This is a genomic window from Enterobacter sp. 301B (assembly GCF_003850715.1).
In the GTDB taxonomy this organism is placed as follows: Bacteria; Pseudomonadota; Gammaproteobacteria; order Enterobacterales; family Enterobacteriaceae; genus Enterobacter; species Enterobacter intestinihominis.
Genome location: NZ_PQTC01000021.1, coordinates 1 through 56819 on the forward strand (window position 1 = coordinate 1; position 56819 = coordinate 56819).

The following is a 56819-nucleotide window of genomic DNA, read 5'->3' on the forward strand; positions in this document are numbered from 1 at the left end:
ATTTGCCTGGCGGCTTTAGCGCGGTGGTCCCACCTGACCCCATGCCGAACTCAGAAGTGAAACGCCGTAGCGCCGATGGTAGTGTGGGGTCTCCCCATGTGAGAGTAGGGAACTGCCAGGCATCAAACAAGTGAAGAGGCCATCCGCAAGGATGGCCTTTTTGCGTTTGTACGTCGAAAAACGATAGGCCGGGTCAGGCGAAGCCGTCACCCGGCAGCTTTCAGACTGCACACCACGCCAAAATAAACTCTGCAATCCCCTCCACATTATTCAAATCCAGAACCGGTACTTCCAGCGTCAACGCAGCGTCACTGGCCACAGCAATCACATGTTCATCCAGCGTTAACTCACTTACATCATGCCCGGCACCGTTTCTGAACAGCAGGATCTTCGCAACAGCCTCGTGCTTAAACCCCTCAACCAGCACCAGATCCAGCGTGGAATGATCCATCCGGCTGACAAGATAAGCGAGATCCAGCGGTGCTTCATCCGGAGTTTCTGTCATTAACGCCCAGCGCTGGTTACTCGCCACCATCGTTTGTGCAGCGCCAGCCTTACGCAGCTCATAGCTATCTTTCCCCGGCTTATCGACATCCATGTTATGGTGCGTGTGCTTAATCAATCCGGGACGAATACCTTTAGCGCAAAGTGCAGGTATCAGCTTTTTTAGCAGCGTAGTCTTCCCGGTGCCGCTCCAGGCAGAGATCGCTAATACGGGTATCATTTCTTCTCCAGCATCATCTGCAAATCTTTCGTCGTGTTTACATTCACAAACGCCGATTTCATGTCGCTGAAATCAACGGAATGCCCTCCTGACTGGCGCATAAATACCATGACGCGTCGCTCTCCTGCGGCCAGGTAATCTTCCAGCGCAGATATTAACGAGCGATTAATCAATGCGATCGTCGGATGGTCGCGTTCGCCGTCGTGTACCCAGACGACGGGAGCACCCTCGCACCGCTGCACCAGACGTTCAACCAGACAGGACGGGATGAAGGGCGTATCACATGAACAAAAGAGAAACCACTCTCCATGCGACTGCTGCATAACGGAAAGCATTCCCGCCAGCGGGCCGGGGTAGTCCACAAGCTTATCCTGATAAACCGGATATCCACTGCGCTGGTAAATATCAACATGTCGGTTAGCGCTGATCGCCATCGACGACACCTGATTTGCCAGGGTATCAGCAACATGCTGCCATAAGGGGGTGTTGTTCAGGAGCTGAAGACCTTTATCTTTTCCGCCCATTCGCGTTGCCCTGCCTCCGGCAAGAACGACCCCGATGATTTCCTGGCATTGATTCACGAATATCGCCTCTTTTATTGTGGGATTGACCCTGCTAACGTGTCTCTCTAAATGAAAGGAGCACTACCATGAAATGTAAACGTCTTAATGAAGTCATTGAGCTTCTCCAGCCGGCCTGGCAAAAAGAGCCAGAGCTGAATCTGATGCAATTTTTACAGAAACTGGCGAAAGAGTCAGGTTTTGATGGCGAACTGGCAGACCTTTCTGACGACATCCTGATCTACCACCTCAAAATGCGTGACTCGGCTAAAGATGCTGTTATTCCTGGTATTCAGAAAGATTATGAAGAGGATTTTAAAACCGCATTACTGCGCGCCCGAGGCGTAATTAAAGAGTAAAAGCTTGTAAGCGGAGCCACCGAAATCGCCACAAGATGATATCCTGAATCATTCGTATAATTTCCGGATGATCGGATGAACGACCAGGCTTTTACTTTCCAGACACTACACCCGGATACCATTATGGATGCGCTGTTCGAGCAGGGTATTCGTGTGGATTCCGGGTTAACCCCTTTAAACAGCTACGAAAACCGTGTCTACCAATTTCAGGACGAAGAGCGGCAGCGCTTTGTCGTAAAGTTTTACCGGCCACAGCGCTGGTCCGCAGAACAAATTCAGGAAGAGCATCAGTTTGCCCACGATCTGCTGGATGACGATGTTCCCGTTGCGGCACCGCTCAAATTTAATAACCAAACGCTGCTGACCCATCAGGGTTTTTACTACGCGGTATTTCCGAGCCTGGGCGGAAGACAGTTTGAGGCAGATAATATCGATCAGATGGAATGGGTTGCCCGTTATCTGGGGCGCATTCATCAGACGGGACGTAAAAAATCGTTTGTTGCCCGACCGACGATTGGTGTTCAGGAATATCTTATTGAGCCGCGAGAGGTATTCGAAACATCGGCGCAGATCCCAAAGGCGCTTAAGGATAATTTCCTCACGGCGACCGATAAGCTTATTGATGCTGTAAAAGCCTGCTGGCGGGATGATATTACCGCTCTACGCCTGCACGGTGACTGCCACGCCGGGAATATTCTCTGGCGCGACGGCCCGCTATTTGTCGATCTTGATGACGCTCGTATGGGACCTGCGGTGCAGGATCTGTGGATGCTGCTCAACGGTGATAAAGCCGAGCAGCGCATGCAGCTTGAGACCATAATTGAAGCTTATGAAGAATTTAGCCCCTTTAATTCAGACGAAATTGCCCTGATAGAGCCTTTACGTGCGATGCGATTTGTTTATTATCTCGCGTGGTTAATCAGGCGTTGGGAAGACCCGGCTTTTCCCCGAAATTTCCCCTGGCTTACCGGGGAGGATTACTGGCGCAACCAGATATCCACATTTACCGAGCAGGTTAAGGTTCTACAGGAACCCCCTCTGCAATTAACGCCGATGTATTAATTGGACACACCCAGGAGAGAGTTAATCATGAAAAAAATTTGGCTGGCGCTGGCTGGTATGATTCTGGCATTTAGCGCAACTGCTGCGCAGTTTACCGACGGCAAGCAGTACATTACGCTGGACAAGCCTGTAGCTGGCGAGCCTCAGGTGCTGGAGTTCTTCTCCTTCTACTGCCCGCACTGCTACGAGTTTGAGCAGGTACTTCATGTTTCTGACAACGTGAAGAAAAAGCTGCCGGAAGGCACCAAAATGACGAAATACCACGTTGAGTTTCTTGGCCCATTGGGTAAAGATCTGACTCAGGCATGGGCGGTTGCGATTGCGCTGGGTGTGGAAGATAAGATCACCGCGCCTATGTTTGAAGCCGTACAGAAAACCCAGACCGTACAAACTACGGCAGATATCCGTAAAGTGTTTGTTGATGCCGGTGTGAAAGGTGAAGACTACGACGCTGCCTGGAACAGTTTTGTGGTGAAATCTCTCGTGGCACAGCAGGAAAAAGCTGCCGCTGACTTCCAGTTGCAGGGCGTGCCAGCGATGTATGTTAACGGTAAATACCAGGTAAATATGCGTGGTATGGACACCACCAGTATGGATATCTTCGTACAACAGTACGCTGATACCGTGAAACACCTGGTTGAGATGAAGTAACAAACATAAAGAAAACGCCGGTCATTGACCGGCGTTTTTGTATGAAGATTTTAACTCCGCTATCTGTTCGTCTTTCTCTTTCCAGAGTGTATTGAGCCAAAGCTGGAAACGACGTTTGAAGTTTTTATCGTTAACGTAATCACCGTGCAGTTCCGTATCGATGGGCAACAGATCAACGCGGACTACGATACGCGTCAGCTTGCCGCTGAGCATATCGTAGAACGGCGTCCTGTCGTTTTCCGGATAGCAGAGCGTTACGTTCAACAATTTATCAAACTGCTCACCCAGCACGTTGAGGGCCATTGCGATACCCGCTGCCTTTGGCGGCAACAGGTGCTGATACGGAGAGCGAGTCTGCTGGCGCTTCTCTTCGGTAAAGCGCGAACCTTCGACGAAATTAACTATGGTGGTGGGATGCGCGCGAAACTTCTCGCAAGAACGGCGCGTAGTTTCCACGTCCATACCGCGGCGTTCCGGATGACGAATCAGATAGCTGCGTGAATAGCGTTTCATAAACGGCATATCCAGCGCCCAGCAGGCCAGACCAATGAAAGGCACCCATGCCAGTTGCTGTTTCAGAAAGTATTTGTTCATCGGAATATGTTTGCGAAACAGCACGCACAATACAACGATGTCGGCCCAGCTGTGATGATTGCAGATCAGCAGATACCAGTTCTTTTTATTCAGCTTCTCAAGGCCCTGAACGTCCCACTTTAACCAGGGGTTCAGATACAACAGGATCGCCAGCCCTTCACACCAGCAGTACATCATAAAATTACAAAAAGCAGACACTGAACGCCATACCGGAGGGACGGGCAGCAGGAGCTTAATTATTCCGGCAACGATGATTGGCACAGAACAGGCGATGGTAACCAGAATAGTTAAAATGACGCTTAGCAATAAGGTTATCGCAGCGAGTATTTTCGACATAATGAATTTTTTCAGATAGTTAGCTGTAATTAAGCAGCCGGCTATCCGGTGCTGGGCGCCGATCTTATCAGATATTGGCCCAGACCAGGGCGCTTTCACACGAAGAGGCTGCGGCTTTTCCTGCCATGCAGCGAAATTTTCTATATTGACAGGGTGCTTACGTCTTATATCCACATAGACTAAATAACCATCAGTGGGATGGGATCTTAAGTGATCTAATTTCAAATAATTGATTTTATTTGATAAATAATTTTTCAGTATCAGTTTTATAGAACTGTTATTCACCCGTATTAAAAATATGCACAAACTTATCCACAGTTTGTTTTTGCGAGCGATCTTCACGATCGCAAAATCTTTTTCTGTATAAAGCGCTAAAACCTGATGTTTTCATCCTTCTGTGGCATCCTTTACCCATAAATTAATTAAAGGCACGGACATTATGGTTCAGATCCCAGAAAACCCACTTATACTCGTCGATGGCTCTTCTTACCTTTATCGGGCGTATCATGCGTTTCCTCCTCTGACCAACAGCGCAGGGGAACCTACCGGCGCAATGTACGGCGTGCTGAATATGCTGCGCAGCCTGATTCTGCAATACCACCCAACCCATGCGGCCGTGGTGTTTGATGCGAAGGGGAAAACCTTCCGCGATGAATTATTTGAGCATTACAAATCTCACCGTCCTCCCATGCCTGACGATCTGCGTGCGCAGATTGAACCGCTGCACGCTATGGTCAAAGCGATGGGGCTGCCTTTGCTGGCTGTCTCGGGCGTTGAGGCTGACGACGTTATTGGCACCCTGGCGCGCGAAGCTGAAAAGGCTGGCCGTCCGGTGCTGATCAGTACCGGTGATAAAGACATGGCGCAGCTGGTAACACCTGGGATCACGCTGATTAATACCATGACCAACACCATTCTTGGCCCGGAAGAAGTGGTTGCCAAATATGGCGTGCCGCCAGAACTCATTATTGATTTCCTCGCCCTGATGGGGGATTCCTCGGATAACATCCCTGGCGTGCCGGGCGTGGGCGAAAAAACAGCTCAGGCGCTGCTGCAAGGGTTAGGTGGGTTGGATACGCTGTACGCTGAGTCCGACAAAATTGCCGGACTTACCTTCCGTGGTGCAAAAACCATGGCCGGAAAGCTCGCCGATAACAAAGAGGTGGCTTACCTCTCTTATCAGTTAGCCACCATCAAAACCGACGTCGAGCTGGAACTTACCTGCGACCAGCTTGAAGTGCAGGAACCCGCCGCAGAAGAACTGCTTGGCCTGTTCAGAAAATACGAATTTAAACGCTGGACCACGGATGTCGAAGCCGGGAAATGGCTTCAGGCGAAAGGGGCAAAAGCTGCGGCGAAGCCGAAAGAAACTATTGTTGTCGATGCCGAAGAGCAGGCAGAAGAAGAAGCGGCAGCGCTCTCATTCGATAACTATGAAACCATCCTTGAAGAGTCGCAGCTCGTCGCCTGGATTGAAAAGCTGAAAAAAGCACCGGTATTTGCGTTCGATACCGAAACGGACAGTCTCGATAACATATCTGCCAATATGGTGGGCCTGTCATTCGCGACGGAGCCGGGTATGGCAGCCTATGTTCCGGTAGCGCATGACTATCTGGATGCGCCGGAGCAGATCTCGCGCGAGCGCACCTTAGAACTGCTGAAGCCGATTCTGGAAGACGAGAAAGCGCTGAAGGTCGGGCAAAACCTGAAGTACGACCGCGGTATTCTGCAAAACTACGGCATTGAACTGCGTGGTATCGCTTTTGACACCATGCTGGAATCTTACATTCTGGACAGCGTGGCGGGCCGCCATGATATGGATTCCTTATCCGATCGTTGGCTGAAACACAAAACCATCACCTTTGAAGAAATTGCCGGTAAGGGCAAAAATCAGCTGACCTTTAACCAGATCGCGCTGGAAGAAGCAGGCCGCTACGCCGCGGAAGACGCTGATGTTACGCTACAGCTGCATCTCAAAATGTGGCCGAAATTGCAGAAGCACGAAGGGCCGCTTAATGTTTTCCAGAACATTGAGATGCCGCTGGTGCCTGTGCTGTCCCGCATTGAGCGTAACGGCGTCAAAATCGACCCAACGGTGCTGCATAATCACTCTGGCGAGCTGGCGCAGCGCCTGACCGAGCTTGAACAGAAAGCGCATGAGCTTGCTGGAGAGGCATTTAACCTGTCGTCACCGAAACAGCTGCAAACCATCCTGTTTGAAAAGCAGGGTATCAAACCGCTGAAGAAAACGCCGGGCGGCGCGCCTTCAACCTCTGAAGAGGTGCTGGAAGAGCTGGCGCTGGACTATCCGCTGCCAAAAGTTATCCTGCAGTACCGTGGTCTGGCGAAGCTGAAATCGACCTATACCGACAAACTGCCGTTGATGATTAACCCGAAAACGGGCCGCGTACATACTTCCTATCACCAGGCTGTGGCGGCGACCGGGCGACTTTCGTCAACCGATCCTAACCTGCAAAACATTCCGGTGCGTAATGAAGAGGGCCGCCGTATACGCCAGGCTTTCATTGCGCCAGAGGATTATCTGATTGTCTCCGCAGACTACTCGCAAATCGAACTGCGTATTATGGCGCACCTGTCGCGTGACAAAGGCCTGCTGACGGCATTTGCCGAAGGGAAGGATATCCACCGGGCGACAGCTGCCGAAGTGTTTGGCCTGCCGCTGGACAGCGTGACAAACGAACAGCGTCGTAGCGCAAAAGCGATTAACTTTGGCCTTATTTACGGCATGAGCGCATTTGGCCTATCACGCCAGCTCAACATTCCGCGTAAAGAGTCGCAGAAGTATATGGATCTCTACTTTGAGCGCTATCCGGGCGTGCTGGAATATATGGAGCGTACCCGCGCGCAGGCGAAAGAGAAAGGCTACGTTGAAACGCTGGATGGCCGTCGTCTTTACCTTCCGGACATCAAATCCAGCAACGCCGCGCGCCGTGCTGGCGCTGAACGTGCTGCTATCAATGCCCCGATGCAGGGCACTGCGGCAGATATCATCAAACGCGCGATGATCGCCGTTGATGCCTGGCTGGAAAAAGAGAAACCGCGCGTGAAAATGATCATGCAGGTACACGATGAACTGGTATTTGAAGTCCATAAAGACGACCTGGAAAAGGTCTCTCAGAAGATCCATGAACTGATGGAAAACAGCATGAAGCTGGACGTTCCGTTGCTGGTGGAAGTGGGTAGCGGCGAAAACTGGGATCAGGCTCACTAAGCGTTATCGGAATAACGCGCGTTTTATGTAAGTAAGCAACATAAGTACGCGCGTTTTGTGACGATCATTAGAATTCCCTATGTAAAGAATGAAAAAAAACTACAAAAAGTGCTTTTTCAAGAGAAAAAAAAAGAGTAGAGTTAACGACGTAGGGTACAGAGGTAAGATGTTCTATCTTTCAGACCTTTTACTTCACGTAATCGGATTTGGCTGAATATTTTAGCCGCCCCAGTCAGTAATGACTGGGGCGTTTTTTATTGCGGGAAGGAAAGTTTCGGGCGAAAAAAACGCGGTCATCGCCGCGCCTGTTGTTACTCTGCTTCCGCTTCTGTCGCCGGTTCCAGATCGTTAAACCAGCTGTCTAGCTTCTGTCGCAGTTTGTCCACACCCTGCTTTTTCAGCGAGGAGAACGGTTCAACCTGTACATCACCGTTGAATGCCAGCACCGCTTCACGCACCTTGTTCACCTGCGCCTTGCGCGCGCCGCTCGCCAGCTTATCCGCTTTTGTCAGCAGCACCAGCACCGCAATATCGCTTGCCACCGCCCAGTCAATCATCTGCTGGTCGAGATCTTTTAGCGGGTGTCGAATATCCATCAGCACCACCAGACCTTTCAGACACATGCGTTTTTCCAGGTATTCACCCAGCGCACGCTGCCATTTGATCTTCATCTCTTCCGGTACCTGCGCGTAACCGTAGCCCGGTAAATCGACCAGGCGTTTGCCTTCAGACACTTCAAACAGGTTAATCAGCTGAGTACGGCCAGGTGTTTTTGAGGTACGCGCCAGGTTTTTCTGATTGGTCAGCGTATTCAGGGCGCTGGATTTTCCCGCATTGGAGCGGCCAGCAAATGCCACTTCAATCCCTGTGTCTGAGGGCAGGTGGCGAATATCGGGCGCACTGGTGACAAAATGCGTCTGTTGGTAGTTCCAGGTAGTCACGTGGTCGTCTCCAAAAATCGTAATCTGCGGGGGATTATACCTGAATGCGGGCAAAAGGCTTTTCCCTTCGTCATTGACGTGTAAGTGAAAGCCCTACGGAATGTAAGAGATCTGCCCTTAAGCGTATGAGAAATTTAAGAGAAATCGCAGGCGCTAGAAAATTCAAAATATTAAAATTCAAAGAGTTATTAATGAGTAATTATCTGAAAATCCGGTTTAGTACCTTTTCGTTGCTTGTTAGTTTAAGAGAACAAGGTAAAGTGTGCGTCAAGGCGAGGATGCCAGCAGGAAAACGACTTAAGGATAAGGGTCAGGAGCGCCAGGAGGCGAAGACTCAGGATTGTCAGGACGACCGGCGCCTGGAGGCGTTTTTAACAGGAAACGGAACCGTATCACGGACGGTAGTAGCCAAGGGATAAACAGGGTTTGTTGAAGGCAAACAGGGAATGTCTGACCCGTTAAGGGTTGTGAGTCAGGAAAAAAGGCGACAGATTGCTCTGTCGCCTTTTTTCTTTGCTTGCTTTCTGCTAGATTTCGCCGCAATTCTATACTGAAGAAAACGACTTAAAGATAAAACATCATGAAAAAACCGACCTCCGCTGCGGGCGCGAAACGCCCTGCAAAAGCCCGCCGCAAAACGCGCGAAGAACTGAATCAGGAAGCGCGCGATCGCAAACGCGATAAAAAGCATCGTGGCCATACTGCGGGTAGCCGTGCTAATGGTGGCGGTGCCGCAGGCGCTTCTGCAAAAGGCAAACAGCAGAAAGATCCTCGTATCGGCAGTAAAACTCCCATTCCACTGGGCGTGACAGACACGCCGGTCACTAAGCAGCACAAACCAAAGAGCGAGAAACCTATGCTTTCACCGCAGGCTGAGCTGGATATGCTGGAGAACGATGAGCGCCTGGATGCGTTGCTGGAACGTCTTGAAGAGGGTGAAACCCTGACCGCTGAAGAGCAGTCCTGGGTAGATGCCAAACTGGATCGCATTGATGAACTGATGCAGAAGCTGGGTCTGTCCTACGATGATGAAGAAGACGAAGAGGAAGACGAAAAGCAGGAAGATATGATGCGTCTGCTGAAAGGTGGAAACTAACATTTGCACCCGGCAGGTACACTCGTCCTGCTTATAACCCTTCCGGTTATATGTTATCTGGTGTGGTTATTCGTTAAACTACGGCGGTTGTCGCGGCGACAGAAGTGGCTGCGCACCCGAATGATGGCCCGCAACGGGACCAGAACGGGCCGCCGTATACGAACGCGACACCAACGGAAGGAGTGAGCATGTCTGTACCATCTATCGACTGGGATTTGGCCCTGATCCAGAAATATAACTATTCCGGGCCGCGTTATACCTCATACCCCACCGCGCTGGAGTTTTCTGACGCTTTCGGCGAGGCGGATTTTCAGCATGCTGTGGCGCGCTATCCCGAGCGCCCGCTGTCGCTCTACGTCCATATTCCGTTCTGCCACAAGCTCTGCTACTTCTGCGGCTGCAATAAAATCGTTACCCGCCAGCAGCACAAAGCCGATCAATACCTCGATGCGCTTGAACAGGAAATTCTGCACCGCGCACCGCTGTTTAAAGGCCGTCACGTCAGCCAGCTTCACTGGGGCGGCGGTACGCCAACTTATCTGAACAAAGCGCAGATCAGCCGCCTGATGGCGCTTCTGCGCGGCAATTTCAGTTTTAACCACGACGCTGAAATTTCGATCGAGGTCGATCCGCGTGAAATCGAGCTGGATGTGCTGGATCATTTACGCGCCGAAGGCTTCAACCGCCTGAGTATGGGCGTACAGGACTTCAACAAAGAAGTACAGCGCCTGGTCAACCGCGAGCAGGATGAAGCGTTTATCTTTGCCTTACTCAACCATGCGCGTGAAATCGGCTTTACCTCAACGAATATAGACCTGATTTACGGCCTGCCGAAGCAGACGCCGGAGAGCTTCGCCTACACGCTTAAACGCGTGGCTGAGCTCAACCCGGACCGTCTGAGCGTCTTTAACTATGCGCACCTGCCGACGCTGTTCGCCGCGCAGCGCAAAATCAAAGATGCGGATCTGCCTTCCGCCCAGCAGAAGCTGGACATTTTGCAGGAGACCATCGCCTCGCTGACCGAAACCGGCTATCAGTTTATCGGGATGGATCACTTTGCCCGCCCTGACGACGAACTGGCGATTGCTCAGCGCGAAGGTGTTCTCCATCGTAACTTCCAGGGATACACCACCCAGGGAGATACCGATCTGCTCGGAATGGGTGTCTCCGCTATCAGCATGATTGGCGACTGCTACGCCCAGAACCAAAAAGAGCTGAAGCTGTATTACCAGCAGGTTGATGAAACGGGCAACGCGCTGTGGCGCGGCATTGCGTTAACGCGCGACGACTGCATCCGTCGTGATGTGATTAAGGCGCTTATCTGCAACTTCCGTCTCGAATTCCGCGAGGTGGAGTCGCAATGGGATCTGCAATTCAGCGATTACTTTGCCGAAGACCTGAAGCTTCTGGCGCCGCTGGCGAAAGACGGGCTGGTGGATGTGTCGGAGAGCGCGGTGGTCGTCACGCCGAAGGGGCGTCTGTTGATTCGTAATATCTGCATGTGCTTCGATGCCTATCTGCGCCAGAAAGCACGTTTACAGCAGTTCTCGCGCGTGATTTAAGTTGCAATGCCGGGAGGCGCTTCGCTTACCCGGCCTACAACTCGCATTTATGTAGGCCGGGTAAGGCGAAGCCGCCACCCGGCTTTTCATTGACAGCTCGTTAGCTAAACAGCCCAACCAGTGCCGCACACAATACCGCCGCAACGGCAGTTTGTGGCGTGTGGCTTTCTGCTGCACCGCTCGAAAGTAAGGTCACTAATGATTCCAGCATGATGCTCCCCCCAGTTTCCGGGCACGATCATACAAAACTCATCGGAACAGTAAAGCGCAAAATAACGGCACTTTGCGCTCAATTAGTAACCTTTACACAGCGGAGTAAGATCACTCCATTCCCAGCTCTTTCAGCTTGCGCGTGAGGGTGTTTCGACCCCATCCCAACAGGCGAGCCGCTTCCTGTTTGTGGCCCTGGGTATGACGAAGCGCGGTGGTCAACAGCGTGCGCTCCATTTCAGGCTGTGCTTCAGAAAGCAAGTTTTGATGACCGGAACGCAGCGCGCGATCTGCCCACTGCGCCAGCAGCGTCGCCCAGCTGTCCGGCAACGTATGTCCTGCGGTGCTCTCGGGCACGGTGGCTTCAAACAGTTCTGCCGGTAAATCCTGAATCAGCACTTCCTGGCCGGCGGCCATCACCGTCAGCCAGCGACAGGTGTTTTCCAGCTGACGCACGTTGCCCGGCCACGCCAGACGGGTGAGGGCGGCATCCGTTTCCGGATGAAGCTGCTTGGCTTCCACGCCCAGCTCGCGGGCCGCCACCTGCAGGAAATGGCGCGCCAGACGCGGGATATCTTCCCGACGCTCGCGCAGCGGCGGCAGGTGGACGCGGATCACGTTCAGACGATGGAATAAATCCTCACGGAATTTCCCCTCCTGTACGCGCAGCTCCAGGTTCTGGTGCGTCGCGGCGATAATGCGTACGTCCACCTTCACCGGCGCATACCCTCCCACGCGGTAAAACTGTCCATCTGCCAGCACGCGCAACAGTCGGGTCTGTACATCCAGCGGCATATCGCCGATTTCATCCAGGAAAAGCGTGCCGCCGTCAGCCTGTTCAAAGCGTCCCTGACGAATGGTATTGGCTCCGGTAAATGCCCCTTTTTCGTGGCCGAACAGCTCAGATTCAATTAAATCCTTAGGGATCGCTGCCATGTTCAGGGCGATAAAGGGGGCTTTCGCCCGCGGGCTGTGGCGATGCAGGGCGTGTGCGACCAACTCTTTACCGGTCCCTGATTCACCGTTAATCAAGACGCTGATAGACGAGCGCGACAGACGCCCGATGATGCGAAACACGTCCTGCATGGCCGGCGCTTCACCGATGATGTCCGTCGTTGGTCCAAAGTCGGGGGCATTGCGGGGCTGCTGTTGCTCCTGATAGTGGCTGATAGCGCGCTCAACCAGCGCAACGGCTTCGTCGATATCAAACGGTTTTGGCAGGTAATCAAACGCGCCCTGCTGGTACGCGCTGACGGCAGCATCCAGGTCGGAGTGGGCGGTCATTATGATGACCGGAAGCATAGGGTGGCGCTGTTTGATCTGCTTTAAGAGCGCCAGTCCGTCCATACCCGGCATGCGAATATCCGAGAGCAGAACGTCCGGCGTTTTGGTGGTGAGTGCGTCGAGCACCTCGCTGCCACTCTCAAACGTCGTGCAGCTTAATCCCGCTCCTGTGAGCGCGCGTTCAAGCACCCAACGGATGGAGCTATCGTCATCGACTACCCAGACTATCCCTCGTTGCATAAACGTCACCTTTATTTTTTAATCGGCAGGAAAACCGAAAACTCGGTATGTCCCGGCCAACTGGTAAATTCAATTTTGCCGGAGTGTTGGTCAATCAAATTTCGGGCTATGGATAACCCCAGCCCGGTGCCGCCTTCGCGACCGCTGACCATCGGGTAGAACAGGGTGTCCTGGAGATGCGGCGGGATCCCCGGTCCGTTATCTTCCACATCAATACGTGCTGCCAGACGATAACGTACGCCGTGCAGCGTCAGCTGGAACGCGGTGCGGGTACGCAGAATAATTTCGCCACCCTCCGGGCCCAGCGCCTGCAACGCGTTACGCACAATGTTCAACAGCACCTGTTCAATCTGGTCCGGATCGTGCGCCAGCTCCGGCAGGCTTGGGTCATAGTCACGCACCAGCGTGACGTTATCCGGCAGCTCCATCGAGACGAGTTTCACCACCCGCTCCGCGACCTTGTGAATGCTTTCTGAAACGTGCATCCCTGGCTGCTGCGGCCCGAGCAGGCGATCGACCAGATTACGCAGGCGGTCCGCCTGCTCAATAATGACGTTGGTATACTCCGCCAGGGCAGGGTCAGGCAGCGCTTTGGTCAAAAGCTGTGCCGCACCGCGTAAGCCGCCCAGCGGGTTTTTGATCTCATGGGCCAGCCCGCGCACCAGGTCGCGAGCCGCAATCTGCTGCGCATGCTGAAGCTGCTCCTGGCTGAGACGACGCTGGTTATCCATCGGCGCCATTTCCAGCAGAATCATGCCATCTGGCAGGCGCTGTGCGGTGAGGGACAAAATATGCGAGCGTCCGTCAATCACCAGCGTCACTTCGTTATCGGTGAAGCCCTGACCCGCCTGCAAACTCTCCTGCATCAGGCCAATATTCAGCGAGAAATAGCTCAGCAGTTCTGGCAGCGGCGTGCCAAACAGTTTACGGGCGCTTTGGGCGAGCAGCTGCTGCGCCGCCGGGTTGGCGTAATGCACCGCCAGCTCGTCGTCGACCAGCAAAATACTGTTAATTAAAGAATTGAGGATCTGCCCAGCATCGGGCAGCGTGCCAGTTGCCATTCAGCAGTCTCCTGGAGTCGTTGCACTATTTTAGTGCAGTATAGCGTTTTAGAGGTAAAAAGCGCGTGAGATCAGGTTGTTGGTGGAGAAAAAAGCCCATCCGAAGATGGGCTAAAGTTTCCACGGCAACGACTCCCGACGCGTATGCGCCGGGTAAAACAAATCAATTAAACGCTGTAGTACAGTTCGAACTCAACCGGGTGCGGCGTCATGCGAACGCGGTCGTTTTCTTCGGTACGCAGCGCGATGTAAGCGTCGATAGCTTCATCGGTGAACACGCCGCCAGCGGTCAGGAACTCGCGGTCTGCGTCCAGCGCCTGGAGGGCTTCTTCCAGAGAGCCGGCAACCTGTGGGATCTCTTTCGCTTCTTCTGGCGGCAGGTCGTACAGGTTTTTGTCCATGGCTTCGCCCGGGTGGATCTTGTTCTTGATACCGTCCAGACCGGCCATCAGCAGTGCTGCGAAGCACAGGTATGGGTTAGCCGCCGGGTCCGGGAAGCGCACTTCGATACGACGCGCTTTCGGAGACGCAACCACCGGGATACGGATAGAAGCAGAACGGTTACGGGCAGAGTACGCCAGCATTACTGGTGCTTCGTAGCCAGGGACCAGACGCTTGTAGGAGTTAGTGGTTGGGTTCGCCAGGGCGTTGATCGCTTTAGCGTGTTTGATAACACCACCGATGTAGTGCAGCGCCTGCTCGGACAGACCCGCGTACTTGTCGCCAGAGAACAGGTTAGTACCGTTCTTGGACAGGGACATGTGGCAGTGCATGCCGGAACCGTTGTCGCCAAACATGGGTTTTGGCATGAAGGTCGCGGTTTTACCGAAACGGTGCGCAACATTGTGCACAACGTATTTGTAGATCTGAATCTCATCCGCTTTTTTGGTCATGGTGTTGAAGCGGGTAGCGATCTCGTTCTGGCCAGCCGTTGCCACTTCGTGGTGGTGCGCTTCAACAACCAGGCCCATCTCTTCCATGATCAGACACATGGTAGAACGGATGTCCTGTGAAGAATCGACCGGAGGAACCGGGAAGTAACCGCCTTTCACGCCCGGACGGTGACCTTTGTTACCACCTTCGTACTTGGTGGAAGAGTTCCATGCGCCTTCGATGTCATCGATAGCGACGTGGGAGCCAGAAATGGAAGCACCAAAACGGATGTCGTCGAACAGGAAGAACTCTGGCTCTGGCCCGAACAGAACGGTGTCTGCAATACCGGTAGAACGCAGGTACTCTTCAGCGCGTTTTGCGATGGAGCGTGGGTCACGGTCATAGCCTTGCAGCGTGCCAGGTTCCAGGATATCGCAGCGGATGATCAGCGTAGGTTCTTCGTAGAACGGGTCAATGAGCGCAGTGGTTGCATCTGGCATCAGAACCATGTCGGATTCGTTAATGCCTTTCCAGCCGCCAATGGAGGAGCCGTCAAACATTTTGCCTTCTTCAAAGAATTCGGCGTTCACCTGATGAGCAGGGATCGTGACGTGCTGTTCTTTACCTTTGGTATCGGTGAAGCGCAGATCAACAAACTTCACTTCATGTTCGTTCAGCATCGTCAAAACGTGTTCAGCGGACATACTTAACTCTCCAGATTGGTCATTGTCGTCGTGGTAACGAGGTCTTCAAATCGGCTGGGCTGCCATATTTTTACTGTATTTCTGTAAAGCGAAATCTGTGCCAACTTTTAAAACACCCCAAAAAGGCGTTATCATGCGCACCATAGTGCAGAAGGGCTGCACCACATTGGATTCGTTGCACCATTATAGTGCTTCAGTGTGAACATTGAGCACCATATTGGTGCAATTTACGTTAAAGTGCCCTTTTACCGCTCCGTGAAAGCGATCACAAAGCATCTCTGCAATACTTGTTTGCGGGGGATGTTTGTGATCCTGTTTTGTAGTGCGATTAATCCGTGTACAATAACGCGCTATTTCTAAATGCCTGAGGCAAAGTTGTGATCGAAAAATTGCGTAATATCGCCATCATCGCGCACGTCGACCATGGTAAAACTACCCTGGTTGACAAGCTGCTACAGCAGTCCGGTACGTTTGATGCTCGTGCCGAAACTCAAGAGCGTGTGATGGACTCCAACGATTTGGAGAAAGAGCGTGGGATTACCATCCTCGCCAAAAACACCGCTATCAAATGGAATGACTACCGTATCAACATCGTTGATACCCCAGGGCACGCCGACTTCGGTGGTGAAGTTGAGCGCGTGATGTCCATGGTGGATTCCGTGCTGCTGGTGGTTGACGCATTTGATGGCCCTATGCCGCAAACGCGCTTCGTGACCAAAAAAGCATTTGCCCACGGCCTGAAACCTATCGTTGTGATCAACAAGGTTGACCGTCCTGGCGCGCGTCCTGACTGGGTTGTTGACCAGGTCTTCGACCTGTTCGTTAACCTCGACGCGACCGACGAACAGCTGGACTTCCCTATCGTTTATGCGTCTGCGCTGAACGGTATCGCCGGTCTGGATCACGAAGACATGGCGGAAGACATGACTCCGCTGTACCAGACGATTGTTGACCGTGTTCCTGCGCCAAACGTTGACCTGGAAGGCACCCTGCAAATGCAGATCTCCCAGCTCGACTACAACAACTATGTTGGCGTAATCGGCATTGGTCGTATCAAGCGCGGTAAAGTGAAGCCTAACCAGCAGGTCACTATCATCGATAGCGAAGGCAAAACCCGTAACGGTAAAGTCGGTAAAGTACTGACTCACCTGGGTCTTGAGCGTATCGAGAGCGACATCGCTGAAGCGGGCGACATCATCGCTATTACCGGTCTGGGTGAACTGAACATCTCCGACACCATCTGCGATCCGCAGAACGTCGAAGCGCTGCCAGCCCTGTCCGTTGATGAACCAACCGTATCCATGTTCTTCAACGTCAACACCTCTCCGTTCTGTGGTAAAGAAGGTAAGTTCGTTACCTCTCGTCAGATCCTTGACCGCCTGAACAAAGAGCTGGTGCATAACGTTGCGCTGCGCGTTGAAGAAACCGAAGACGCTGATGCATTCCGCGTTTCCGGTCGTGGTGAGCTGCACCTGTCTGTTCTGATTGAGAACATGCGTCGTGAAGGTTTCGAGATGGCGGTATCCCGTCCGAAAGTTATCTTCCGCGAAATCGATGGCCGTAAACAAGAGCCATTCGAAAACGTAACGCTGGACGTTGAAGAGCAGCACCAGGGTTCTGTCATGCAGGCACTGGGTGAGCGTAAAGGCGACCTGAAAAACATGAATCCAGATGGCAAAGGCCGCGTACGTCTCGACTACGTGATCCCAAGCCGTGGCCTGATCGGCTTCCGTTCTGAGTTCATGACCATGACCTCCGGTACCGGCCTGCTGTACTCCACCTTCAGCCACTATGACGACATCCGTCCGGGCGAAGTGGGCCAGCGTAACAACGGCGTACTGATCTCCAACGGTCAGGGTAAAGCGGTTGCGTTTGCGCTGTTCGGTCTGCAGGATCGCGGTAAGCTGTTCCTGGGTCACGGTGCTGAAGTTTACGAAGGCCAAATCATCGGTATTCACAGCCGTTCTAACGACCTGACGGTAAACTGCCTGACCGGTAAGAAACTGACCAACATGCGTGCGTCCGGTACTGACGAAGCAACGGTTCTGGTTCCACCGATCAAGATGACGCTGGAGCAGGCTCTGGAATTCATCGATGATGACGAACTGGTAGAAGTGACGCCTCAGTCAATTCGTATCCGTAAACGTCACCTGACCGAGAACGATCGTAAACGTGCTATGCGCGGTGCGAAAGAAGAGTAATTCGGTTATGCCGTAGGCCGGGTAAAGCGCAAGCGCCACCCGGCAACGAAAAGCCGCTGAGCGATCAGCGGCTTTTTTATTAGAAGGAATAACGTAACCCTAACCGAATCCGGTACTGCTCGCGGTTGTAATCATTCCATCGGTCCAGCCACTGGAGTTCGAGGTACGGCAGCCAGTTTCTGTCGATTTTATAGCTGAACTTGTTGGTAATTTCCCAGTGATGATCTTTGCCATTTTTGCTGTGGTAATCATTCACCCGCTGGAAAAAGTGCGGCTCAAAGGTGTAGAAAAACGCATCCGTCACTTTGAAATTCCAGTAGTTGGCGAATTCGTGCGTGTCGTTTTTATCCATCTGCCCGTTATAGTCCGGCGTATCGTAATTGTTATGGTTATAGCGATAGCGGAACGTCAGATTGAACCAGTCCGTAAATTTATAGTTAGTATCTAAATAGAGTGCTCCACCCGATCCTGCGCTGCTGTCATTGATCAAGCCGCCGGGCTGGAAGGTGAGTTTGTCGGTCGGTTTGAAGAGCGGATACCAACCCTCGATTTCGTTATAGCTGTGCTTCAGTTCGTCCCATTTCCCCACGTTATAAGCGTTGGTGAACATCAGCCCCGCGCCCATATCGAAGTTATAGCCCGCACGCAGGATCACCTCGTGCAGCTCAGAGGCCGTATTGTACGCTTCGCGCGTTTCGACATAGGCCCCGGCAAAAACCGGGCAGGACACAGACGACACGATCAGTACGGTGATGATTCTATTCATAATTTGTCCATGTATCAGGTACAGAAAGGCCTCCCTCCTGATTAACAGGAAGGACATATTGGCCGGATTTATAGTTATAAAGTGACTGCTGACGCTTTATTGTTGGTGGTTATCTCAGGGGTATTTGCTGTCTGTTTTTTCCGTTTTCCAATCTCCTCGATAATAAAGGCGAAGCGCGCTTCGTTGAGTTTATAAAACAGCCCCATGGTCACGGCAGCAACGATCGCCAGGCCGCACGGCCAGAGGAAAATCAGCTGACGCAAACCCAGCAGCGTGCCCGCGCTCTGCACGGCATGGGGAACGTAGCCAATCTGGGTCAGCATGATACCGGGCAGAAAACCGGCGAGCGCCGCGGAGATTTTGCGCGAGAAGGTATAGCCGGTATACACCGACCCTTCGGCGCGAATCCCGGTTTTCCACTCGCCGTAATCAACCGTATCCGGCACCAGCGCCCAGTTCAGGCTGTTCACAAACGCCGTGCCGAAGAAGGCCATGCAGGAAAAGAGCACAAACAGCAGGGAGCTGGTCCCCCAGAAGAAATTCAGCACGTCGCCCACCGCCCACAGCGCCAGCCCGCCCAGATAGACCGGTTTCTTGCCAAAGCGCTTTACCGCACCGGGCACCAGAAACACGCCAATCAGAATGCAGCCCATACTGAAAAAGCCCATCCACGACAGGAGATGCAGATCGTTCAGCACGTACTGGGTGTAATAGACCTGGATCGCCAGCTTGATGTTAAACGCGGCGAGGGTACAGAGGTTGGCGATGCACAGCACCAGCAGCGGCGGATTGCGGAAAATTGCGCAGAATGATTTCAGAATGCCGGGCTTATGGTGATCGGGCGTAAGCTCGACGTAGCGCTCTTTCACCCCGCTGTAGCACCACCACATGCAGAACAGCCCCCCGGTGACGAACACCAGCGCGGCCACCAGATAGCCGAGTGAGGGCTGGCTGACGAACAGCGCCTGAATCGGCATAAAGCCGACGGTGCAGAGCAACAGTCCTACCGTTGCGCCGCCCTGACGCCACGCCGCAAGCTGCGCGCGCTCGTTCGGGTTTTTGGTGATGGCCGGAACCATTGCACCGTAGGCGCAGTTCATCAGGCTGTAGCAGAGGCCAAACATCATGAAGAGCACGGTGGCGAGGGCCGTTTTCACCGTCAGGCTAAAGTCGTTGGCCATAAACTGCGCCGTGGCCACCAGCGCCACCGGGACGGAGGCGTAGAGAATGAATGGCCGGAATTTCCCCCGCGCGCCGATATTACGCCGGGAGTCCAGCAGCACCCCGGTCAGCATGTCGGTAAACGCGGTAAAGAACTTGGCGACCAGAAAAATGATGCCGCCGTAGAACGCGGGCATGCCCAGCTCGTCCGTGTAAAACTTCAGCAGATACAGCGTGCCAATACAGAGCATCAGGTTCGAGCCAAAATCGCCCATCCCGTAGGCGCACTTCTCTCGCAGGCTCAATTTCAGGGTTAACGGATCAGTATTGTGTGTCATGGTCGATCCTCAAAGCGCCCCGCAGGGCGCTCAATCACGTCATTTATGCCGTACGTTTGCGCAGCTCAATTTCTTCCACGATGCGCACATACATCTTCTCGTTGAGGTTGTAGAAGCAGCCCATCGCCACGATGGTGATGACCGCCAGCAGGCTCGGGTAGATAAATATCAGCTGCCGCAGCCCTTCAACCGTGCCGGCGGATTGCACCACGTTGGGCACATAGCCAATCTGCGTAAGCATGATCCCCGGGAAGAAGCCCGCCAGCGCCTGCGATACCTTGCGGAAGAAGGTAAAGCCGGTATAGACCGTCCCCTCGGAGCGTACGCCGGTGCGCCACTCGCCGTACTCCACGGTATCGGAGACCAGCGCCCAGTTCAGGCTGTTCACGAACGCGGAACCGAAGAACGCCAGACAGGAGAACGCCACAAAGCTCACCGAGCCGCCGCCGAAGAAGTAGTTAAGCAGATCGCCTGCCACCCAAATTGCCAGCCCGCTGATATAGACCTTTTTCTTACCAAAGCGCCGCACCGCGCCAGGCATCATAAAGACGCCGATAAAAATACAGCCCATGCTGAAGAAGCCCATGTACGACAGCAGGATCGGGTCGTTCAGCACGTACTGCGTGTAGTAGACCTGAATGGCGAGTTTGACGTTAAAGGCACCCAGCGTGCACAGGTTAGCGATGCACAGGATAAACAGCGGACGGTTCCCGGCGATGGCGCGAAACGACTGCAACAGCCCCGGTTTCTGCGCCGGGTTAGCAGGTTGCGTCTCAACGTAACGCTCGGTTACGCCTTTATAGCACCACCACATAAAGAACAACCCGAACAGCGAGAAGAGGGTGGCGGCAAAGATGTAGCCAAGCTGGTCATTGCCCTCAATGAGGTTCATCACCGGGACAAAGCCCACGGTACAGAGCAGCAGGCCGAGCGTGGCGCCGCCCTGACGCCAGGCCGCCAGCGAGGCTCGCTCGTCCGGGTTTTTGGTAATGGCGGGCACCATCGCGCCGTAAGAGCAGTTCATCATGCTGAAGAACAAGCCGTACAGCATGAACAGCACCGTTGCCATCACCGTTTTGCCGGTCATCTCAAACGGTGTGCCGACGAAGTTGGCAATCGCCAGCAGCGTCACAGGGAAGGCTGCATACAGCACGAACGGGCGGAATTTCCCTTTCGGGCCAATCTTGCGCCGGGAGTCGAGCATGATCCCGGTGCCCATATCGGTGAAGGCGGTAAAAAACTTCGCAATCAGGAAGATAATCCCCCCGTAGGTACCGGGCAGTCCCAGCACGTCGGTGTAGAACTTCAGCAGATACAGCGTGCCGATATCCAGCAGGATGTTAGAGCCGAGATCGCCCATCCCGTAGGCGAGTTTTTCTTTAAACGGCAGGCGCAGGGTTGCCGGGTCAGAAGTATGTTGACTCATTATTGTTCTCCGTCTGCCCGCAGGTTTCCCCGCGGGCGAGCCTTATCAGATATGACGTAAGGTGCTAAACAGATCTGCCCATTCGCTTTGCTGGCGATAGAAGACCGGCGGTTTGCCGAGCGGGGCATCAACGGTCACGTCACCGCCCTGGCAGGTTTCCCCCGTCCACGCATTGACCCAGCTGTCCTGCGGCAGATAGAGCGACCAGTCGCGGCGTCCCTCTTCATGAACCGGGGCCACCAGCAGATCGCGGCCAAACAGGTACTGGTATTTCAGCGTGTAGGCGCGCGCGTCGTCCTCGTAGTGCAGGAACAGCGGACGCATCACCGGCAGGCCGCTTTTCGCGTTCTGCGCAACCGCAGCTTTGATATACGGCTTCAGGGTGGTGAACACGGTGGTCATGCGCGCGAAGTGCGCGATGGTTTCGGCGTCGCCGTCGAACTGCCAGTTGTCGCCAGGGCGATTGCCCTCGTGGGTACGCATCATCGGCGTAAAGGCGCTGAAATCGCACCAGCGCAGCAGCAGCTCTTTGCTGCGCTTCATCTCGAACAGCGTCGTATAGCCGCCAATGTCGCTGTGGTGCAGCCCGTGCCCGGTCATCGCCAGAGACAGCGCCGCCGGTACGACGGACGCCAGACCATCGTCCAGGCTCCAGTCGACGTTCTGATCCCCCGCCCACATCATCACCGAGTGCTTCTGGCTGCCGGTGTAGCCCGCGCGCATGAAGAACAGGATCTCCCCGAGCTTGCCGGTCTCCTCCAGTGCTTCGTAGTTACATTTCGCCCACAGGGCAGGCCAGGCGTTATGCATGATCTCCGCGCTAACGCCGTTGTGCAGGAAGGTATCGGTCGGCAGATATTCCCCGAAATCGGCCATCCAGCCGCCGCAGCCCAGTTCGATCAGGTTCTTTTTGATGACCTCTTTGTACCAGCCGTAGGCTGCCGGGTTGGTCAGGTCGATAACGCCCGCGTAGAATTCGCCGAACTCAACGTGGTAATCCTCGCCGTTGGCGTTTTTGGTCAGATAGCCGCGTTTCGCCGCCTCTTCGCAGAGATCTTTATCGCTGGCGACGTACGGGTTGATATAGGAGAGGAACTGCACGCCTTCCTGTTTCCACTGCGCAATCCGCTCATCAAGCTGCGGATAGAGCGCGCTGTTCCACTTCCAGTTCCACATCACGCGTTTGCCGAAGGAGGTCATCCGGATGCCGGACCAGTCCTGCGCCCAGATGCCGTTCACCTTCACGCCGCCCTCGCGCATGGCGTCGAGCTTCTGCTGACACACCTCGGTGCCACCCTGAATACCCAGCGTCACGCCGTCGTAAACCCAGTCCGGCAGTTCAGGCTGACGCCCCAGCAGGCCGGTCAGTTTTTCCAGCAGATCGACGTAGGTTTCTGCGCATTCGAAGCGCAGCGTGGCGTTATCTTCCCAGAACGCCAGCTCGTGGAAGTCCGGCGCGCTGAAGTCGAAGTTCATATAACAGCTGTTATCCACGTGGCAGTAGTACTTCTGGGTGCTCACGAAGGTAGGCTGCGGGAAGAAGGTCCAGTAGTAATCGCCGCCCGCGTTCTCTTTGCAGTCGGCCTGCCAGGTGACGTAGGTCTGCTTATTGCGGCCCACGCCCTGCTCGCTGGTCCACAGCGGAAACGGCTTGCCGCGCAGATCGAAATACGAGAACTGCTCGCCGCAGCCGTAAATATGATCGTCAGGCTGAGCTGCCAGCCGCAGCCAGATGCGGTTATGGCTGGCGGCGTCATTTTTCAGCTTCAGCTCCAGACGGCCTTCAGCATCTACGCCCACCAGCAGTGTCTCGCTCACCGCGTCGCCGCGGGTAAAGCGGATTGCCCAGCCCGTGCTTTGCTGCGTAACGGTCGCGTTCGTCAGGGCAATCTTTTCGTTGAGCTTGTCTTTGATGCTGAAGTTGCCGCGAAACATCTCGATATCCGCCTCACCTGCGCCGATCCACAGGCAAGGGGCATCCGCAGAGTGGGATAAAATCAGACGGTCCTGCCAGCGCAGGGAAAAACCACTTTCGTTATTTTTCAGGTCAATATTGTGTAGGGTACGCATAAAAACTCCGTCTTTATTATTTGGCCAGGCTATCCAGTAATCCGGCGGCTACGGCAGGCGCTAAGCCCGGCGCCAGCGGCAGGCGGGGGATCACCAGGCAGTGCAGCAGATGGTAAATATCCTGCTTGCCGTCCCAGACTTTGGTGGTCACTTCGTTATTGGTGTCCAGCTCCTGCCACCATGAACCGTTTTCGTAATCCATCAGGTACTTGATGCAGTAATCCCACCACTTCTGATACCAGGCTTCGTACTGCGCCTCACCGGTGACGGTGTAGAGCGCGTAAGCCGTACCCATCGCTTCGACGATTGGCCAGCGCACGCGTTCGCGGACGATAGGTTTACCGTCCCAGCCCACGGAGTAGACAAATCCATCGGCCCCGTCGGGTGCCCAGGCGTCCCGGATGGTGGCGTGGAACAGGCCTTTCGCATCTTCCAGCAGCCATTCCGGCGGGGTTTCAAAGCGCGCTTCCAGGGCGGCGCGCAGGTGCAGCATCAGGCGACCCCACTCAATCCAGTGCCCCGGCGTGCCGCCGTAGGCGCGGAAGCGGTGGGCGGGGTTATCGATGTTGTAGTCGCGGATCGGGTTCCAGTTGGTGTCGAAATGCTCGTTAACGCGGTACTCCCCTTTGCGCGCCACGTCGTGAATAATCACCGAGGCGATGCGCAGGGCGCGGTCGAGCCATTTACGGTCGTGGGTCACGTCATAAACGATCAGGAAGGCTTCCACGGCGTGCATGTTGGCGTTACCGCCGCGGTAATCTTCCGTTTTGCTGAAGGCTTCATCCCAGGACTCCAGGCACATCTGCTCCTGTTCGCTCCAGAAGTAGCGCTCAATCACCTCGATGGCGTCGTCCAGCAACTTGCGTGCCTGCGGATGGCCGGTGGTGACGGCGCTCGCCGCGCCCAGCAGGACGAAGAAATGCTGATAGCCCTGCTTGGACGCATCAATCACGCCTTCATCGTTTACGCAGGCGTACCAGCCACCGTGCTGCTTGTCGCGCAGCGGACCGTTCAGGGCATTAATGCCGTGCTCAACCAGGGCGTACGCACCAGGACGTCCCATGTTCGCCGCCACCGCGTAAACGTGCAGCATGCGGGCGGTGATCCACAGATGGGTGCCCATATCGCTACGCACCTGCCCGTTATTGCCCAGCCAGCCAAAGCCGGTCGGTACGGCGGCGTTTTTACCGAAATCGAGAATGCGGTCGGTCTCTTGTTCGAGCCAGCGATTATGGCTCAGGGTATTAAACCATTTCATGTTCGGATCCTTTCTTAACGGCGAGCCATCATTTCGTCGACGATCTCACCCAGACGCTGAAGTTTTGGTACGGAAATATCACGCAGCATCAGCTCGGTGTCCGGCAGGCCAATCACAGAGGACCAGACGGCGCGACCGGCTAAAAAGCCCGATGCCCCCGCCTGCATCGCCACGCTCACCGCGCGCGGGAATAACTTATCGTCCACGCCGGAGGAGAGGATCACCCACGGCATGGCGATGTTCTCGTTCAGCTTCTGCGAGGCCGCCAGCAGCTCCTGCTGCGTGCCCTTACCAAACAGCGGCATTTCCACTTTGTAGAGGTCGGCACCGCTGTCGCCCAGCTCTTTGGCCGCATCGATAATCGCCTGCTCGCGGTCAAACGCGGCGCCGCGGCGCGGTGGACGCACAACCGGCTCGATAATGCTCAACAGACCGTTATCGTGGCACAGCGTATTGAACGCTTTCACCATCTCCAGGCGCTGCTGCGGATCTTCATCGCTGCGCCACAGCACCAGCAGCTTCAGCGCCTTGCCGCCGTCGCGTTTGACCGCCTGCGCGTCAATGCTCTTGTCGATCACCACGCTGTCGACCGGAATACCGTTCCCCGGAATAAACTCGTCGGCTGCCACAATCATCGCGCAGCTTTTGGCCACGGCCCGCTGCTCGACAATCTGGCGATAGCAGAACTGCTGGTCGACGAGGATCGCAGAGGCGTACGGCGACAGAATTTTTGCCGCGTTGACTTTAAAATCCGTCAGGTGCTGGTCGGTTACCGGTACCGGCGCGCCTGCCGCCGCAAACATCAGGCGCATCGCTTCGCGCTGATCCACGGCCAGCATCGCAAAACCGCCGGAAGGTCGGGTGATATCTTTCAGGGTGTACATCGTCATTCCTCAGTCCTTTCGTATCAGTGTGATTTTTTCAGCCCGGCAGATGCGCGAACCTGTTCAAGAATGGCTGTCCAGTCTTCGCGCCCGCGCCCGGCGGCGCGTGCCTGGTTGTAAACTTCTCGTGAAGCCGCGCCCAGCGGCATTGGGACATGCAGCTGGTTGGCCACGTCGAGGGCGATCCCCAGATCCTTATGCGCAAGGTCGATCATGAAGGCGGGTGAAAGATCCCCTTTCAGCACCTTGTTCGGCCATGACGTGGTGAAGTGGCCTTTGCCCGCAGGTGTGCCGCTCATCACCTTGAGCGCCACGTCAAAGGAGAGGCCAAGCGCTTCGCACAGTACGGCGGCCTCGGCGGAAAGGGCGTTCAGGGCGATGCTCATGTAGTTATTGATGAGCTTCACGCGGATGCCCATTCCCGGCCCGCCGGCGTTAATCAGTTCATTACCCATCGCCATTAAGACGGGGGTGGCGCGCTCAACCTGCTCTGCCGTGCCGCCTGCCAGCAGGAGTAGCGTACCGGCGATGGCATGATCAGAGGTGCGCCCGACGGGCACGTCCATCAGGCTGAAGCCTTGCTCTGCCATGTCGCGGATCAGCGCGTCGGTTTGCAGCGGGTGAATGGTGGACATATCAATGACCAGCGCGTCGCGGGACAACCCTTCGCACACGCCGTGCTCGCCGAACAGCACGCTGCGCACCAGGTCGCCGTTTGGCAGCATAGTGATCACGAATTCGGCATCCGTTGCTGCCTGTGCGGGCGTTGCCGCCGCCCGGGCGCCGCTCTCTACCAGCGCCTGAACCGCCTGCGGGTTCACATCAAAAACGTTAAGCTGGTGGCCCTGTTTCAACAGATTCTTCGCCATGGGCGCGCCCATCTGTCCTAAGCCGATAAATGCGATTGCTGACATGCCTCTCTCCTGTCACATCGTGTCAATTTTTGCGCGTTTGTGGTGTCTGTTTTTGATCGTATTTGTAATTTATAGTCAAAAAATTGACACGGGTCACTTTTTAAACATTTGGTGAAATTAAAATGAAGGCATCAGAAATCGCAGAAGGAATCACCATGACTCGCATCGTTTGTGTCGGCATTACCGTGCTGGATCGCATCTGGTATCTCGATGAGTTACCAAAAGAAGGTGGGAAATATGTCGCAAAAGACTACACGGAAGTGGGCGGCGGCCCGGCGGCAACGGCGGCAGTGGCAGCCGCGAAACTGGGCGCGGAAGTGGATTTTATTGGTCGGGTGGGGGACGACGATACCGGCAGACGGTTGCTTGCGGAGCTGGAATCCCTGGGGGTGAACACCCGCTATACGCGCGTAGTTAAGGGAGCCCGATCGTCGCAATCGGCGGTGCTGGTGGACGCAGGTGGGGAAAGAGTGATTGCCAACTACCCCAGCCCCGATCTGCCCGCCGAGGCAGGCTGGCTGCATGAAATCGACTTCTCTCAGTGGGATATTGTCTTAGCCGACGTGCGCTGGCATGACGGGGCAAAACAGGCATTTACTCTGGCCCGTCAGCAGGGCGTTCCGACGTTGCTGGATGCGGATGTTACCCCGCAGGATATCGCGGAGCTGATCGCCTTAAGCGATCACGCGGCCTTCTCTGCGCCTGGGCTGCGGCGTTTAACGCAGTTGGATGAAACAGAAGACGCATTAAAAAAAGCACAAATGCTCACAAATGGACATGTATATGTCACGCAGGGGCGAGACGGCTGTTTCTGGCTGGAAAACGGCGCGCTATGTCATCAGCCTGGATTTGAAGTGAAGGTCATTGATACCACCGGGGCGGGCGACGTGTTCCACGGTGCGCTGGCGGTCAGCCTGGGGCAGAAATTGCCCGCCGCAGACGCCGTGCGTTTTGCCAGCGCCGTCGCAGCACTGAAATGCACAAAGCCCGGCGGGCGCGCGGGTATACCCGACTGTGATCAAACCCGCTCTTTTTTGTCACTTTTTGTATAAAATGCGGGGCGTGATGGTTTTCAGAGGACAGCCCATGAGCCTTACCGAACTGACCGGCAATCCGCGTCACGATCAGCTGCTGACGCTGATTGCCGATCGCGGCTATATGAACATTGATGAACTGGCGCAGCTGCTGGATGTGTCGACGCAAACCGTGCGCCGGGATATCCGCAAGCTTAGCGAGCAGGGGCTGATCACCCGTCATCACGGCGGTGCGGGCAGGGCATCCAGCGTGGTCAATACGGCGTTCGAACAGCGTGAAGTCTCGCTGACCGAAGAGAAACGGGCGATTGCCGAAGCGATTGCGGACTATATCCCGGATGGCTCGACCATCTTTATCACTATCGGGACGACCGTGGAGCACGTTGCCCGGGCACTGCTTAATCATAATCATCTGCGCATCATCACCAACAGCCTGCGGGTGGCGCACATTCTTTATAAGAACCCGCGTTTTGAGGTGATGGTACCTGGCGGTACGCTGCGCCCGCATAACGGCGGCATTATCGGGCCTGCGGCAACGGCGTTTGTGTCTGGCTTCCGGGCGGACTACCTCGTGACCAGCGTGGGGGCGATAGAGCACGACGGCGCGATGATGGAATTTGACGTTAACGAAGCCAGCGTGGTGAAAACCATGATTGCCCACTCCCGTCACATTTTACTGGCGGCCGATCATACGAAATACCACGCCTCCGCGGCGGTTGAAATTGGCAACGTGGCGCAGGCGACGGCGCTGTTCACCGATGAGCTGCCCGGCCCGGCGCTGCAAAGTCACCTAAAATCCAGCAAGGTTGAGGTTGTCGAAGTGAATTCCGGAGAAGAGCAGCAGGCTGGCTGATCGTCTTATGGCCCGATATTGCGATTCGGGCCTTTCCTTTCTCTAAGCTGAATCTGGCGCATAGCTAAACTTTCTCTTTCCCGCTACAGTTACTTTTCCACGGCGAAAGGAGATAAACATGCTTTATATCTTTGACTTAGGAAATGTAATCGTCGATATCGATTTTAACCGGGTGCTGGGCGCATGGAGCGATTTTAGCCGTGTTCCGCTGGCGACGTTAAAGCAGAATTTCGCGATGGGTGAGACTTTCCATTTGCACGAGCGCGGTGAGATCAGCGACGAAGCGTTCGCAGAGCGTTTCTGTCAGGAAATGGGTCTCTCGTTAAGTTACGAGCAATTTTCCCACGGCTGGCAGGCCATATGTGTCGCGATCCGCCCCGAAGTGATCGACATCATGCACAAGCTGCGCGAGCAGGGGCATCGCGTTGTCGTGCTGTCTAATACCAACCGCCTGCATACCACCTTCTGGCCGGATGAATACCCGGAAATTCACGCGGCGGCAGATAAAGTGTATCTCTCCCAGGAGATGGGGATGCGTAAACCTGAGGCGCGCATCTATCAGGCGGTATTGCAGGAAGAAGGATTCACGGCAGCGGATGCGGTCTTTTTTGACGACAACGTCGATAATATAGAAGGGTCTAATCAGTTAGGTATCACCTCCATTCTGGTGACCGGAAAAGAGACGATACCGAACTACTTTGCGAAGCAGTTATGCTAAAAACCGTTCATCAAAAAGCCAATCACCACACGCGCCCGCTGAGGGCGTGGCTGAAACTCCTCTGGCATCGCATTGATGAGGACAACATGACCACGCTGGCGGGCAATCTCGCTTACGTGTCCTTGCTTTCGCTGGTTCCGCTGGTGGCGGTGATTTTTGCGCTTTTTTCGGCTTTTCCGATGTTTGCCGATGTGAGCATGCAGCTTCGCCATTTTGTTTTCGCAAACTTTATTCCTGCCACCGGCGATGTGATCCAGAACTACATTGAACAGTTTGTCGCTAACTCCAGCAAGATGACGGCGGTGGGGGCGTGTGGGCTTATTGTTACCGCGCTGCTGCTGATGTACTCCATCGACAGTGCGCTCAATACCATCTGGCGGAGCAAAAAAGTCCGCCCAAAGGTCTATTCCTTTGCCGTCTACTGGATGATTTTAACCCTCGGCCCCTTGCTGGCGGGGGCGAGCCTGGCGATCAGCTCCTACCTTCTTTCGCTGCGCTGGGCGAGCGATTTAAACAGCGTGATCGATAACGTGCTGCGCATCTTCCCGCTGATTTTATCGTGGCTTTCGTTCTGGCTGCTTTATAGCGTGGTGCCAACTACGCGCGTACCCAACCGGGATGCCGTGGTGGGCGCGCTGGTCGCGGCGTTGCTTTTTGAGTTGGGCAAGAAAGGATTCGCGCTTTATATCACCATGTTCCCCTCTTATCAGCTGATTTACGGCGTACTGGCGGTGATCCCCATTTTGTTTGTCTGGGTCTACTGGACGTGGTGCATCGTCTTGCTTGGCGCCGAAATAACTGTCACTCTCGGGGTCTACCGCGAACTTAAAAAAGCAGCAGAAGCTGAAAAACAACAAGAAGCAGACCAACCATGATTGCATTGATTCAGCGCGTAACCCGTGCCAGCGTCACCGTGGCGGATGAGGTGACGGGTGAAATCGGCCCAGGACTTTTGGTGCTCCTGGGTGTCGAAAAGGATGACGACGAACAAAAAGCCAACCGCTTGTGTGAGCGCGTGCTGGGCTACCGCATTTTCAGCGATGCGGAAGGCAAGATGAACCTGAACGTTCAGCAGGCGGGCGGCAGCGTGCTGGTGGTGTCCCAGTTTACGCTGGCTGCGGATACCGAACGCGGCATGCGGCCGAGTTTTTCGAAGGGCGCGGCACCGGATCGCGCAGAAGCCCTTTACGAGTACTTTGTTGAGCGGTGTCGCCAACAGGACATGAATACACAAACCGGACGATTCGCTGCGGATATGCAGGTTTCGCTGGTGAACGATGGCCCCGTCACATTCTGGCTCCAGGTATGAGCCAACTGGCGGCCTGGCCGCGGGTAACAAGAGAGAGTACAGCTATGTATCACCTTCGAGTACCGCAAACGGAAGAAGAGTTAGAGGTTTATTACCATTTCCGCTGGGAAATGCTGCGCAAGCCACTGCATCAACCTAAAGGGTCTGAACGCGACGCCTGGGACGCGATGGCGCACCACCAGATGGTGGTTGATGAAGAGGGCAATCTGGTTGCCGTGGGGCGTTTGTATATCAATGCCGACAACGAAGCTTCAATCCGCTTTATGGCCGTTCACCCCTCCGTGCAGGACAAAGGCCTCGGAACGCTAATGGCAATGACGCTGGAATCCGTCGCCCGTCAGGAAGGGGTCAAGCGCGTCACCTGTAGCGCCCGTGAAGATGCCGTTGAGTTCTTTGCCAAGCTTGGTTTCGTGAATCAGGGGGAAATCACCGCCCCGCAAACTACGCCGATTCGTCACTTTTTGATGATCAAACCCATCGCCACCCTGGACGATATTCTCCATCGTGCCGACTGGTGCGGGCAGCTCCAGCAGGCGTGGTATCAGCACATTCCGCTCAGTGAAAAAATGGGCGTGCGTATTCAGCAATATACCGGGCAAAAATTTATTACCACCATGCCGGAAACCGGCAACCAGAACCCACACCATACCCTGTTTGCCGGTAGCCTGTTTTCACTCGCCACGCTCACCGGCTGGGGACTGATCTGGCTGATGCTGCGCGAACGTCATCTCGGCGGCACCATTATTCTGGCCGATGCCCATATCCGCTACAGCGCGCCGATCAGCGGCAAGCCGAGCGCGGTAGCTGACCTGGGCGCACTGGGCGGCGATCTCGACCGTCTGGCGCGTGGGCGTAAAGCACGCGTACAAATGCAGGTTGAGCTGTTCGGCGATGAAACGCCGGGCGCGGTGTTTGAAGGCACCTATATCGTTCTGCCTGCGAAGCCGTATGGCGCGTATGAAGAGGGCGGGAACGAGGAGGAGTAGTCTCCTTCTCACTCTCGCCCGGCATGGTTAATGCGCCAGGCAATATCTCGCATAACGTCTCGCGCTGACTGGCTAATTCCACCCAACTGGAAGAAGCCGTGAATTACATCCCGCCATCGTTGAGCGGTACACTTCACGCCTTGCTCCGTGAGGCGCTGATAAAGCGCCTCGCCTTCGTCGCGTAACGGATCATACTCAGCGGTAACAATATGGACCTTCGGCAGACCGCTAAAGTCGTTGCGCCACAGTGGGCTGAATTCAGGATGCTGACGGTAAGCTCTATCCAGATACATTTCATAGCCGCTCAAAAGGGTATCGCGAGTAATTACGTAGTCCATGCCATTGAGGGTATAGCTTTCAAAACTGGCCGTAGCGTCGAGCATGGGGTAGATAAGAATGAGCTGTGCGGGATCCCAGAGACCTTTGGCCTTAAGCCGCAATGACGTTACCAGCGCAAGATGCCCTCCCGCACTGTCTCCACAAAGTGTAATCCGGTTTTTATCCACACCTAATTGTTCTGCATTTTGCCAGACAAGATCTGCCGCTCTCTCTGCATCGTCATGCGCAGCGGGGAAGGTATGCTCGGGTGCGAGTCTGTACTGAACCGCAATGACTCGACAGTTACCGTAAAACGCCAGTTGGCGAAGCTGATTATCATGGGTTTCAAACCCACCGCTGACAAAACAACCGCCATGATAGTAGAGGGCACAAGGTAACGTTTCAGGGGCATTGACAGGCGAAAATAGCTGAAAGGTCATCTCCTCAAGAACAAGCGTTTCAACCTGGACACGAGTTTCTGTCTCCCCGGCCAGAGCTGTGCTGGCAACATACCCGGCTCTCCGTTCATCTATATTCTGCTTTCGCGAGGAAGGCCGCCCTGCTGCAATAAAATCTTGTACAAGCTTATCAATTCCCTTTTCCAGCGCCATGGTTACGTCCTCATGCTGTATTTATATACAGCTTTATAGCCTGGTTTACGAAAGATGAAAACAGAGGAATTTGAAGATATAAATGTCCTGGAAAGCGGCTCGCAAAATCGGTGACTGCCTTAACAATGTTCTTTAACCATGTCTTAATTATGGATATATTGCCTGAAAATTAACCGTGGATGATATACTAAGGTGATATATGAGTCTTTTGGCGGACCTTACTATGGGCAGAATACTGATCGATTTGTCTGATGACGTGATTCAACGACTGGATAACCTGAAGCAGTTGCGCAACCGGCCGCGCGCCGAACTGCTGCGGGAAGCCATAGAACTGTATCTCGACCAGCAGAATTCATCGGTTATCCGCGAAGCGCTTGGCCTGTGGGGAAATCAGCAGGAAGATGGGCTTGAGTACGAACGCAAGCTGCGTGAGGAGTGGTAATGATGGAGCACATGGCTGTGTTTGACACCAATATCCTCATCGATCTTTTTAATAACCACGTTGAGGCTGCGGATGCGATCGATCGCACAGCTTCGCATCGTGCCATTAGCCTCATCACATGGATGGAAGTAATGGTGGGCGCTCGCAGGCACGGTCAAGAAGCAAAAACGGCAGCCGTGATGGGGGCCTTTGAAATTATTGATATAACAAGGGAAATTGCTGAAAGAAGCGTATTACTTCGCGAACAGCACGGGATGAAACTTCCTGACGCCATTATTCTGGCTACTGCTCAGAGCAGAAGCTGTCCGTTAATTTCGCGCAATACGAAAGACTTTTCGGGTATTGCTGGGGTCGTTTCACCTTACCACCTGTAGGCCGGGCAAGCGTGCGCCGCCCGGCATTCTCACAGGAGATTACTCCCCTTCCCCCGGGAACAGGAACGGGTTGATCGAGCTACGGGCAAAGCCCTCCTGCTCCATCTTCGCGTCCAGGATCAGCGAGGCGAGATCGTCGGCTACCGCTTCGACTTTCGGGTCTTTTTCCTGATACAGAATCTTCAGGTAGGTCCCGCAGTCGCCGCAGCTTTCGGCTTTCACCGCCGCGTCTTCGTTTTCAAGCGACCAATAGTTCAGATCGCGGGTCTGTTCGCAGTTGCTGCACTTGATGCGCACCACGTGCCACTCGGTTTCACACAGGTTGCAGTGCAAGTAGCGCAGCCCCTGCGTCGTACCAATCTGTACCATGCTGGAGACCGGCATTGAGCCGCACACCGGGCAAAACTGGCGCGCTTCGCCATATTCAGCGCGGGCTTTACCCGGGATCAGGCTCGCCATTTGCGCCCAGTAGAGCGACAGCGCAGCCCAGATGAACGGCGCTTTATCGCTGCTCACCAGCGAGAAGTCGGAGGCAAACAGCGCGCTCGCCATCTCTTCCAGCTCTTGCTCTGAGGCTTTTTCCAGGTTCTCAATGACCGCCAGCGCCGTGCCGCTCATTTCGGGCTTCAGCTCGGCAATCAGCGAATGCAGCAGCTTATGCCAGTGCTTGTCGCGCGGCAGAACGTGAATGTCCAGCGGCGGCTTGCCCTGCGCGTTGGCTTCTTTGATGCGTGCGGTCAGATCCATTTGCAGCGGGTGGTCGTATAGCACCACTTCCTGCGCATGGGCGACCAGCGCGGCAAAACGCAGAAAATCGCCCAGCGGGTTGTTCTCTGCCAGCTCGCGCAGACGCTCTGCGCGGCGGTTGTAGAGGTTCTTGAGTCTGGGGAACAACAACGGCGGAATATAATCCGCCGTGCGTTTCTCGCTCGACCCCAGCTCATCTTGCGGGATTATGCGAATACTCATTCAGATGACTTTTCCTGTTTCTGGCGGACTTCACGGTACCAGCGCGGGTGATGTTTCTTCGCCCACGTACTGGTTACCCATCCTTCCACCATCGCGGTAATGGTGCCTTTCACCCAAAGGGCGGCGTAGATATGCACCATGATAACCACAATTAACGCCACTGCGGCAAATGAATGCAGCATCAGCGCAAATCGGATCACCGGGATTGAGAAAGCAGGCGCAAAGTACGGACGCCAGATGATCACGCCGCTCACCAGCAACAGGACCAGGAAGATAATCGCCGCCCAGAATACGCACTTCTGGCCGAAGTTATAACGCCCGGTATCACCCACTTCCTCGTTGACGACGATCTTACGAATATTCTTCGCCCAAAAGATATCATCCCGATTGATTAGGTTATGGTGCCAGTAGCGGAAAAACATGATGATAAACGAGGCAAACATCACCACACCCACGAACGGGTGCAGGATGCGCGCCAGCTGCGGCGTGCCCAGTATCTGCATCAGCCAGTTGAAGGAGGGGAAGAAGAACCCCAGCCCGCTTATCGCCGCCAGCATGAAGCAGAAGGCGGTGACCCAGTGGTTGATGCGTTCCGGCGCGGTGTAGCGCACGATGGTGTCACGTTTTCTCATTTGCGCACCTCGTCTTTCTCTTCATGCAGGTTATCGTCTTCCTCTTCCGCGCGGTTCGGACCAACGCCGACGTAGTGGAAGATGCTCGCTGCAAAGGTGGCCGCAAAACCGACCGCGGCCAGCGGTTTCCAGATACCTTTCCAGAACTTCACGGTGGCGCTGATTTCCGGGTTCTCCGGCAGGCCATGGTACAGATTCGGCTTGTCGGCGTGGTGCAGCACGTACATCACGTGCGTACCGCCAACGCCAGCCGGATCGTACAGGCCCGCGTTATCGTAACCACGGGTTTTCAGCTCGCCCACGCGCTCTGCCGCCAGCGTTTTCATATCCTCTTTAGAGCCAAAGTGGATAGCGCCGGTTGGGCAGGTCTTCACGCAGGCTGGCTCCTGACCGACATTTACGCGGTCAACGCACAGCGTACATTTGTAGACGCGGTTGTCTTCCGGGTTCATGCGCGGCACGTCGAACGGACAGCCCGCGATGCAGTAGCCGCAGCCAATACACTGCTCAGACTGGAAGTCGACGATGCCGTTGGCATACTGAATGATAGCCCCTTCTGACGGACACGCCTTCAGGCAGCCCGGATCCGCACAGTGCATACAGCCGTCTTTGCGGATAAGCCATTCCAGTTTGTCGTTCTGTTCCACTTCCGAGAAACGCATTACCGTCCAGGACTTGGCGGTCAGGTCCGCCGGGTTGTCGTACACCCCGACGTTGTGACCCACTTCGTCACGGATGTCGTTCCACTCTGAACAAGCCACCTGACAGGCTTTACAGCCGATACAGGTGGTCACGTCGATAAGCTTCGCCACTTCCTGCTGGTGGTCCCGCGCCTGAGGCGCGGGCGTGAAACCGTTAGTCGCGGAACGACGGATAATGTCTTGAGATTGATAAGCCATAAGTCGTCTCCGTTACACCTTTTCCACGTTCACGAGGAAGGCCTTAAACTCCGGCGTCTGCGTGTTCGCATCGCCGACGAACGGCGTCAGGGTGTTCGCAATGAACCCTTTCTTCGCCACGCCCTCATAACCCCAGTGAATCGGGATGCCGATGGTATCCACCTGCTGACCGTGAACGTTCAGCGTGCGAATACGCTTGGTCACCACCGCCTTGGCTTTGATGTAGCCGCGGTTAGAGGAGACCTTCACGGTATCGCCATGGGCAATGCCGAGTTTGTTCGCCAGCTTCTCGCCGATCTCCACAAACTGTTCCGGCTGCGCGATGGCATTCAGCAGCGCGTGCTTGGTCCAGTAGTGGAAGTGCTCGGTCAGACGGTAAGTGGTGCCGACATACGGGAACTTGTCCTTTTTACCCAGCGCTTCAAAATCGCCCTTGAAGATGCGGGCTGCCGGGTTAGAGACCACGTTCGGGTGCAGCGGGTTAGTACCCAGCGGCGTCTCAAACGGCTCGTAGTGTTCCGGGAACGGACCTTCCGCCATCTTATCGATAGCAAACAGGCGCCCCATCCCTTCAGGCTGCATGATAAACGGCCCGACATCGCTGCCCGGTGCGGCAGTGCTGTAGTCCGGAATATCCACGCCGCCCCATTTCGCGCCGTCCCACTTCAGTAGCTGACGCTTCGGATCCCACGGGTTGCCTTGCGGGTCAGCAGAGGCACGGTTATAGAGGATGCGGCGGTTAAGCGGCCATGCCCATGCCCAGCCCAGCGTATTACCGAGGCCCGACGGGTCGGCGTTATCGCGGTTGGCCATCTGGTTGCCTTTCGGCGTCCAGCTACCGGCAAAGATCCAGCAGCCGCTTGACGTCGTACCGTCGTCACGCAGGTGTGCGAAGGTGCTGAGCTGATCGCCTTTCTTCGCCAGCACGGTGCCGGTCGCCGGGTCGATAACGTCCGCCAGCGCCTTACCGTTGCTCTCCATGGCCACTTCTTCCGGCGCAGGGTTTTCCGGCGTCGAATAGTTCCAGGTCATGTTCAGCACCGGCTCAGGCGTTGCGCCGCCTTCAGCCGCGTACATTTTACGCAGGCGTAAGAAGATACCGGCCAGGATCTCGCCGTCGTTCAGGGCGATGCCCGGGGCGTCCGCGCCTTTCCAGTGCCACTGCAACCAGCGGCCAGAGTTGACGATAGAGCCGTTCTCTTCCGCGAAGCAGGTGGACGGCAGACGGAACACTTCGGTCTGAATCTTCGACGGGTCGACATCGTTCGACTCACCGTGGTTCTGCCAGAACGTCGAGGTTTCGGTATTGAGCGGGTCAATCGTCACCAGGTACTTCAGTTTCGACAGAGACTCGACAACCTTGTTCTTGTTCGGGAACGACGCCACCGGGTTAAAGCCCTGGCAGATATAGCCGTTGACCTGGCCCTGGTGCATCATTTCGAAGTACTGGAGGACGTCGTACCCTTTGTCCCACTTCGGCAGCCAGTCAAAGCCCCAGCTGTTTTCCGCCGTCGCCTTGTCGCCGTAGAAGGCTTTCATCAGCGAGACAAAGAACTTCGGATAGTTGCCCCAGTAGTTTACCTGGCCTTCGAGCAGCGGTTTTGGCGTGCTGGCCGTCAGATAGGTTTGCAGGTCGGTCTGTTTCTCGCTCGGCAGGTTCATGTAACCCGTCAGGCTCTGAGACAGCAGGCCAAGGTCGGTCAGACCCTGGATGTTGGAGTGACCGCGCAGGGCGTTAACGCCGCCGCCTGCCATCCCCATGTTGCCGAGCAGCAACTGAACCATCGCCATGGTGCGGATGTTCTGCGCGCCGATGGAGTGCTGCGTCCAGCCGAGTGCATACAGGAACGACGCGGTCTTATCTTTGGCGCTGGTTTCGGCGATAAGCTCGCACACCTTCAGGAAGTCCGCCTTCGGCGTCCCACAGATGTTTTCGACAACCTCTGGCGTATAGCGGGACACGTGCTCTTTCAGCAGGTTCCACACGCAGCGCGGGTGTTGCAGGGTGGTGTCGCGCTTCGCAAAGCCGTTTTCGTCCAGCTCGTAGTTCCAGCTGGTTTTGTCGTACCTGCGTTTTTCGGCGTCATAACCGCTGAACAGGCCATCTTCGAAGTGGTAATCCTCACGCACGATCAGGCTGGCGTTGGTATAGGCTTCGGTGTACTCGCGGTTATATTTTTCGTTGGTCATCAGGTACAGCAATACGCCTGACAGGAAAGTGATGTCAGTACCTGAACGAATAGGGGTGTAGAAATCCGCCACTGACGCTGTACGCGTAAAGCGGGGATCGATCACAATCAGCTTCGCGCCGTTGTGGATTTTGGCTTCCATCGCCCAGCGGAACCCGACAGGGTGCGCTTCAGCGGCGTTACCGCCCATCACCACAATAAGGTTGGCGTTCTTGATGTCGACCCAGTGGTTGGTCATCGCACCGCGACCAAATGTTGGAGCAAGACTTGCTACCGTTGGTCCGTGTCAGACACGCGCCTGGTTGTCGACCGCGAGCATACCGAGTGCGCGCGTAAATTTCTGGGTTAAATAGCCGGTTTCGTTACTGGACGCTGAAGCACACAGCATGCCGGTGGAGAGCCAGCGGTTAACGGTGGTGCCTTCGGCATTCTTCGCAATAAAGTTGGCATCGCGGTCTTCTTTCATCAGCTTAGCGATGCGATCGAACGCCTCTTCCCAGCTGATTTGTTGCCATTTGTCAGAGCCGGGAGCACGGTACTCAGGAAACTTCAGGCGGCTTTCAGAGTGGATAAAATCTACCAGACCGGCCCCTTTCGGACACAGCGCACCACGGTTGACCGGATGATCCGGATCGCCTTCGATGTGGAAAATAGATGCTTTGGCGTTTTTCGCACCGTCGCCGAGGCTATACATTAACAGCCCACAGCCGACGGAGCAGTACGTACAGGTGTTACGGGTTTCGCGGGTGCGCAGCAGTTTATACTGCCGAGTTTCCGCCAGCGCTACGCCGGGCGCAAAGCCCAGTGCCGCCGCCGTGGTGCCTGCCATACCGCCAGCGCAGATCTTAAAGAACTGCCTTCTGCTGACCTGCATGGGTCACTCCTTGGTTCATTACGACATTGCTATGTAGTTTTACTTTGCGGTTGAGAATTAACCGCAAAGGAGAAAAATTTGCGTTAATCCCTCATTTCTCCGAGGGATAAGCCCAGAATACCACAATGTCGGTACGCCTGTTCCAACGGCGTTAAAACAAAGTGAACGTATTATCACGGCATTGATTATAAAGTGTGATATCAATCACATTTCTCTCTGCGGATGTTAAGGGTGTGTAGCAGATGCCCGGTTGCACCCCTCCGAATTGAGTAGGAGAATGGATGCTGAAAAGTTGATCCATACTATGCGTAAGGTCCGCTGTTTGTGGTGCAATAGCAGGCTCACTTCCGTGGTTGTTCAGGAATACCGTCGTGTTTAAACAAAACCGTGCTACCCACGCGTCGCCACTGCCTGCGGGCATTGTGGAACTGTCGGTACACAGACCGCCTCACATTTCACATGCCACGCCGGATTTTCTGGCGGAAGAGGTCCCCGTTGCCCTTGTTTACAACGGGATTTCGCATGTGGTGATGATGGCCTCGCCGAAAGATCTCGAGCTGTTCGCCATCGGTTTCTCCCTCTCGGAAGGCATCATTGCGCATCCGCAGGAGATCTACGGCATGGACGTCGTACCGGCCTGTAACGGTCTCGAAGTGCAAATCGAACTCTCCAGCCGCCGCTTTATGGGGCTGAAAGAGCGCCGCCGGGCGCTGGCCGGACGTACCGGCTGCGGCGTGTGCGGTGTTGAACAGCTTAACGATATCGGCAAACCCATTATCCCGCTGCCGTTCACCCAGACGTTCAATCTGGCGCATCTTGATCGGGCGCTTGTGCACCTGAATGACGTTCAGCCCATCGGCCAGCTCAGCGGTTGTACGCATGCGGCGGCGTGGGTATTGCCGTCGGGGAGCATTGCAGGCGGGCATGAAGATGTTGGCCGCCACGTCGCGCTGGATAAGCTGCTGGGCCGTCGCGCTCGGGAAAACAACGTCTGGCAGCAAGGGGCCGCGCTCGTTTCCAGCCGCGCCAGCTACGAGATGGTGCAAAAATCCGCCATGTGCGGCGTGGAAATTTTGTTTGCGGTGTCAGCGGCAACCACGCTGGCGGTTGAAGTGGCGGAGCGCTGCAACCTGACGCTGGTGGGGTTCTGCAAGCCAGGCAGGGCGACAATTTACACCCATCCGCAGCGATTAATTGTTAATCAGTAATTTTGAATGAGTATAGCAAATCCTTCCGCTTTTAGTTGTTCATGATGAGGTCTAGTATTTATCTCATCAAGGCACGGTGCCTTATCTAAACAACTTAACGAAAGGGTTTATCTCATGAAAAGCATCAAAACTTTTGTCGCAGTAATCGCTCTGGCTACATCTTTCGGTTCTTTCGCTGCGCAGACTGTGACCGCATCCGCCTCTACGCTGGACGGTGCAGAAGCTAAAATCGCCGCACAGGCTCAGGAAGCGGGCGCGTCATCCTACAAAATTACTCAGGCATTCACCGGTAACCGCGTACACATGACCGCTGAACTGAACAAATAATTTCGCAGTACCGTCGAAAGAGCGCCCCTGGGGCGCTTTTTTAGTTTATGCCCGCCAGACGCAGTAGCGCCGTCACCACCGCCGCCGCGACGATCACCACAATTAACGGCATTTTGCGCCAGGCCAAAAACACCGCGAACCCCACCCCCAGCACGCGCGCCATCCCGGCAAAATGGTCCCCTTCATAAAACGTTGTCGCCAGCGCGACGGAGAACAACAAAACGGTAGCCGCATCTGAAAGCAGCGCCTGCGACCGTTCAGAAAGCGCCAGCCGGCTGCCGAGTTTTGCCCCGCCGAGACGCATCAGATAGGTTCCGGCAGAAAGAATGGCGATGCCGAGAATAAAGACCGTCATGTTTTCCATTATTTTTTCCTCGCGGCAAGGCCGAGCAAAGAGAGCAGCACCGGCAGGCCAACCGGCGCAAACGGTACGGCGGCCAGCGACAACACCGCGCCGCTACAGGCGCGGATCAGCGTGGTACGGTTTTTAAATGCCGGCACCACTAACGCCAGCAGGATCGCCGGGAACACCGCGTCCAGCCCGATGGTTTCCGGGTCTGGCAGTAGCTTGCCGACCATCGCCCCCAGCACCGCGCCCAGCGGCCAGATGATTGCCACGCCTAACCCGCACAGCCAGTAGGCCGCTTTACGCTGCTCGGCGGTTTTTTGCGACAGGCCAAACACCACGCTTTCATCGTTCATGATATGACAGCCCAGAAAGCTCAGGCCGCGCTTGCCCACCAGGTCACGCACCGTCACGCCGAACGGCACATGGCGCGCGTTTACCAGTAAACCGGCTGCGGCCGCCGCCAGCGGATTGCCGCCGCTCGCCACGATGCCGATGAACATAAACTCGGATGCGCCTGCCAGCACCGTGAGGGAGAGAACAAACGGCACCCACAGCGGGAAACCGTAGGCCATCGCCAGCGAGCCGTAGGACATGCCGACCACGCCCACCGCGAGGCAGACCAGGACGATCGCTTTTATCGTGTCGCCTTTCAGGCAAGAGAGGTGATTCTTCATACCATTTTAGCCATATCGAACGTATTTCCATTATAATGAACGCATCAAAAACGTTTTACAAGACGAACGATTCGTTCGTTATAGAGAGAATGAGGCCGTTATTATGACGCAGCCAATCAGCGTAATCGCCAGAAGCCTGGTGCGAGAACGCCTGCGAACCGGACTTTCGCTGGCGGAGATCGCCCGCCGTGCCGGGATCGCCAAATCCACGCTTTCACAACTGGAGTCTGGCAACGGCAACCCTAGCCTGGAAACGCTCTGGTCGCTTTGCGTGGCGCTGGATATTCCGTTTGCCCGATTACTGGAGCCACAGCAGCCCGTCACGCAGGTGATCCGCCGCGGCGAGGGCACAAAAGTTGTCGCCGGGCAGGCGAACTACGAGGCGATTTTGCTCGCGGCGTGTCCGCCGGGGGCGCGTCGTGATATCTACCTGCTGCTGACTCAGCCGGGGGCAGACCGTATTTCCCAGCCGCATCCGCCTGGGTCGGTTGAGCATATTATCGTGACCCAGGGGCGGGCGATGGTCGGCCTGATCGACGCGGCAGAAAAGCTCGGCCCGGGAGATTACATTTGCTATCCCGCTGACCAGCCGCATATCTTTAAGGCGCTGGAGCCCGATACGCACGCGCTGCTGGTGGCGGAACAAAACTAAAGAAGATACGGAAAATCATGTCGCTTAAAGCCATTGCCAAAGAACTGGGGCTGTCTGTTACCACCGTCAGCCGCGCCCTCAACGGATATGACGACGTTTCTGCTGAGACGCGCGCCCGCGTGGAAGCGGAGGCCCAGCGCCGTGGCTACCGACCAAATACCTTTGCCCGTCGCCTGAAGATGGGCAAAATCGACGCCGTCGGGTTGGTGTTTCCGGTGCATCCTGTTCCGCTCAATAACAGCGTTTTTATGGACATGGTCGGCGAAATTAGCCACGAACTGGCGCGACATGAGATTGACCTGCTGCTCATCGCTGACGACGATCTGGCGGACAAACACAGCTATATGCGCATGGTGCAGAGCCGACGCGTGGATGCGCTGATAGTGGCGCATACGCTGGATCACGATCCGCGTCTTGAGCAGCTTCAGGCCGCCGGGTTCCCGTTCCTGGCGCTCGGCCGCAGCCAGCTGCCGCAGCCGTACGCGTGGTTCGATTTCGACAACTATGCCGGTACGTATCAGGCCACCCGCTGGCTGATCGAGAAAGGCCATCAGCGCATTGCGCTGCTGGGCGAAAGCAACAACCAGGCATTCATCACCCAGCGTCGCCAGGGCTTCCTGGACGCGCTGCGGGAAGCCGGTCTTTCCAGCGAATGGCTGCGCGCCTTGCCCCCTTCGCGCCGCGTGGGGTATGCCACCACGCAAGAACTTCTCTCCCTGCCGCAGCCGCCCACGGCCATCATTACCGACTGCAACACTCACGGCGACGGCGCAGCGATGGCTCTGGCGCAGATGGGGCGCTTAACCGGTGAAAATGCCGTCTCGCTGGTGGTCTATGACGGTTTACCGCAGGACAGCATTGTCGATATCGACGTCGCGGCGGTGATCCAGTCTACCCGTCAGGGCGTCGGGAAACAGATTGCCGATATGGTGCGCCAGCTGATTAACGGCGACGACATTGATACGCTTCAGGTGCTCTGGCAGCCGGAATTTTCCCCAGGCCAGACGGCCTGATTACACCAAAAATTCAAAACTCGATCACAGATCCGAAACGTTGTGGTTTATATCCGAAACGTTTCGGATCAAAACTCAGGACATCCCGATGACAGGAGATGTCCGATGCAAGATGCCATTTTTCGACTTGAAAGCAATACGGTTGACGTGGTGCTAAAAACCCACCCGTTCGCCGAAATTCTCTACTGGGGGCCGCACCTTCAGCACTTCTCGCCGCAGGATGTCCTGAGTATTGCGCGCCCGGTTGCTAACGGCAGGCTGGACGTCGACTCCCCCGTCACGCTGATGGCAGAGCTGGGGCACGGCCTGTTTGGTTCGCCCGGCATCGAGGGGCATCGTCAGGGGCTGGACGGATCGCCTGTCTTCACCACCACAGGCGTACAACAGCAGGGGCAAACCCTGACGGTAACGGCGGAAGATAAACAGGCGGGCCTGCGCCTGACCAGTGAATTAACGCTGGATGCCAGCGGCGTACTGGTGGTGCGCCATGGGTTAACCAACCTGAAAACGCAGGCGTGGCAGGTGGATCGCTTTGCCGTGACGCTCCCGATTGCCGAGCGCGCGCAGGAGGTGATGGCCTTCCACGGACGCTGGATCAGGGAGTTTCAGCCGCACCGCGTTACGCTTGAGCACGACAGCTTCGTGATTGAAAACCGCCGGGGTAAAACCTCCCACGAACATTTCCCGGCACTGATTTCAGGTACGCCGTCATTCAGTGAAATGCACGGCCACGTCTGGGGTGTGCATCTGGGCTGGAGCGGCAACCACCGCCTGCGCGCAGAGGTGAAAACCGATGGCCGCCGCTATATGCAGGCCGAAGCGCTCTACCTGCCGGGTGAAATGGCGATTGAAGAGGGGGAAACGCTCTGGACGCCGCGCCTGTATGCCAGCCACTCCCCGCACGGGCTGAACGGCATGAGCCAGCAGTTCCACCGTTATCTGCGCGACAACGTTATCCGCTTCCCGGAAGATAAACCGCGCCCGGTGCACCTCAACACCTGGGAGGGGATCTACTTCAACCACGATCCGGACTACATCATGCGCATGGCCGACGAGGCCGCAGCGCTGGGCGTGGAGCGCTTTATTATCGACGACGGCTGGTTCAAAGGCCGCAACGATGACCACGCGGCGCTGGGCGACTGGTATCTGGACGAGAAAAAATACCCGAACGGCCTTAAGCCGGTGATCGATCACGTTAAACAGCTTGGCATGGAGTTTGGTATTTGGGTTGAGCCGGAGATGATTAACCCGGATTCCGATCTGTATCGCGCGCACCCTGACTGGGTGCTGGCGCTGCCGGGCTACGCCCAGGCGACCGGGCGACATCAGCTGGTGCTCAATCTTAATATTCCGCAGGCCTTTGATTATTTGGTCGAGCGCATGAGCTGGCTGCTGGGCGAGCATGCGGTCGACTACGTGAAGTGGGACATGAACCGCGAGCTGGTGCAGCCAGGGCACAAGGGCAAAGCCGCCGCCGATGCCCAGACCCGCCAGTTTTATCGCCTGCTGGACGTGCTGGGCGAGCGTTTCCCGCACATTGAGTTTGAATCCTGCTCGTCGGGTGGCGGGCGAATCGATTATGAAGTGCTGACCCGCTGCCACCGCTTCTGGGCGTCCGACAATAACGACGCGCTGGAGCGCAACACTATCCAGCGCGGCATGAGCTACTTCTTCCCACCGGAGGTGATGGGGGCGCATATCGGTCATCATAAATGTCACGCCACCTTCCGCCAGCACAGCATTCAGTTCCGCGGGCTGACGGCGCTGTTTGGTCACATGGGGCTGGAGCTGGATCCGCTCACCGTCGATGCGCAGGAGCGTGAAGGCTATCGCCATTACGCCGCGCTGTATAAGCGGTGGCGCGAGGTCATTCATCGCGGCACCCAGTGGCGTGTGGATATGCCGGACGCCACCACTTTGGCGCAGGGTATAGTGAGCGAAGACAAGACGCAGGGGCTGTTTTTGGTCAGCCAGCTCGCGATGCCGGATTACACCCTGATGATGCCGCTGCGCATGCCGGGGTTAGACGCCAGCGCGCAGTACCGCATCACGCTGCTCGATCACCCGAACATTCAGATTACGGGCGAGGGCGGGCACACCATGCGCAAGCTGCCGGCGTGGATGGACGCGCCGCAAACGGTAAGCGGTGAATGGCTGATGCAGGCGGGTATTGCGCTGCCAATTCTGGATCCGGAAACCGCCATTCTGATTGGTGTGGAACGCGTGTAAGGGTGACGGGCCGGGCAACCGGCCCTCCGTTGAGGATAAAAATAATGAACACAACAACCTGTACCCACAAAGACAACCCTAACTTCTGGATCTTCGGGCTGTTCTTCTTTCTCTACTTCTTCATCATGGCCACCTGTTTTCCGTTCCTGCCGATCTGGCTGTCGGACATCATCGGCCTGAACAAAACCCATACCGGGATTGTGTTCTCCTGCATCTCGCTGTCGGCCATTGCCTTCCAGCCGGTGCTGGGCGTCATTTCGGACAAGCTGGGGCTGAAAAAACACCTGCTGTGGATAATCTCGGTGCTGCTGTTTTTGTTCGCGCCGTTTTTCCTGTACGTCTTTGCACCACTGCTGAAAGCCAATATCTGGCTGGGCGCGCTGAGCGGCGGGGTGTATATCGGCTTTGTTTTTTCAGCCGGATCCGGGGCGATTGAGGCCTACATTGAACGCGTGAGCCGCAACAGCCTCTTTGAGTACGGCAAAGCGCGTATGTTCGGCTGTCTCGGCTGGGGGCTGTGCGCCTCAACGGGCGGCATCCTGTTCGGCATCGATCCGTCGTATGTTTTCTGGATGGGGTCGGCGGCAGCGCTTTTGTTGATGCTGCTGCTGGTGGTTGCGAAACCGAAGCCCAACCAGACGGCGCAGGTGATGAATGCCCTGGGCGCCAATCAGCCGCAGATCACCGCTAAAACCGTCTTCACCCTGTTCCGCCAGCGCAGAATGTGGATGTTCATCCTGTACGTGATTGGCGTGGCCTGCGTGTATGACGTCTTCGACCAGCAGTTTGCCACCTTCTTTAAAACCTTTTTCGCCACACCGCAGGAGGGGACCCGCGCCTTTGGTTTCGCCACCACGGCCGGGGAAATCTGTAACGCGATCATCATGTTCTGCTCGCCGTGGATCATTAACCGCATCGGCGCGAAAAACACGCTGTTGATTGCCGGGGTAATCATGGCGACGCGCATTATCGGCTCGTCGTTTGCCACCACTGCCGTGGAGGTGATTGCCCTGAAGATGCTGCACGCGCTGGAAGTCCCGTTCCTGCTGGTGGGGGCATTCAAGTACATCACCGGGGTGTTTGATACGCGCCTGTCGGCCACCATCTACCTGATTGGCTTCCAGTTTGCCAAACAGTCGGCGGCGATCTTCCTCTCCGCCTTTGCCGGGAATATGTATGACCGGGTCGGCTTCCAGGTGACGTATCTGATACTGGGCTGTTTCGTGCTGACGATTACGGTTGTGTCGGCGTTTACGCTGAGTGGCAGGCGGGAGATAGCTGCTACCGCAGGGGCAGCAGCGTTAACACATCAGTCCAGGTAAAACACCTCGTTCAGCTCCGCACTCACCGGGCTGTTGTCCGGGTTAGACGGCATAACGTCAGCCATATGTTTCCACCAGCGCTGGCAGACGTCGGTGTTTGCCACCGCGTTCCAGCGCTCTTCCGATTCAATCTCCACTGTCGCAAACAGCAGGTTGCGGGCTTTGTCGAGGTAAATGGCGTAGTGGTGCGCGCCGTGGGCTTTCAGTACCGCTTCCAGCTCAGGCCAGATCGGGTTGTGGCGGCGCGCATACTCCTCGTGCGCATCCGGGTTTACCTGCATCACAAACGCTTTGCGGATCATAATGCCTCCAGGTACAGCTCGCGGACCTCATCGCGGCTGGCGGTACGTGGGTTGCACGGCGCGCACGGGTCAGCGAGCGCTTTATCCAGCCAGCCTTCAATATCGGCTTTGGTGACGCCGAGCTGGCTAAATCCGGACGGAATGCCGACCCGGGCGCTCAGATCGCGAATCGCCTGAATGGCGGACATGCTGGCCGCTTCGTCGCTCATGCCGCGCGTGTCAACGCCCATCGCCTGCGCCACACGGGCGAATCGGGCGACCGCGTTCGGGCGGTTAAAGTTTTCGATGATCGGCAGCAGGATGGCGTTGCACACGCCGTGCGGCAGGTTGTGCGTCGCGCCCGGCTGGTGCGCCAGAGCATGCACCAGCCCCAGCCCGGCGCTGTTAAACGCCATGCCCGCCAGATACTGCCCAAAAGCCATCTGCTCGCGCGCTTCCAGGTTGTGACCGTCGTCGACCGCTTTCGGCAGCCAGAGGTTGATCAGACGAATGGCTTCCAGCGCGTTGGCATCGGTCAGTGGGTGCGCGCCCACGGAGACGTAAGCTTCAATGGCGTGGGTTAGCGCGTCCATGCCGGTTGCGGCGGTCACGGAGGCCGGAATATCGAGCATCACGCTGGCATCGTCCACGGCGATATCCGGGATGATGTTCGGGTCGATGATCACCTCTTTCACCTGACGTGCGGCGTCGATGATCACCGCGTTGCTGGTCATCTCCGCTGCCGTGCCTGCGGTGGTGTTGATCGCCACCAGCGGCACGCCCGCGTTTTTCACCTTGCCGACGCCGGAATAATCGGTTGACGGACCGGGGTTGGCGGTGAGGATTTTGATTGCCTTGGCGGTATCAATCGGGCTGCCGCCGCCAAAGGCAATCAGGTAATCACACTCTGCATCCTGATATGCCGCATAGCCTTTTTGCACCAGCGCTTCCGTCGGATTCGGGAATACTTCATCGAACAGGTGATACGACATCTGATGGGCGTCGAGCGCGGAAAACAAACTGTCGAGCAGGCCCAGCTTCACCAGCTGGCCGTCGGTGACAATCAGCGCTTTTCCCCACTGCTTGTTTGCCACCAGATTGACCATATCGCCGATCGCGCCCGCGCCGTGCAGGCTGATTTTGGGGAGTGCCAACATAAAGCTCATGATAATTCTCCTTAATATGCTTTTGAGGTAATCCGTTCCCCTCACCCTAACCCTCTCCCCGGAGGGGAGAGGGGACTGCTTGGTGCGGCTTTTCACCCTCTCCCCTCAGGGGAGAGGGCAGGGGTGAGGGGCAATTTAATTCCGTCTTCGCTGCATCATCCGGCGGGTAATAATCGGCAGCGAAATCACCACGATCAGCATCGCGCCGATAATCACCGACATCACAATGCCGGGCACGTTGAGCAGGCTCAGGCCGAAGGTCACCAGCCCCATCAGGAAGGCGGCGATAATCACGCCCACCATGCTGCCGGACCCACCGAGAATATTGACGCCGCCGAGCACCGCCATCGTCACCACCGCCAGCTCCCAGCCCATCGCGATGGTCGGGCGGGTGCTGCCCAGACGCGAGGTAAGCAGCACCGACGCCAGGCCGGACATCAGCCCAACCAGCGCGAAGAGGATCAGGCTGTGGCGCTTCACGTTGATGCCGGAGTACCACGCGCCGGTCGGGTTGTTGCCGATGGCGTAGGTGCGGCGGCCAAAGTTGGTGCGGTGCAGCACAAAGGCAAACAGCGCGGCCAGCACGATAAACAGCGCGAACTCAAACGACAGCGCGCCCCAGACGTAGCCCTGGCCGAACCAGGCGAAGCTCTCCGGGTAGCTGTTCAGCGCCTGGTCCCCGAGCAGGATGTAGGTGATCCCGCGGTACAGGCTCATGGTGCCGATGGTGATGACGATGGACGACAGGTTAAAGCGCGTCACCAGAATGCCGTTGAACAGCCCGCACAGTAGCCCGACGCCTAATCCGACGCAGACCAGCAGCGGCGTATCGACGCCCGCCGCAGCGCAAAAGCCCATCACCGTGGAGCTGAGCGCGATGGTGGAGGCTACCGACAGGTCAATTTCCCTGGCGATAATCAGCATCGCCATCGGCAACACGATGATCGCTTTTTCGGTGAAGTTGAACGTCGCGTCGGAGAGGTTCCAGATATTGAGAAAGTAGGGTGAGGCGAGCGCGTTCACCACGAACACCGCCAGCGTCACCGCCAGCAGGAAGCCCTCCCAGCACAGCAGACGCTGGAAGAAGCCCGGCGCAGAAGTGGGTTTGATTGCTTCAGATGTCATCATTTTGCTCATGATTTCACCGCCAGTTTCTGACGTGCCAGCGCCGCATCGCGCAGTATCAATCGGCCTTTACGTTTATTGCCGCGCTCGTTCAGCAGCACCGCTATCACAATTACCGTGCCGGAAATCGCCATCTGCCAGAACGGTGAGACGCCGATCACCGGCAGGGCGTTGTTAATCACCCCGAGGAACAGTGCGCCAAACAGACAGCCGAGCACGCGCCCGGTGCCGCCCATGGTGCTGATCCCCCCAATCACACAGGCTGCCACCACCTGCAATTCAAAACCGTTAGCGACGTCAACATACGCAACGGCAAAGCGCGATATCCACAGGTAGCCGCAGAACCCGGCCAGCAGACCGGAAAGGCAGAAACTAATGAACTGCATTTTTCCGGCGTTGATCCCGGTGTAGTACGCTGCCGTGGCATTACCGCCTGCGGTGTAGAGCGCTCGTCCGGTGCGGCTGTAGCGCAGGAAGTAGCCCACCAGCAGCAGCGCGGCGATGGCGCACCAGCTCAGCACCGGCAAGCCCAGCACTGACGCACGTGGCAGGCCGAGGAAATCTGTACCCATCTGGTTTGAGTTCACCCAGCCGCCGCCGGAGAGCAAAAAGATCATTCCGCGGTAGATGCTCATAGTGCCGAGCGTTACCACAATCGCCGGAATGCCCAGCTTCCACACCAGCAGGCCGTTTATCGCGCCCATCAGCAGCCCAAGCACGCTGGCAAGGATCAGCAGCGCCCAGACGGGCACGTCCGGGTAATGGAAATTAATCAGGGCGACAATCATCCCGGTCAGGGCCAGATTGGCCGCCATCGACAGGTCGATGCCTTTCGTGAGAAGCACCATCATCTGCCCGAGCGCGAGGACGATCAGAATGGCGGTGTCGTTAAACATCTCCACCAGGTTGTCCGGCGCGATAAACGATGGCACGCGGCTACCAATGGCGACGATCATCAGGATAATCACCGCGCCCAGCAGGGCTTCGCGGTGTTTTAAGAGTGAGCTAAGCATTATGCCGCCTCCTGTTTTGCACCGCTGGCGGCGCTGACGATGGTTTCCGCCGTCGCGTCTCCCGCCCGGTACTCGGCCACCATCAGCCCCTCGTGCATGACGATAATGCGATCCGCCATGCCCATCACTTCCGGCAGTTCGGACGAGACCATAATTACCGCCAGCCCCTGACTGACCAGCTCGGACATAAACTGATGCACGGCTGCTTTTGAGCCGATATCGATGCCTTTTGTCGGCTCATCGAGGATAATCACGTCAGGGTGCGTCGCCAGCCATTTGCCGATCACGACCTTTTGCTGGTTGCCGCCAGAGAGGGTCTCCACCGCCTGCTTCCAGCTGAAGGCTTTCACTTGCAGGCGTTTGGCATATTCGTCCGCCAGCTTCCATTCACGGTCGTCATGCAGCACACCGTTCGGATTGAGCTTGCTGAGCTGAGGCAGGCTGATGTTCTGGGCAATCGGCAGGGCGATAATCGCCCCCTGTTTCTGTCTTTCTTCCGGCACGCAGACGATACCGGCTTTGATCGCATCCGCAGGCTGGCGGAAGCGCCGGGGCTGTCCGTTGAGGATAATTTCCCCGGACGATGGCCGCGTGACGCCGGAAAGCGCCTGCATCAGCTCGGTACGCCCGGCCCCCACCAGCCCGTAAAAGCCGAGGATTTCTCCTTTACGCAGGGAGAACGAGATATGCGCAAACTCGGTCGGATGGCAGAGGTTTTTCACCTCCAGCACCGTCTCGCCTTTTTCGCAGTCTATTTTAGGGAAAGTTTGGGTAATGGCGCGCCCGACCATCATCGACACCATGCGCTCCTCGGTGATCTCATTTATTGCACCTGCACCGACGAACGCGCCGTCGCGCAAAATAGTGTAGTAATCGGCCAGCTCAAAAATCTCGTCGAACTTGTGGGAGATAAACAGGATGGCTTTGCCCTCCTGTTTTAAGCGCTCCACAATCTGGTAAAACTCGAGGATTTCATGCTGCGACAGCGCCGCCGTCGGTTCATCGAGGATCACCACCTGCGCCTCAAACGACAGCGCGCGGGCAATCGCCACCATGTGACGCTGGGCGATGCTCAGGGTTTTCAGCGTCGCGCGCGGGTCGATTTGCACTTCCAGCCGCATGAGGATCGCCTGCGCCCGGCGGTGCATTTCCGACCAGTCGAGCTTTTTCAGGAAGCCTTTGTGAAGGTACTGACCGACAAAAATATTCTCGGTGACCGAGAGTTCATCAAACAGCACGGTTTCCTGGTGAATGGCGGTGATGCCCATTTTATGCGCCGACTCCGGCGTCGGGAGATGAACGGGGATCGCTTTATAGAGAATTTCGCCCTCGTCGGGCTGGTAAATGCCGGTCATCACTTTGACCAGCGTCGACTTGCCCGCGCCGTTTTCGCCTATAAGCGCCGTCACTTTGCCGGGCCACAGCGCAAGCTGCACGTTCTCAAGAGCACGCACGCCGGGGAACACCTTGGTGATGTCAGAAAGCTGTAGCAATGGGGTCATGATAGTTCTCCTGGACAGAGGAATTTGTAGGGCGGGTAAGCGGCAGCGCCACCCGCCTTTTGCCGGATGGCGCTACGCTTATCCGGCCTACAAATTGCATCAAAAGATTTTCGAGAACTTATCAATATTGCTGGCATCGTAGACGAACGGCTCGGCCATCGCGCCGTTGCCGTCAGCATCCAGCTTCACTTTGCCCAGTCTGCCCATGCTGGCCTCGCCTTTCGTGGCCGTGCCTTTCACCAGGTCATCCGCCAGGTAGGTTGCCGCATAGCCGAGGTCGATCGGGTTCCAGATGGCAAAGCTCTTGCTCGCGCCGGACTTCACCGCGCCCGCCATCTCGGACGGCAGGCCTAAACCGGTGACGTACACTTTGCCAATCTTGCCCTGGTCCTTCACCGCCTGCGCAGCGGCCACAATGCCCACGGACGATGGCGAAACAATCACTTTCAGTTCGGGGTAGGTTTTCAGCAAGCCGACCGCTTCGCGGTAGCTTTTGTCAGAGAGATCGTCTCCGTAGGCCACGGTCACCAGATTGACGGACGGGTACTTCGGCAGCACCTTTTTCATCTCCGCAATCCATGTATTCTGGTTGGTGGAGGTTGGCGTGGCGCTCAGCACCGCCACGTCGCCCTTCTCCACGTTCAGCGCTTTCAGCGCGTCGGCGGCGAGCTTCACGTTGGTTTCGCCCATCAGGGCATTATTGGACGGGTTGAGGTGGATCTGGCGTCCGGCTTTCGCCACCCCGGAGTCCCACGACACAACCTTAATGCCGCGCTGCATCGCTTTTTTCAGCACCGGCACGACGGCGTCCGGATCGTTCGCGGAAATCGCGATCGCATCCACGCCCTGGGCGATCAACCCGTTCAATACCCCGATCTGCGCTTCCGCCGTGGTGGTGGTCGGGCCGGTATAAATCACTTTCACATCGCCTAACTCTTTGGCCGCCTCCTGCGCGCCGACGTTCGCTGCCTCGAAGAATCCATTTCCTAAGGACTTCGCCACCAGGGCGATTTTCACTTCTGCTAAAGCGGAACCGGACAACGCCAGAGCGGCAACGGTGAGGATCAAGCTTGCTTTTATTTTCATTGCTTTTACTCCACTGACTTGAGTTAGTTGTAGGGATTGCAGGTGGTTTTCGCCCCGTCTCAATGAGCGGGGCGCGATGTTGTTATTGGTACAGATCTAACGCCGACTGCATGGGGGTGACGCCAAAGCGTTTGCCCAGGGCGATCAGCTCTTCCCGGGTGATGGTCTGCTTCATGCCGCCCATGGAATAGACCTTCACCAGCACTTCCGCGGATTTCTCGGCGGTGTCGATCAGGCCGAAGGTTTCATCCAGCGTCGGGCCGCTGCCGAAGACGCCGTGGAACGGCCACAGCACCAGTGAGTGCTTCTGCATGTCCGTTGCGGTCGCCTGGCCGATTTCGTCGGTGCCCGGCACCATCCACGGCAGAATGCCGACGCCGTCCGGGAACACCACCAGACACTCGGTACTGCCTTCCCACAGTTTGCGAGTGAAGAAATCAGAATTATTTTCCAGCACGTAGGTCAGGGCGATCAGGTTGGTGGCGTGGCAGTGCATGATTACGCGGTCCTTGCCATTGGTCGCCTTGATGCGCTCGCAGTGGGAGAGGAAGTGTGCCGGGAGTTCGGATGTCGGTACCGCGTCGTCCGTCAGACCCCAGAGAATGTGGTAGCCCGCACCGTCGCTGTCCACTTTAACCACGCCAAGGTTGGCCTGCGGGTCGAGCTGGACGTTGCGGAAGAACTTCCCGGAACCGGTGACGATAAACGGCGTGTTGGCGAGCAGCGGCATCGGCTGGCTCAGGGCGATATAGCGCGGCTTCTGGTGGAAATCGGCGGCAAATGGCTCGATATCTGCGTCGTCCAGGCGTAGCGTCAGGTTGCCGCCGTTGCGCTCATCCCAGCCTTTGAGCCAGGCGTCAGAGGTGGCTTTGATCATGCCCTGGACGAACCAGGAAGTGGTGATGGTCTGCATAGTTTTCATTTCCAGTTATCGCGGTGAGGTTGAACCCCTCACCCTAACCCTCTCCCCAAAGGGGAGAGGGGATGGTTTGCTCCCTCTCCCCTTTGGGGAGAGGGCAGGGGTGAGGGGGCAGTTACCCGCGCTGACTCAACACGTCTTCCTCATATGCCCGCACGTTGTCCAGCCACTGGCTGCCCGCAGGCGCATCGTGACGCTGGCAGTACATCTCCCACACCGCCTGCCACGGCAGGGATTTCTGCTCTTCCAGCAGCGCCAGGCGCGCGGTGTAGTCGCCGTTTTCTTCCAGCTGTTTCAGGGCGGCGACAGGCTCCAGCAGCGCGCGCAGCAGGGCTTTCTTCATGTTGCGGGTGCCGATAACCCACGCCGCGATGCGGTTGATGGAGGCGTCGAAGAAGTCGAGGCCAATGTGTACGCGGTCAAAGAGGTCGTGGCGGATGATTTCGCTGGCAATGGCCTGGGTTTCGTCATCCAGCAGCACCACGTGGTCGCTGTCCCAGCGCACCGGGCGGCTGACGTGCAGCAGCAGACGCGGCACGTAGAGCATGGCGGCGGAAATTTTGTCGGAGATCACCTCGGTTGGGTGGAAATGGCCGGCATCCAGGCACAGCGCGGTCTGGCGGCTGGTGGCGTAACCCATGTAGAACTCGTTTGAGCCCACGGTGTAGCTCTCTGCGCCAATGCCGAACAGCTTGCTCTCGACGGCGTCGATGTGGTGCGCCGGGTCCAGTTTTTCGCTGATAGCTTCATCCAGCGCGGCCAGCAGACGCTGACGCGGGGCCAGTCGGTCTACGGTGATGTCCTTCATGCCGTCCGGGATCCAGATATTCATTACCGATGGCGTGCCAAGCTGCTCGCCGAAATACGCCGAGACGCGGCGGCTGGCTTTGACATGGTCGATCCAGAACTGGCGGATTTCGTCGTTGGCGTGCGCAAGGGTAAACCCGTCCGCGCTCAGCGGGTGCGAGAAGCAGGACGGGTTAAAATCCAGACCCAGCCGGTTGGCCTTCGCCCACTCCACCCAGTTCTTAAAGTGTTCCGGTTTGATTTCGTTACGCGCGACCGGCTCGTCGGATTCGAGATAAATGGCGTGCAGGTTCAGGCGCTTTGGCCCGGGGATCAGGCTCAGCGCCAGCTCCAGATCCGCACGCAGTTCGGTGGCGTTGCGCGCTTTGCCCGGGTAGTTACCCGTGGCCTGAATACCCCCCGTCAGGGAACCGCCCGGGTTCTCAAAACCGGCGACGTCATCACCCTGCCAGCAGTGCATGGAGACGGGCAGACGGTCGAGCTGGCGCAGCGCCTCTTCGACATCCACGCCGACGGCGGCGAAACGCTGTTTAGCCAGATCCCAGGCTTGTTCAAGTTGAGTGGTCATGCGCAAAGCTCCTTAGTCAGTCGTTTTTGCTGAAACTGCGCCCGATAGCGGGCAATTTCATGGCAGGGATGGGGGGTGAAGGTGGTCAGGCTGTTATTCGCCGTCACCACCGAACGGAAATCGTCGACGTTTGAAAGTTCGTCCAGGGTCATCAGCTGAATGCCGATATTGCCGAGCGTGGAGGCTTCAATCGGACCTGCCACCACGGTAATGCCGCAGGCATCCGCGCAGAGCTGGTTCAGCAGCTGGTTCTGGCAGCCGCCGCCCACGATATGCAGTTGTGTGAACGGTTTGCCGCGAAGGTCAGCCAGCTCGCTCAGGATGTCGGCATACAGCAGGGCGAGGCTGTCAAAAATGCAGCGTGCCAGCTCGGCGGAGCGGGAAGGTACCGGCTGCCCCGCTTCAAAACAGGCGGCCTGGATTTCGGCGCTCATGTGCACCGGGTTGATAAAGCGATCGTCGTTCGGGTTGATCAGGAAGGTGCAGGCCTTCAGCGTTTCGGTTTCCGCGATAAGCGCGGGCAGGTCGGTGATGTTCTGCTCTTTCAGCACCCGCTGGAGCAGCCACAGCCCCATAATGTTCTTCAGTACCCGGTAGCGGCCTTCGGCACCGCCTTCGTTGGTGATGTTCGCCGCCATCGCGGCATCGCTGGTGTACGGGGTTTTGCTCTCGAAGCCCATCAGCGACCAGGTGCCGGAAGAGAGATAGGCCGCATCTTTGTCGGCGAGCGGCGAGGCAATGACCGCGCTCGCGGTGTCGTGACTGGCGACGGCGACAACAGGGATTTCATTCCCCTGCGGGCAAAGCCAGTGGCCGATCACATTGCCCGGATGGGTTGGCGCGCCGAACCAGGACGGCGAGGCGCCCGTCCAGGCCAGCAGATGTTCATCCCAGTTATCGGTGTTGATGTTGACCAGCTGCGTGGTGGTGGCGTTGGTGTATTCCCAGTTCATATTGCCGGTCAGACGGTAGCTTAAGTAGTCCGGGATCAGCAGCGCATGCGCCACCTTTTCGACCAGCTCAGGCTGTTGCTCAACCAGCGCACGTAGCTGATACAGCGTGTTAAACGGCAGGAACTGGATGCCACTGCGACCATAGATGTTCTCCTTGCCAAGCTGCGCGATGGCGTGCGCCATCAGCCCATCGGTGCGGCTGTCGCGGTAGGAGACCGGCAGGCCGACGCGTTCGCCGTGACTGTCCAGCAGCACGTAATCCACACCCCAGGTATCAATGCCGATACTGTCGATGCGAATACCGTCTTCGCAGACGTTGTGAAGTCCGGTGCGGATCTCTGCTTCCAGGGCGTCGATATCCCAGGTAACAAAACCGTCCTGTTTTTGCAGACAATTGGCGAAACGGTGCATTTCGCGAAGCGTAAGGGTGTGCAGGTCGCAGTCCCAGGTGGCGAGCATTACACGGCCGCTGGATGCGCCTAAATCGACAGCCACACAATGGCGAAAAGTCATGGTCGGGTCCTTTCTTAAGTCATTAGCGAGGAGTGTAAGAAAGGGAAGAAATAGCCACCTTCTCGCCACTGACAGCCCAAATCTCGCGCTGGCAAGAAAGCAAAGATGAACGTGAGGGAGTTCACAGTTTCCAGTAATCGCGGGGTTTGCAGGCAGTGTGACGCTGACCGCATTTCCCGATCTTTCCGCCTGTTTCTTGAAAAACCGGCAGCTTTTGCGCGGTTTGCTGTCAAAAATTTAAGGTGAGCGGGGAAGGCCTTAATTACTATTTTGAGAACTTTTCTCATTGGTAGAGGCCGTTATGACCGTACTGCACAGCGTCGATTTTTTTCCTTCGGGGGCTTCGCCGGTTGCGATTGAGCCACGGCTGCCTCAGGCTGCGTTCCCGGAACATCAT

General features: G+C 56.3%; 54 protein-coding genes and 1 rRNA gene (1 of these 55 running past the window's edge). 24 read left to right on the plus strand and 31 right to left on the minus strand.

Features of this window, described 5'->3' with window-relative positions; genetic code table 11:
- The first annotated feature begins 5 nt into the window (after positions 1-5).
- Positions 6-121 (plus strand): 5S ribosomal RNA (gene rrf, locus C3451_RS19230).
- 99 nt (positions 122-220) lie between these two features.
- Here rrf and mobB read toward each other — a convergent pair.
- Together mobB and mobA are read right to left on the minus strand one after the other, a co-directional pair.
- The gene (gene mobB, locus C3451_RS19235; protein ID WP_022649861.1) at positions 221-724 is read right to left on the minus strand and encodes a molybdopterin-guanine dinucleotide biosynthesis protein MobB; all 504 of its coding nucleotides are present in this window, start codon (positions 722-724) and stop codon (positions 221-223) included.
- Entirely contained in the window at positions 721-1305 is a 585-nt protein-coding gene (mobA, locus tag C3451_RS19240) for a molybdenum cofactor guanylyltransferase MobA (protein WP_045620866.1), read from the minus strand. Before mobA ends, mobB begins: the two co-directional genes overlap by 4 nt.
- 68 nt (positions 1306-1373) lie before the next feature.
- Between mobA and C3451_RS19245 the strand changes: the two genes are divergently transcribed.
- The 3 genes from C3451_RS19245 (at position 1374) to dsbA (ending at position 3356) form a co-directional block, all read left to right on the plus strand.
- Positions 1374-1643: a YihD family protein gene (locus C3451_RS19245; RefSeq protein WP_003861904.1), complete on the plus strand. Its 270-nt coding sequence runs from the start codon at positions 1374-1376 to the stop codon at positions 1641-1643.
- A gap of 75 nt (positions 1644-1718) precedes the next feature.
- Entirely contained in the window at positions 1719-2705 is a 987-nt protein-coding gene (locus tag C3451_RS19250; RefSeq protein WP_045620867.1) for a serine/threonine protein kinase, read from the plus strand.
- 27 nt (positions 2706-2732) lie between these two features.
- Positions 2733-3356 (plus strand): thiol:disulfide interchange protein DsbA, encoded by a 624-nt coding sequence (dsbA, locus tag C3451_RS19255; protein WP_022649858.1) that lies wholly within the window; start codon positions 2733-2735, stop codon positions 3354-3356.
- Between the two features lie 21 nt (positions 3357-3377).
- On the opposite strand, the gene C3451_RS19260 is transcribed toward dsbA, so the two are convergent.
- Positions 3378-4286, minus strand: coding sequence for an acyltransferase (locus tag C3451_RS19260; RefSeq protein ID WP_045620881.1), 909 nt, complete (start codon positions 4284-4286; stop codon positions 3378-3380).
- Between the two features lie 439 nt (positions 4287-4725).
- On the opposite strand from C3451_RS19260, the gene polA reads away from it, so the two are divergent.
- Entirely contained in the window at positions 4726-7518 is a 2793-nt protein-coding gene (gene polA / locus C3451_RS19265; RefSeq protein WP_022649856.1) for a DNA polymerase I, read from the plus strand.
- A gap of 311 nt (positions 7519-7829) precedes the next feature.
- On the opposite strand, the gene yihA is transcribed toward polA, so the two are convergent.
- Complete coding sequence (gene yihA, locus C3451_RS19270; protein WP_045620868.1) at positions 7830-8459, minus strand: ribosome biogenesis GTP-binding protein YihA/YsxC; 630 nt, start codon at positions 8457-8459, stop codon at positions 7830-7832.
- A 580-nt stretch (positions 8460-9039) separates the two neighbouring features.
- Here yihA and yihI point away from each other — a divergent pair.
- Positions 9040-9555, plus strand: a complete 516-nt coding sequence (gene yihI, locus C3451_RS19280) for a Der GTPase-activating protein YihI (protein WP_022649854.1) — start codon at positions 9040-9042, stop codon at positions 9553-9555.
- Positions 9556-9743: 188 nt separating this feature from the next.
- Positions 9744-11117 carry an oxygen-independent coproporphyrinogen III oxidase gene (hemN, locus tag C3451_RS19285; RefSeq protein WP_032626916.1) on the plus strand — a complete coding sequence of 458 codons (1374 nt, stop codon included), beginning with the start codon at positions 9744-9746 and terminating at the stop codon, positions 11115-11117.
- Between the two features lie 100 nt (positions 11118-11217).
- Here the strand turns inward: hemN and C3451_RS19290 are convergent, their stop codons facing one another.
- The 4 genes from C3451_RS19290 to glnA all read right to left on the minus strand — a co-directional run bounded on the left by C3451_RS19290 (position 11218) and on the right by glnA (position 15489).
- Positions 11218-11328, minus strand: coding sequence for a YshB family small membrane protein (locus tag C3451_RS19290; protein WP_017382667.1), 111 nt, complete (start codon positions 11326-11328; stop codon positions 11218-11220).
- Positions 11329-11438: 110 nt separating this feature from the next.
- On the minus strand, positions 11439-12851 hold the full coding sequence (glnG, locus tag C3451_RS19295) for a nitrogen regulation protein NR(I) (protein WP_022649852.1): 1413 nt from the start codon (positions 12849-12851) through the stop codon (positions 11439-11441).
- Positions 12852-12862: 11 nt separating this feature from the next.
- Positions 12863-13912, minus strand: a complete 1050-nt coding sequence (gene glnL, locus C3451_RS19300) for a nitrogen regulation protein NR(II) (RefSeq protein WP_003861923.1) — start codon at positions 13910-13912, stop codon at positions 12863-12865.
- A gap of 167 nt (positions 13913-14079) precedes the next feature.
- A complete protein-coding gene (gene glnA, locus C3451_RS19305; RefSeq protein WP_003861925.1) occupies positions 14080-15489 on the minus strand; it encodes a glutamate--ammonia ligase in 1410 nt (469 codons plus the stop codon).
- A gap of 377 nt (positions 15490-15866) precedes the next feature.
- Between glnA and typA the strand changes: the two genes are divergently transcribed.
- Positions 15867-17690: a ribosome-dependent GTPase TypA gene (typA, locus tag C3451_RS19310; RefSeq protein ID WP_022649851.1), complete on the plus strand. Its 1824-nt coding sequence runs from the start codon at positions 15867-15869 to the stop codon at positions 17688-17690.
- 79 nt (positions 17691-17769) lie between these two features.
- Here typA and ompL read toward each other — a convergent pair whose 3' ends face one another.
- The 7 genes from ompL to yihU form a co-directional block, all read right to left on the minus strand.
- Positions 17770-18456, minus strand: a complete 687-nt coding sequence (gene ompL, locus C3451_RS19315; RefSeq protein WP_032626918.1) for a porin OmpL — start codon at positions 18454-18456, stop codon at positions 17770-17772.
- A 74-nt stretch (positions 18457-18530) separates the two neighbouring features.
- The gene (locus C3451_RS19320; protein ID WP_022649849.1) at positions 18531-19955 is read right to left on the minus strand and encodes an MFS transporter; all 1425 of its coding nucleotides are present in this window, start codon (positions 19953-19955) and stop codon (positions 18531-18533) included.
- A gap of 43 nt (positions 19956-19998) precedes the next feature.
- Positions 19999-21381 carry an MFS transporter gene (locus C3451_RS19325; protein ID WP_022649848.1) on the minus strand — a complete coding sequence of 461 codons (1383 nt, stop codon included), beginning with the start codon at positions 21379-21381 and terminating at the stop codon, positions 19999-20001.
- Positions 21382-21426: 45 nt separating this feature from the next.
- Entirely contained in the window at positions 21427-23451 is a 2025-nt protein-coding gene (locus tag C3451_RS19330) for an alpha-glucosidase (RefSeq protein ID WP_063139308.1), read from the minus strand.
- Between the two features lie 16 nt (positions 23452-23467).
- On the minus strand, positions 23468-24709 hold the full coding sequence (gene yihS, locus C3451_RS19335; RefSeq protein WP_022649846.1) for a sulfoquinovose isomerase: 1242 nt from the start codon (positions 24707-24709) through the stop codon (positions 23468-23470).
- Between the two features lie 14 nt (positions 24710-24723).
- A complete protein-coding gene (gene yihT / locus C3451_RS19340; protein ID WP_023298926.1) occupies positions 24724-25599 on the minus strand; it encodes a sulfofructosephosphate aldolase in 876 nt (291 codons plus the stop codon).
- Between the two features lie 17 nt (positions 25600-25616).
- Positions 25617-26507 carry a sulfolactaldehyde 3-reductase gene (gene yihU / locus C3451_RS19345; RefSeq protein ID WP_022649844.1) on the minus strand — a complete coding sequence of 297 codons (891 nt, stop codon included), beginning with the start codon at positions 26505-26507 and terminating at the stop codon, positions 25617-25619.
- Positions 26508-26662: 155 nt separating this feature from the next.
- Between yihU and C3451_RS19350 the strand changes: the two genes are divergently transcribed.
- The 6 genes from C3451_RS19350 to fabY all read left to right on the plus strand — a co-directional run bounded on the left by C3451_RS19350 (position 26663) and on the right by fabY (position 31407).
- Positions 26663-27559, plus strand: coding sequence for a sugar kinase (locus tag C3451_RS19350; protein WP_045620870.1), 897 nt, complete (start codon positions 26663-26665; stop codon positions 27557-27559).
- A 34-nt stretch (positions 27560-27593) separates the two neighbouring features.
- Positions 27594-28394, plus strand: coding sequence for a DeoR/GlpR family DNA-binding transcription regulator (locus C3451_RS19355; protein ID WP_023298924.1), 801 nt, complete (start codon positions 27594-27596; stop codon positions 28392-28394).
- Positions 28395-28512: 118 nt separating this feature from the next.
- Positions 28513-29112, plus strand: a complete 600-nt coding sequence (gene yihX / locus C3451_RS19360; protein WP_124304380.1) for a glucose-1-phosphatase — start codon at positions 28513-28515, stop codon at positions 29110-29112.
- Positions 29106-29987, plus strand: coding sequence for a virulence factor BrkB family protein (locus C3451_RS19365; RefSeq protein ID WP_023298923.1), 882 nt, complete (start codon positions 29106-29108; stop codon positions 29985-29987). Before yihX ends, C3451_RS19365 begins: the two co-directional genes overlap by 7 nt.
- Positions 29984-30421, plus strand: a complete 438-nt coding sequence (dtd, locus tag C3451_RS19370; protein WP_015569909.1) for a D-aminoacyl-tRNA deacylase — start codon at positions 29984-29986, stop codon at positions 30419-30421. Before C3451_RS19365 ends, dtd begins: the two co-directional genes overlap by 4 nt.
- 44 nt (positions 30422-30465) lie before the next feature.
- Positions 30466-31407, plus strand: coding sequence for a fatty acid biosynthesis protein FabY (gene fabY / locus C3451_RS19375; RefSeq protein WP_022649838.1), 942 nt, complete (start codon positions 30466-30468; stop codon positions 31405-31407).
- Positions 31408-31415: 8 nt separating this feature from the next.
- Here fabY and C3451_RS19380 read toward each other — a convergent pair whose 3' ends face one another.
- A complete protein-coding gene (locus C3451_RS19380) occupies positions 31416-32336 on the minus strand; it encodes an alpha/beta hydrolase (RefSeq protein ID WP_045620872.1) in 921 nt (306 codons plus the stop codon).
- Between the two features lie 199 nt (positions 32337-32535).
- On the opposite strand from C3451_RS19380, the gene C3451_RS19385 reads away from it, so the two are divergent.
- Both C3451_RS19385 and C3451_RS19390 read left to right on the plus strand, forming a co-directional pair.
- Positions 32536-32778 carry a ribbon-helix-helix protein, CopG family gene (locus C3451_RS19385; protein WP_023298920.1) on the plus strand — a complete coding sequence of 81 codons (243 nt, stop codon included), beginning with the start codon at positions 32536-32538 and terminating at the stop codon, positions 32776-32778.
- Positions 32779-32780: 2 nt separating this feature from the next.
- Positions 32781-33152 carry a type II toxin-antitoxin system VapC family toxin gene (locus C3451_RS19390; RefSeq protein ID WP_080339264.1) on the plus strand — a complete coding sequence of 124 codons (372 nt, stop codon included), beginning with the start codon at positions 32781-32783 and terminating at the stop codon, positions 33150-33152.
- A gap of 39 nt (positions 33153-33191) precedes the next feature.
- Here C3451_RS19390 and fdhE read toward each other — a convergent pair whose 3' ends face one another.
- From fdhE to fdnG, 4 genes are read right to left on the minus strand one after another with little or no spacing between them, the layout of a single operon-like run.
- Positions 33192-34121 carry a formate dehydrogenase accessory protein FdhE gene (gene fdhE, locus C3451_RS19395; protein ID WP_022649835.1) on the minus strand — a complete coding sequence of 310 codons (930 nt, stop codon included), beginning with the start codon at positions 34119-34121 and terminating at the stop codon, positions 33192-33194.
- Entirely contained in the window at positions 34118-34753 is a 636-nt protein-coding gene (fdoI, locus tag C3451_RS19400) for a formate dehydrogenase cytochrome b556 subunit (protein WP_006808711.1), read from the minus strand. The genes fdhE and fdoI overlap by 4 nt, the downstream gene beginning before the upstream one ends.
- Positions 34750-35652: a formate dehydrogenase subunit beta gene (fdxH, locus tag C3451_RS19405; protein ID WP_003861960.1), complete on the minus strand. Its 903-nt coding sequence runs from the start codon at positions 35650-35652 to the stop codon at positions 34750-34752. The genes fdoI and fdxH overlap by 4 nt, the downstream gene beginning before the upstream one ends.
- 12 nt (positions 35653-35664) lie before the next feature.
- Positions 35665-38715, minus strand: coding sequence for a formate dehydrogenase-N subunit alpha (gene fdnG / locus C3451_RS19410; RefSeq protein ID WP_124304381.1), 3051 nt, complete (start codon positions 38713-38715; stop codon positions 35665-35667).
- Between the two features lie 371 nt (positions 38716-39086).
- Here fdnG and fdhD point away from each other — a divergent pair, with 371 nt between their 5' ends.
- On the plus strand, positions 39087-39923 hold the full coding sequence (fdhD, locus tag C3451_RS19415; protein ID WP_045308722.1) for a formate dehydrogenase accessory sulfurtransferase FdhD: 837 nt from the start codon (positions 39087-39089) through the stop codon (positions 39921-39923).
- 114 nt (positions 39924-40037) lie between these two features.
- Entirely contained in the window at positions 40038-40250 is a 213-nt protein-coding gene (locus tag C3451_RS19420) for a DUF1471 domain-containing protein (RefSeq protein WP_003861966.1), read from the plus strand.
- Between the two features lie 40 nt (positions 40251-40290).
- Here the strand turns inward: C3451_RS19420 and C3451_RS19425 are convergent, their stop codons facing one another.
- Both C3451_RS19425 and C3451_RS19430 read right to left on the minus strand, forming a co-directional pair.
- Positions 40291-40614 carry an AzlD domain-containing protein gene (locus C3451_RS19425; protein ID WP_022649832.1) on the minus strand — a complete coding sequence of 108 codons (324 nt, stop codon included), beginning with the start codon at positions 40612-40614 and terminating at the stop codon, positions 40291-40293.
- Complete coding sequence (locus C3451_RS19430) at positions 40614-41273, minus strand: AzlC family ABC transporter permease (protein ID WP_003861971.1); 660 nt, start codon at positions 41271-41273, stop codon at positions 40614-40616. The genes C3451_RS19425 and C3451_RS19430 overlap by 1 nt, the downstream gene beginning before the upstream one ends.
- A gap of 103 nt (positions 41274-41376) precedes the next feature.
- Here C3451_RS19430 and C3451_RS19435 point away from each other — a divergent pair, with 103 nt between their 5' ends.
- The 4 genes from C3451_RS19435 to C3451_RS19450 all read left to right on the plus strand — a co-directional run bounded on the left by C3451_RS19435 (position 41377) and on the right by C3451_RS19450 (position 46489).
- Positions 41377-41925: an XRE family transcriptional regulator gene (locus tag C3451_RS19435; protein ID WP_124304382.1), complete on the plus strand. Its 549-nt coding sequence runs from the start codon at positions 41377-41379 to the stop codon at positions 41923-41925.
- Positions 41926-41942: 17 nt separating this feature from the next.
- Positions 41943-42938: a LacI family DNA-binding transcriptional regulator gene (locus C3451_RS19440; RefSeq protein ID WP_023305100.1), complete on the plus strand. Its 996-nt coding sequence runs from the start codon at positions 41943-41945 to the stop codon at positions 42936-42938.
- Positions 42939-43043: 105 nt separating this feature from the next.
- Positions 43044-45167: an alpha-galactosidase gene (locus C3451_RS19445; protein WP_045620875.1), complete on the plus strand. Its 2124-nt coding sequence runs from the start codon at positions 43044-43046 to the stop codon at positions 45165-45167.
- A gap of 44 nt (positions 45168-45211) precedes the next feature.
- On the plus strand, positions 45212-46489 hold the full coding sequence (locus C3451_RS19450) for an MFS transporter (protein WP_045620876.1): 1278 nt from the start codon (positions 45212-45214) through the stop codon (positions 46487-46489).
- On the opposite strand, the gene rhaM is transcribed toward C3451_RS19450, so the two are convergent.
- The 9 genes from rhaM to rhaB form a co-directional block, all read right to left on the minus strand.
- The gene (gene rhaM, locus C3451_RS19455; protein ID WP_022649824.1) at positions 46477-46791 is read right to left on the minus strand and encodes an L-rhamnose mutarotase; all 315 of its coding nucleotides are present in this window, start codon (positions 46789-46791) and stop codon (positions 46477-46479) included. The genes C3451_RS19450 and rhaM overlap by 13 nt on opposite strands.
- Complete coding sequence (gene fucO / locus C3451_RS19460) at positions 46788-47936, minus strand: lactaldehyde reductase (protein WP_003861980.1); 1149 nt, start codon at positions 47934-47936, stop codon at positions 46788-46790. Before fucO ends, rhaM begins: the two co-directional genes overlap by 4 nt.
- Positions 47937-48071: 135 nt before the next feature.
- A complete protein-coding gene (locus tag C3451_RS19465; protein WP_045620877.1) occupies positions 48072-49073 on the minus strand; it encodes an ABC transporter permease in 1002 nt (333 codons plus the stop codon).
- The gene (locus C3451_RS19470; RefSeq protein ID WP_022649821.1) at positions 49070-50074 is read right to left on the minus strand and encodes an ABC transporter permease; all 1005 of its coding nucleotides are present in this window, start codon (positions 50072-50074) and stop codon (positions 49070-49072) included. Before C3451_RS19470 ends, C3451_RS19465 begins: the two co-directional genes overlap by 4 nt.
- A complete protein-coding gene (locus C3451_RS19475) occupies positions 50074-51576 on the minus strand; it encodes a sugar ABC transporter ATP-binding protein (RefSeq protein WP_063139309.1) in 1503 nt (500 codons plus the stop codon). The genes C3451_RS19470 and C3451_RS19475 overlap by 1 nt, the downstream gene beginning before the upstream one ends.
- 99 nt (positions 51577-51675) lie before the next feature.
- Positions 51676-52662, minus strand: coding sequence for a rhamnose ABC transporter substrate-binding protein (rhaS, locus tag C3451_RS19480; RefSeq protein WP_124304383.1), 987 nt, complete (start codon positions 52660-52662; stop codon positions 51676-51678).
- An 82-nt stretch (positions 52663-52744) separates the two neighbouring features.
- Positions 52745-53575 (minus strand): rhamnulose-1-phosphate aldolase, encoded by an 831-nt coding sequence (gene rhaD / locus C3451_RS19485; protein ID WP_022649818.1) that lies wholly within the window; start codon positions 53573-53575, stop codon positions 52745-52747.
- A gap of 121 nt (positions 53576-53696) precedes the next feature.
- Positions 53697-54956: an L-rhamnose isomerase gene (rhaA, locus tag C3451_RS19490; protein ID WP_022649817.1), complete on the minus strand. Its 1260-nt coding sequence runs from the start codon at positions 54954-54956 to the stop codon at positions 53697-53699.
- Positions 54953-56422, minus strand: a complete 1470-nt coding sequence (gene rhaB / locus C3451_RS19495) for a rhamnulokinase (protein WP_045308717.1) — start codon at positions 56420-56422, stop codon at positions 54953-54955. Before rhaB ends, rhaA begins: the two co-directional genes overlap by 4 nt.
- A gap of 136 nt (positions 56423-56558) precedes the next feature.
- Between rhaB and C3451_RS24765 the strand changes: the two genes are divergently transcribed.
- Positions 56559-56663, plus strand: a complete 105-nt coding sequence (locus C3451_RS24765) for a hypothetical protein (protein ID WP_015569933.1) — start codon at positions 56559-56561, stop codon at positions 56661-56663.
- Positions 56664-56723: 60 nt separating this feature from the next.
- Positions 56724-56819, plus strand: the 5' portion of a protein-coding gene (gene rhaS, locus C3451_RS19505) for an HTH-type transcriptional activator RhaS (RefSeq protein ID WP_022649815.1). 741 nt of this gene lie beyond the right edge of the window; the window shows 96 of its 837 coding nt (coding positions 1-96); its start codon is at positions 56724-56726; the stop codon falls past the right edge of the window.

Excerpts from the sequence above, each read along its gene's own strand:
- yihX (WP_124304380.1), top strand. The coding sequence starts at position 28,513 with ATGCTTTATATCTTTGACTTAGGAAATGTAATCGTCGATATCGATTTT.
- yihI (WP_022649854.1), top strand. The coding sequence starts at position 9,040 with ATGAAAAAACCGACCTCCGCTGCGGGCGCGAAACGCCCTGCAAAAGCC.
- C3451_RS19425 (WP_022649832.1), bottom strand. The coding sequence starts at position 40,614 with ATGGAAAACATGACGGTCTTTATTCTCGGCATCGCCATTCTTTCTGCC.
- glnG (WP_022649852.1), bottom strand. The coding sequence starts at position 12,851 with ATGCAACGAGGGATAGTCTGGGTAGTCGATGACGATAGCTCCATCCGT.
- C3451_RS19365 (WP_023298923.1), top strand. The coding sequence starts at position 29,106 with ATGCTAAAAACCGTTCATCAAAAAGCCAATCACCACACGCGCCCGCTG.
- fabY (WP_022649838.1), top strand. The coding sequence starts at position 30,466 with ATGTATCACCTTCGAGTACCGCAAACGGAAGAAGAGTTAGAGGTTTAT.
- C3451_RS19475 (WP_063139309.1), bottom strand. The coding sequence starts at position 51,576 with ATGACCCCATTGCTACAGCTTTCTGACATCACCAAGGTGTTCCCCGGC.
- fdhE (WP_022649835.1), bottom strand. The coding sequence starts at position 34,121 with ATGAGTATTCGCATAATCCCGCAAGATGAGCTGGGGTCGAGCGAGAAA.
- yihU (WP_022649844.1), bottom strand. The coding sequence starts at position 26,507 with ATGTCAGCAATCGCATTTATCGGCTTAGGACAGATGGGCGCGCCCATG.
- rhaB (WP_045308717.1), bottom strand. The coding sequence starts at position 56,422 with ATGACTTTTCGCCATTGTGTGGCTGTCGATTTAGGCGCATCCAGCGGC.
- dtd (WP_015569909.1), top strand. The coding sequence starts at position 29,984 with ATGATTGCATTGATTCAGCGCGTAACCCGTGCCAGCGTCACCGTGGCG.
- fdoI (WP_006808711.1), bottom strand. The coding sequence starts at position 34,753 with ATGAGAAAACGTGACACCATCGTGCGCTACACCGCGCCGGAACGCATC.
- rhaD (WP_022649818.1), bottom strand. The coding sequence starts at position 53,575 with ATGCAGACCATCACCACTTCCTGGTTCGTCCAGGGCATGATCAAAGCC.
- C3451_RS19380 (WP_045620872.1), bottom strand. The coding sequence starts at position 32,336 with ATGGCGCTGGAAAAGGGAATTGATAAGCTTGTACAAGATTTTATTGCA.
- C3451_RS19245 (WP_003861904.1), top strand. The coding sequence starts at position 1,374 with ATGAAATGTAAACGTCTTAATGAAGTCATTGAGCTTCTCCAGCCGGCC.
- C3451_RS19445 (WP_045620875.1), top strand. The coding sequence starts at position 43,044 with ATGCAAGATGCCATTTTTCGACTTGAAAGCAATACGGTTGACGTGGTG.
- fdxH (WP_003861960.1), bottom strand. The coding sequence starts at position 35,652 with ATGGCTTATCAATCTCAAGACATTATCCGTCGTTCCGCGACTAACGGT.
- C3451_RS19290 (WP_017382667.1), bottom strand. The coding sequence starts at position 11,328 with ATGCTGGAATCATTAGTGACCTTACTTTCGAGCGGTGCAGCAGAAAGC.
- C3451_RS19350 (WP_045620870.1), top strand. The coding sequence starts at position 26,663 with ATGACTCGCATCGTTTGTGTCGGCATTACCGTGCTGGATCGCATCTGG.
- yihS (WP_022649846.1), bottom strand. The coding sequence starts at position 24,709 with ATGAAATGGTTTAATACCCTGAGCCATAATCGCTGGCTCGAACAAGAG.
- ompL (WP_032626918.1), bottom strand. The coding sequence starts at position 18,456 with ATGAATAGAATCATCACCGTACTGATCGTGTCGTCTGTGTCCTGCCCG.
- C3451_RS19430 (WP_003861971.1), bottom strand. The coding sequence starts at position 41,273 with ATGAAGAATCACCTCTCTTGCCTGAAAGGCGACACGATAAAAGCGATC.
- C3451_RS19450 (WP_045620876.1), top strand. The coding sequence starts at position 45,212 with ATGAACACAACAACCTGTACCCACAAAGACAACCCTAACTTCTGGATC.
- C3451_RS19435 (WP_124304382.1), top strand. The coding sequence starts at position 41,377 with ATGACGCAGCCAATCAGCGTAATCGCCAGAAGCCTGGTGCGAGAACGC.
- C3451_RS19385 (WP_023298920.1), top strand. The coding sequence starts at position 32,536 with ATGAGTCTTTTGGCGGACCTTACTATGGGCAGAATACTGATCGATTTG.
- C3451_RS19465 (WP_045620877.1), bottom strand. The coding sequence starts at position 49,073 with ATGAGCAAAATGATGACATCTGAAGCAATCAAACCCACTTCTGCGCCG.
- C3451_RS19355 (WP_023298924.1), top strand. The coding sequence starts at position 27,594 with ATGAGCCTTACCGAACTGACCGGCAATCCGCGTCACGATCAGCTGCTG.
- C3451_RS19470 (WP_022649821.1), bottom strand. The coding sequence starts at position 50,074 with ATGCTTAGCTCACTCTTAAAACACCGCGAAGCCCTGCTGGGCGCGGTG.
- polA (WP_022649856.1), top strand. The coding sequence starts at position 4,726 with ATGGTTCAGATCCCAGAAAACCCACTTATACTCGTCGATGGCTCTTCT.
- rhaA (WP_022649817.1), bottom strand. The coding sequence starts at position 54,956 with ATGACCACTCAACTTGAACAAGCCTGGGATCTGGCTAAACAGCGTTTC.
- C3451_RS19420 (WP_003861966.1), top strand. The coding sequence starts at position 40,038 with ATGAAAAGCATCAAAACTTTTGTCGCAGTAATCGCTCTGGCTACATCT.
- C3451_RS19440 (WP_023305100.1), top strand. The coding sequence starts at position 41,943 with ATGTCGCTTAAAGCCATTGCCAAAGAACTGGGGCTGTCTGTTACCACC.
- mobB (WP_022649861.1), bottom strand. The coding sequence starts at position 724 with ATGATACCCGTATTAGCGATCTCTGCCTGGAGCGGCACCGGGAAGACT.
- glnA (WP_003861925.1), bottom strand. The coding sequence starts at position 15,489 with ATGTCCGCTGAACACGTTTTGACGATGCTGAACGAACATGAAGTGAAG.
- hemN (WP_032626916.1), top strand. The coding sequence starts at position 9,744 with ATGTCTGTACCATCTATCGACTGGGATTTGGCCCTGATCCAGAAATAT.
- rhaM (WP_022649824.1), bottom strand. The coding sequence starts at position 46,791 with ATGATCCGCAAAGCGTTTGTGATGCAGGTAAACCCGGATGCGCACGAG.
- C3451_RS19325 (WP_022649848.1), bottom strand. The coding sequence starts at position 21,381 with ATGAGTCAACATACTTCTGACCCGGCAACCCTGCGCCTGCCGTTTAAA.
- C3451_RS19330 (WP_063139308.1), bottom strand. The coding sequence starts at position 23,451 with ATGCGTACCCTACACAATATTGACCTGAAAAATAACGAAAGTGGTTTT.
- rhaS (WP_124304383.1), bottom strand. The coding sequence starts at position 52,662 with ATGAAAATAAAAGCAAGCTTGATCCTCACCGTTGCCGCTCTGGCGTTG.
- C3451_RS19390 (WP_080339264.1), top strand. The coding sequence starts at position 32,781 with ATGGAGCACATGGCTGTGTTTGACACCAATATCCTCATCGATCTTTTT.
- glnL (WP_003861923.1), bottom strand. The coding sequence starts at position 13,912 with ATGGCAACTGGCACGCTGCCCGATGCTGGGCAGATCCTCAATTCTTTA.
- yihT (WP_023298926.1), bottom strand. The coding sequence starts at position 25,599 with ATGACGATGTACACCCTGAAAGATATCACCCGACCTTCCGGCGGTTTT.
- fucO (WP_003861980.1), bottom strand. The coding sequence starts at position 47,936 with ATGAGCTTTATGTTGGCACTCCCCAAAATCAGCCTGCACGGCGCGGGC.
- C3451_RS19260 (WP_045620881.1), bottom strand. The coding sequence starts at position 4,286 with ATGTCGAAAATACTCGCTGCGATAACCTTATTGCTAAGCGTCATTTTA.
- C3451_RS19250 (WP_045620867.1), top strand. The coding sequence starts at position 1,719 with ATGAACGACCAGGCTTTTACTTTCCAGACACTACACCCGGATACCATT.
- C3451_RS19320 (WP_022649849.1), bottom strand. The coding sequence starts at position 19,955 with ATGACACACAATACTGATCCGTTAACCCTGAAATTGAGCCTGCGAGAG.
- dsbA (WP_022649858.1), top strand. The coding sequence starts at position 2,733 with ATGAAAAAAATTTGGCTGGCGCTGGCTGGTATGATTCTGGCATTTAGC.